Raw genomic sequence first — 42,261 nt, forward strand, 5'->3', positions numbered from 1 at the left:
GGGGGGGGGGGGGGCCCCCCCGGCGCGGGGGGGCCCCCCCCGGCCGCCGCCGCCGCCCCCCCCCCCCCCCCCCCCCCCCCCCCCCCCCCCCCCCCCCCCGGCCCCGACCCACAACCCACCGCACGCGCTACACAAGCCCCCACCGAAGCCGAGCCAGGCCGCCGCAGGCATCCAGGGGCGCGGGGAACTGCGCAAAAACGCCCGCCCCCACCAACCCGCACCCAACCAACCACCCACCCACCCACCCACCCCGAACACGGTGGCCAGCCCCCCCACCCCCCTGGCAGGATCACCGCATGCCCAAGCCGCCACTACCCCACCTCACCCGCCGCCAGGCGCAGGCGCTCCAGACCGCGGCCGCCGCCCTCGTGGCCCTCGGCCTGATCCTGTGGTGGCTGCTCCCCTTGGGCGAGACCCCCCCGACCGGCACGATCACCTTCAGCACGGGCACAAAGGCAGGCGTCTACCAGAAGTACGGCGCTCTCCTCCGCATGGAGATCCACAAGGACATGCCGGACCTGAAGGTGAAGCTGGAGACCAGCGCAGGCTCCCAGGAGAACGTCAGACTCGTCGCGACCGGAAAGTCCGACTTCGCCATCGCCGCGGCAGACGCCGTGGAGACCTACCAGCAGAACGGCGACCCCGGCGCCGACCAGCTCCGCGGCCTGGCCCGCCTCTACGACGACTACGTACAGCTCGTCGTCCCCACCGACTCGGACATCCACACCGTGGCCGACCTGAAGGGCAAGCGCGTCTCCATCGGCGTAGCCAACTCCGGCGTACGACTGATAGCGGACCGCGTGCTCAAGGCGGCCGGCATCGACCCGGACAAGGACATCCGGCCGAGGGCGGAAGGCATCGACACCGGCCCCAAGCTCCTCGGCCACGGCCTGGACGCGTTCTTCTGGTCCGGCGGCCTGCCCACCGACGGCCTGAAGCAACTGGCCGAACGCTCGGCGTTCCGCTTCGTCCCGATCGAACCGTCCCTCGTGGCGGCGCTGCACGCGGAGGGCGAGCCCACCCGCTACTACCGCGCCACCAACATGCCGGCGTCGGCGTACCCGTCCGTCCAGAACGGCAGGACCGTCCCGACGATGGCCGTCTCCAACCTGCTGATCACCCGAGAGGACATGAACCCCGAGCTCACCGAGTGGCTCACCCGGACCGTGATCAAGAGCAGGGACGGCATCGGCCGGGACGTCCACTCCGCCCAGCTGGTGGACGTCCGTACGGCGATCTACACCGACCCGGTCCCCCTCCACGAGGGCGCCCGCCGCTACTACCGCTCGGTCAAGCCGTAGGGCGAGTGCGGGGCACCGACACGGTCACCACCAGCCCGTGCGGCTCGTGGTGACCGTACGCGATGGCCCCGCCCCCCGCCGCCAGCAGCGCCCGCGAGATGGACAGGCCCAGCCCGGACCCCTTGACGTTCTGATGCCGCCCGCTGCGCCAGAACCGGTCGCCGACCCGCGCGAGTTCCTCGTCGGTGAGCCCGGGCCCGCGGTCGGCGACGACGACGGTCGAGGTGTCCCCGTCCGCGGCGACCGTCACCTGGACGGTCTCGTCCTTCGGCGTGAACTTGAGCGCGTTGTCGATGACGGCGTCGAGGGCGCTCGACAGGGTCACGGGGTCGGCCCAGGCGGTGGTGGGCGGACAACTCCCCACCAGCCGCACCCCCTTGGCCTCGGCGGTCGGCGTCCACGCGGCCACGCGCTCGGCCGTCAGCTCCCCGATGTCGGTGATCCTCAGGTCCGCCTCGGTGTGCTCGGCGAGGGCGAGGTCGAGGAGATCGTCGAGGACCTGGGCCAGCCGCTTCCCCTCCGCCTGCACGGAGGCGATCTCGGTGTTCCCCTCGGGGAGTTCGAAGGCGAGCAGCTCGATCCGGAGCAGCAGTGCGGCGAGCGGGTTCCGCAACTGGTGCGAGGCGTCGGCGACGAAGGCCCGCTGCTGTTCCAGCACGTCCTCGACGTTGTCCGCCATCTCGTTGAACGACTTTGCCAGGCGCCGGAGTTCGGGCGGGCCGCCGGCGACCGCGACCCGGGACTTCAGGGCGCCGCTCGCGATGGAGTGCGTGGTGGCGTCGAGGACCCGCACGGGTCTCAGCACCCACCCGGTCAGCCGCAGCGCGGCGCCGACGGCCAGCAGCATGGCGGCGAGTTCGCCCGCGAAGATGACCAGCCAGTCCTGCAGGATCCGTGAACGCATCGGCCCGGTGGGCGAGTCGGTGACGACGACCGCGACGACGTCCCCGTCCCGGATCACCGGCGAGGCGACGACCAGCCGGCCCCGCTGCCAGGGCCACACCTGCTTGGGGTCCTGACTGCGGCGACTGAGCAGGGCCTCGCCGAACGCGTCGCGCACCTCGCCCTCCCGGGGGAGGAACCACCCGCGGGGCGCCGTGGCCATGGGTACGTCGCCGTCGTAGAAGACACCGACACGGATGCCGTAGACCTTGTAGTAGCTGGTGAGTTCACTCTCCAGGGTCTCCAGGCGCTCGTCGGAGGCGTCGGTGACGAACTGGGCGAGCGCCGCGAAGTGCGCGGTGTCGTCGATGCGGTCGACGACGACCTTCTGCTGCTGCGCGGAGGCCACACCGATGGCGAGCGGCACGCCCAGGGCCAGCAGCACGGCGGCCATGAGGACGATGAGCAGCGGAAGCAGACGTGTACGCACGACGCCTACGCCCCGGACCGAGGCAGCGGGCCCGGACACCCGCGGGTGGAACCGCACGGCACCCCGGCCACCCGGTGCACGTACCTCGGCCTCGAGCTCCCGCCCGGCCGCAGCAGCCGTACGGCTCCCCGTCGATCACCGCACCCGCGGGCACCCACACCGCCCCGCTCACCCGCGCCCACAGCCACCGTCCCTCACCCGACCCGTTTCCCTCCCCAGAGCCTCGCACAGCTCTCGCCGCACACCGTCACCCCCAGCTTCACCGCACCCGCTGAACACCCCGCCCGCTGCCCCCCTGGTCCGCACGTAGCCCCCACCCCGGACCGGCCCCTCACACCCCCGGCGCCACCAACCGGTACCCGACCCCCCGCACCGTCTCGATCAGCGCCGGCATCCGCAACTTCGCGCGCAGGGACGCCACATGGACCTCCAGCGTGCGGCCGGTCCCCTCCCAGCTGGTGCGCCAGACCTCGCTGATGATCTGCTCGCGGCGGAAGACGACACCGGGCCGCTGGGCGAGCAGCGCGAGGAGGTCGAACTCCTTGCGGGTGAGCTGGACGACGGTGCCGTCCACGGTGACCTGACGGGTCGGCAGTTCGATGCGTACGGCGCCGAGGACCAGCGCGGTGTCCCCGCCGGGCGCGTCCTCGTGGACGGTGCGCCGGCTGACGGCGTGGATCCGGGCGAGCAGTTCACCGGTGTCGTACGGCTTGACCACGTAGTCGTCGGCGCCGAGGTTGAGCCCGTGGATGCGGGAGCGTACGTCGGAGCGCGCGGTGACCATGATCACCGGCGTGCTGGTGCGCTTGCGGATCTTGCCGCACACCTCGTAGCCGTCCTGGTCCGGGAGGCCGAGGTCGAGCAGCACGACCCCGAAGCCGTTGCCCTCGGGAACGAGCGCCTGGAGCGCCTCCTCGCCGCTGCGCGCGTGCGTGACGTCGAAACCGTGCCGGGCGAGCACCGCGGACAGCGCGGCGGCCACGTGGTTGTCGTCCTCGACGAGGAGAAGTCTCACCCCGGCCCCCTTTGGTTCATCGGACGTACTATCTGAATATGCGCTGAACAGGTACAAATGTGCGGGCACACGCGCGCGTGCGCACCGTGCAGTCATGCTGATGGAAGAGGACGGCGTCAAGTGGGTTCCGGTTGCGCCGCGGTTCCGTTACCCGGCCGATACGCACACCGGATGCGCACTGGTGGCAAGTGCTACGACACGTGTCCGATTGCTATCGGATCGTGATGCTCAGATTCCCCTCAAGACTGATGACGCTGGTCGCATGGGGTCACTACTGTCCTCCGAAACCGAGGAGGACGGAGCCAGAGAGCGATGACCGATGTATCGGCGGCCAAGGAAGATGCGGTCGCGACCGGCGAGCTGGTCGTCCTGAAGAGCGTCAACAAGCACTTCGGCGCGTTGCACGTACTCCAGGACATCGACCTGACGATCGCCCGCGGCGAGGTCGTCGTGGTCATCGGACCCTCCGGGTCCGGGAAGTCCACCCTGTGCCGCACCATCAACCGCCTGGAGACGATCGACACGGGTTCGATCGCCATCGACGGCAAGCCGCTGCCCCAGGAGGGCAAGGAGCTGGCCCGGCTGCGCGCCGACGTCGGCATGGTCTTCCAGTCCTTCAACCTCTTCGCGCACAAGACCGTGCTCGAGAACGTGATGCTGGGTCAGATCAAGGTCCGCAAGGCCGACAAGAAGCAGGCCGAGGAGAAGGCGCGCGCCCTGCTCGACCGGGTCGGCGTCGCCACCCAGGCGGACAAGTACCCCGCTCAGCTGTCCGGCGGCCAGCAGCAGCGGGTCGCGATCGCCCGGGCCCTGGCGATGGACCCCAAGGTCATGCTCTTCGACGAGCCCACATCGGCGCTCGACCCCGAGATGATCAACGAGGTGCTGGAGGTCATGCAGCAGCTCGCCCGCGACGGCATGACAATGATCGTCGTCACGCACGAAATGGGTTTCGCACGATCGGCCGCAAACCGCGTGGTGTTCATGGCGGACGGACGGATCGTCGAGGAGGCTGCGCCCGACCAGTTCTTCAGCAACCCCCGCAGCGACCGCGCCAAGGACTTCCTGTCGAAGATCCTGCACCACTGACGTGCCACCCGGATCGACCACCGACGGCTCTCATCTCTTCACCACCCAAAGGATGTTCACCATGAAGCTCCGCAAGGTCACCGCCGCCTCGGCCGCCGTTCTCGCCCTCGCCCTGTCCGCGACAGCCTGCGGCGGCGACAGCAAGGACGAGGGCTCCGGCTCGGGTTCCGGCGGCGGCACGATCAAGATCGGCATCAAGTACGACCAGCCCGGCCTCGGTCTGAAGAAGCCCGACGGGTCCTTCTCCGGCTTCGACGTGGACGTGGCGACGTACGTGGCCAAGGAGCTCGGCTACAAGCCCGATCAGATCGAGTTCGTCGAGACCAAGAGCGCCGACCGTGAGAACGCGCTGGCCCGCAACGACGTGAAGTTCATCGCGGCCACCTACTCGATCAACGACGAGCGCAAGAAGAAGGTCGACTTCGCCGGCCCGTACCTGCTGGCCCACCAGGACCTGCTGGTCAAGAAGGACTCCAAGATCAGCGAGGCCACGGACCTCAACGGCGAGAAGCTGTGCTCCGTGACCGGCTCCACCTCGGCGCAGAACGTCAAGGACGACTTCGCCCCGAAGGCCCAGCTGCGTGAGTACTCCGGCTACTCGGAGTGCATCGCCGGCCTCCAGAGCGGTGCCGTCGACGCGCTGACCACGGACGACTCGATCCTCGCGGGCTTCGCCTCGCAGGACAAGTACAAGGGCCAGTTCAAGCTCGCCGGCCTCAAGCTGAGCAACGAGAACTACGGCATCGGTGTGAAGAAGGGCGACACCGCCACCGTCAACAAGATCAACAAGGCCCTCGAGAAGATGGTCAGCGACGGCTCCTGGCAGAAGGCGGTCGACAAGAACTTCGGCCCGGCCGGCTACAAGAACGAGCCCGCCCCGAAGATCGGCGTCATCGTCAAGTAACGCAGGGATCGACCCGCGCAGCGTTGTGACCGCGGTTCGGCCGCGCCCCGGAAGGGGCGCGGGAACCGCCCGACGAGCCACAGCGAGTCCGCGGCCGACCATCGGCAGGCGCCGACCGTCCAGCGGAGCGTCTGCGCAGGGATCGACCGGCGCGCCGCCGCCCGCCGCGATCAGGGCGGCGGCGCGTCGCGCCCCTCCACACCTCCGCCACACACCCGGAAGCGCGGGAGATCGTGTTCGACTTTATTTCAGACTATGACGACCCGAGCCTGTGGGGCGCCTTCTGGATGACGGTGAAGCTGACCTTCTTCTCCGGCATCGGCTCCCTCATCTGGGGCACCCTGCTGGCCGCGATGCGGGTCAGCCCCGTCCCGCTGATGCGTGGGTTCGGCACCACCTACGTCAACATCGTCCGGAACATTCCCCTGACGGTCATCATCGTCTTCACCTCCCTCGGCCTCGCCGACATCTTCCGCATCACGCTGGGCGCGGGCGACGACGTGAAGGTCATGAGCTTCCGGCTGGCCATCCTCGGTTTCATCATCTACACGGCCGCGTTCGTCTGCGAGGCGATCCGCTCCGGCATCAACACGGTGCCGCTCGGGCAGGCGGAGGCAGCCCGTGCGATCGGGCTCAACTTCAGCCAGACCCTGCGCCTCATCGTGCTGCCGCAGGCCTTCCGCTCGGTCATCGGCCCGCTGGCCAACGTCCTGATCGCGCTGACGAAGAACACCACGGTGGCGGCCGCGATCGGCGTGGCCGAGGCCGCGTACCTGATGAAGGGAATGATCGAGAACGAGGCTCAGACGCTGCTCATCGGCGCGATCTTCGCCTTCGGTTTCGTGGTACTGACCCTGCCCACCGGCCTCTTCCTCGGCTGGCTGAGCAAGCGACTGGCGGTGAAGCGATGAGCTCGGTCCTCTACGACACCCCGGGCCCCCGCGCCAAACGGCGCAATGTCCTGCTGTCGATCGTCTTCACCCTCGTGCTCGCCCTCGTGCTGTGGTGGGTGTGGCGGACGATGGACGACAACAACCAGCTGGAGTGGGACCTCTGGGAGCCCTTCACCACGGGTGAGGCCTGGACGACCTACCTCCTGCCCGGCCTCGCCGACACCCTCAAGGCCGCGGCGATCTCCATGGTGATCGCCCTGCCCCTGGGCGCGGTCTTCGGTATCGCCCGGATGTCCGACCACGCCTGGGTGCGGGGCGTGGCCGGCACGGTGGTCGAGTTCTTCCGGGCCATCCCGGTCCTGCTGCTGATGCTGTTCGCCAACGAGCTCTACGTCCGCTCGTCCCTGAACATCAGCAGTGAGGAACGGCCCCTGTACGCCGTCGTCACCGGTCTGGTGCTCTACAACGCCTCGGTGCTCGCCGAGATCGTCCGGGCCGGCATTCTCTCGCTGCCCCGGGGGCAGACGGAGGCGGCCTACGCGGTCGGTCTGCGCAAGGGCCAGACGATGACCAGCATCCTGCTCCCGCAGGCGGTCACCGCGATGCTGCCGGCGATCGTCAGCCAGCTGGTGGTCATCGTGAAGGACACCGCGCTGGGCGGCGTGATGCTCGGCTTCACCGAGCTGCTCAACGCGCGCCAGACGCTGGCGGCCAACTACGCCAACGTCATCCCCAGCTTCATCGTCGTGGCGATCATCTACATCATCGTCAACTTCATCCTCACCAGCTTCGCGAGCTGGCTGGAGCAGAGGCTGCGGCGGAGCAAGAAGAGCACGGGTGCGGTGCTGGGCGAGGACACGGTGGAGGTCAACCCCGCCGCCGTGCGCGGCGCCTACGGAACCGGCGAGAACACCGGCGGCGGATTCTGACGCCCAATCAAGTGGGTTGAACGGTCCACCCGGACGACACGGAGGCAGTGGCATGATCGCCACTGCCTCCGTCACTTGACGCAAGCACCGGCAATGGGTTGCATACGTTCTGTGATCGTGCACCCTGCCCCAACCTCCTGTTCAGATACGTCTCCCGGCATTCCGCTGCGGGCAGGGGGCGCCGCGCCGTGGACCCGGTGATCATCGTCGGAGCGGGGCCCGTCGGGCTCACGCTCGCCCTGGCGCTGGCGCGTCAGGAGGTCCCCTCCGTGGTCCTCGACGAGGGCCCGGGCAAGGACGAACCCCGCCTGGCCCGCACCGCCGTACTGCACGAGGACACCGCCGCCCTCATGTCCCGGCTGACCGGAGTGCCGGTCACCGAACTGGGTGTGCACTGGGCCGGATGGCGGTCGATGCGCCGCAAGCAGGTGATGCGCGAGGTCGACTTCGAGGAGGCCGGGGACGCCCCCCTGCACCTCGCCCAGCATGTGCTGACCGGCGCCCTGCGCGCCGCCCTCGCCGAGGAGCGCCTGGTCAGGCTCGCCCCGGACAGCCGTCTCGACACCGTCGAGCAGGAGCCCTCGGGCGTCACCGCCCACACCCGTGGCCCCAAGGGCACCTGGTGGCGCGGCAGTTACCTGGTCGGCTGCGACGGCCCGCGCTCCACCGTCCGCAAGCTCGAAGACATCCGCTTCCCGGGCCGTACGGCCGTGGAGCGTCACGCCGTCGCCGCCCTGCGCACCGAACTCCCCTTCGAGGAGCGGGCGTTGCTGCACCGGATGCCGCCGTGGCGGACGACCGGACCGACGGCCGGGGAGATCACCGCCCGCCCGCTCCCCGAGGGCGTGTGGCGCCTGGACTGGCTGCTGCCGCCGGGCAAGGACCTGGTCACCCCCGAACTCCTGGTGGCCCGCGTCCGCGAGACCCTGGCGGGCTGGACGGACGGCTCGACACCGCCGTACGAACTCCTCGACACCGGAGTCCACACCGTGCACCACCGGCTGGCCCGCCGCTGGCGCGCCGGCCGGGTCTTCCTCGCCGGGGACGCGGCGCACTGCCTCGGGGCGCTCGGCACGCAGGGGCTCGACGAGAGCCTCCGGGACGCCGACAACCTCGCCTGGAAACTGGCCCTGGCCTGGCATCACGGCCCGCACGAGGCGCTGCTCGACAGCTACCAGACCGAGCGGCGCGCCGCGATCGCCGGGCGGCTGCGCGCCGCCGACCAGGCGCTGCCCCTGCTGCGCGGCGGCGGGGGTCTGCGCTCGGTGGTCCCCGGCTCGGCCCGGAGCCACGACGCGTTGCTCACGGACGGTCACCTGGGGCGCGGCCCGCTCGGCACGCCGGGGGCGTACGCCGACTCACCGCTCGCCCCCCGGCACCTCGAAGGAGAGGTGCCCGTCGACACCCTGCCCGGGGAGCCGGTCACGGATGTGCGGGTCACCGCCGAGGACGGCTCGTTCGTACGGCTGCGCGAGCGCCTCGGCCGGGGCGCGCTGCTCGTCGTCCTGGTCGCACCGGGCACCGGCGTGTGGGAGCGCAAACACTGGGTGACCGCCGGGATCATGCCCCGCCTGGCCGCGGCGGTGACCGCGCTGCCGCACTCCGCCGAACTCCTGGTCGCCGAGGAGTACCCGGGCGCGGCCCCGCACACGGTCCTTCTCGTACGGCCCGACGGTCACCTCGTCACCGCGCTGAGCGGGGTCCGCCCGGCCGACCTGTACGCGGCGGCCGAGACGGCACTCGGCGGCCCTCCCACGAAGGCCGAGGCGAACGCGGGGGCCGGCCCGCGTTGACGTGCTCACTGTCACTGTGCGTCCACATAGTGACAGTGAGTTGAAACAGCCATCGCGGTCATGGTGTACTCCGGATCGTGACCGACACCTGTGTGCGCCTGTGGCGGAGGGTCCATATGGACCTCGTCCGCTATGCGGGCTGCGTGTGTCGCCCGTCCTGCTGAATTCGCCTCTTCTTTCCTCCGCGTGCCGCGCCTGTGCGACGGCACGCTGTCGCGAACTCTTCTCAGGACGGTACCCGTGTCTGTCTCCCCCGCCTTCCCCTCGGTCTCCTCCGCCGTCGCACCGCCCACCCAGGCCGAACTCCTCGACTTCGTACGGCGCACCGCCGCCGACACCGAGCTGATCGACTCGCTCCCGCTCGACCCCGAGGGCCGCACCTGGGTGCGCCTTGAGGGGCCCGGCGGCAGTGAGGCCTGGCTGATCGGCTGGCCGCCCGGCACCGGCACCGGGTGGCACGACCACGCCGAGTCGGTCGGCGCCTTCATCACCGCCGCGGGCGAGCTCAAGGAGAACTCCCTCGCCGCGCGGCTGCCCGCCGACGGCTGGAAGACCCTCGAACTCTCCGACGACGTGGACCGCGAACGACGGCTGCCGGCCGGCAAGGGCCGCTCCTTCGGCCGGCACCACGTCCACGAGGTCCTCAACGAGTCCACCGAGGTCCACGCGATCTCCGTGCACGCCTACTACCCGCCGCTCCCTCAGATCCGCCGCTACAGCCGCACCGGCCAGACCCTGCGCCTGGAGCATGTGGAGCGGCCGGAGGACTGGCAGTGAGGACCAGCACCGGGCCCGGCGGGCGCACGGCGCCGTAGGGGCCGGGGAGGTCCTGCATGGGCGAGGCGTCGTACCCGGTGGTGCTTCCGCCTTCACCGGACATCGCCCCGGCTCAGAACCCGTCGTCCCCGAGGAACCCCGTCTCCTCCCCCTCCTCCTCCAGCGCCTGCCGGACCACCCGCAGGGCCATGCCCTCGGAGTAGCCCTTGCGGGCGAGCATTCCGGCGAGGCGGCGCAGTCGTTTGTCGCGGTCGAGGCCGCGAGTGGCCCGCAGCTTGCGGTCGACCAGCTCGCGGGCCGTCGCCTCCTCCTGCTCGGAGTCGAGCTGCGAGACGGCTTCGTCGATCAGCGTGGAGTCGACGCCCTTGGTGCGCAGTTCCTGGGCGAGCGCCCGCCGGGCGAGCCCCCGGCCGTGGTGCCGGGACTCCACCCAGGCCTCCGCGAACGCGCTGTCGTTGATCAGCCCGACCTCCTCGAACCGCGACAGCACCTCCTCGGCGGCGTCGTCCGGGATCTCCCGCTTGCGCAGGGCGTCGGCGAGTTGCTTCCGCGTGCGCGGGGTCCCGGTGAGCAGGCGCAGACAGATCGCCCGCGCCCGCTCCACCGGGTCCGCCGGAGACTCCCCCTTCTCGGCCCTCGACGAGGAGAGACCGTCTCCGTCCTCACCGGGCGATTCCCCGAAGCCGCGTCGGCGCTGCCGACGCCCACGGGAACCGCCCGCGCCACGGATCCCCCTCTCACCGGCACGCGAACCCCCGCCTACCGTCCCGGAGCCACGCACCGCCCCTTCGCCGCCGTACGACTCACTGTCTCCGTACGACTCGCTGTCTCCGTACGACGGACGGTCGCCGTAGGGCGAACCGTCGCCGCCGGAGCGAGCGACCCGAAAGGGCCGGCCGTCGCCGTACATCAGCGCACGGCCGTACTCCCCGTCCGCACCGCCCGCGGGCTCGTCACCGTGGGCCCGGCCCACTCCCCGCGACGCCGAACGGCCGCGTCCCCCGTCCGCCCCCTGCCCCGCACCGCCCCCGTGTCCGTCGCCGCCCCGCCCGGCAGAACCCCCGTCGCCCTTTCCGCCCCGTCCTCGCGGAGCGTCCTCGTGCTCGGTCCAGTCGGTTCGCCGTGTCACAGGATCAGCTCTTGGCGGCCGGGGCCTTGGCCTTCGTCGCCTTCGCGGCCGCCGGAGCAGGCACCTTCGCGGTGTCGTCCGCGGGGGCGGTCACCGCGGCGTCCGCACCCGGCTCGGCGGCAGGCTCCACGGGACGCACGCCGACGCCCAGCTTCTCCTTGATCTTCTTCTCGATCTCGTTGGCCAGGTCGGGGTTGTCCTTCAGGAAGTTGCGCGCGTTCTCCTTGCCCTGGCCGAGCTGGTCGCCCTCGTACGTGTACCAGGCGCCGGCCTTGCGGACGAAGCCGTGCTCCACGCCCATGTCGATCAGACCGCCCTCGCGGCTGATGCCCTGGCCGTAGAGGATGTCGAACTCGGCCTGCTTGAAGGGCGGCGCGACCTTGTTCTTGACGACCTTGACGCGGGTGCGGTTGCCGACCGCGTCCGTGCCGTCCTTCAGGGTCTCGATACGGCGGATGTCCATGCGCACCGAGGCGTAGAACTTCAGCGCCCGGCCACCGGTCGTGGTCTCCGGGGAGCCGAACATCACGCCGATCTTCTCGCGCAGCTGGTTGATGAAGATCGCCGTGGTCTTGGACTGGTTGAGCGCGCTGGTGATCTTCCGCAGGGCCTGGCTCATCAGACGGGCCTGCAGACCCACGTGGGAGTCGCCCATCTCGCCCTCGATCTCCGCGCGCGGGACGAGCGCGGCGACGGAGTCGATGACGATGAGGTCGAGGGCGCCGGAGCGGACCAGCATGTCCACGATCTCCAGGGCCTGCTCGCCGTTGTCCGGCTGGGACAGGATCAGGTTGTCGACGTCGACGCCGAGCTTGCGCGCGTACTCGGGGTCGAGGGCGTGCTCCGCGTCCACGAAGGCCACCTGGCCGCCGGCCCGCTGTGCGTTGGCCACCGCGTGCAGGGTCAGGGTCGTCTTGCCGGAGGACTCCGGCCCGTACACCTCCACCACACGGCCGCGCGGGATACCGCCCACGCCGAGCGCGACGTCGAGTGCGGTCGACCCGGTGGGGATGACCTCGATGGGCTCGTTCGGCCGCTCGCCCATGCGCATGACCGCGCCCTTGCCGAACTGCCGTTCAATCTGTGCGAGCGCGGCGTCCAACGCCTTCTCGCGGTCGGTTCCTGCCATGGGTTCCACCCGATTTGCTTGAGTCGATCGCTTCACGTCAAAGACGCTAACGCCTGCCACTGACAATGGGCCCCGACGCCCGCCCAGCCTGTGGATAACTCGGACACTTCTCCATGCAAACCATGTCGAAACGCCCGCCGTCGGCTTCGCCGGAACTTCCATAAGAATGGATGTTCGATTTTCGTGTCAAGCGCACCACGCGGCACCCGGGACACTTCCCGCGGCGCGCTCCGGAGGTTCCCCCGGACCCCCACCGGCTACTTCCCGCGGCGTACTTCGGACGCCTTCGACGGTACGACGACCGGACGGGCCGTTCTCGCGAGTCTTGTGCCATGGACACTCCGACGAGCACCCGAGAAACGACCCGGACCACCCCTCGGCGCGACCGTGGAACGGCACATCACCCCACCGTGATCGCGACCCTGTCCGCACTGCTCCTGCTCGCCGCGTCCATCGCCGGCCAGATCGCCGCCGGCGCGGACTGTCCCACCGTGCCGCCCGGCCTCGTCATCCCACTCGTGGCGGCGGCCCTCCTGGCCTGGCGGACGAACGGCTGGACGACCGGACTCGCCCTCGGGGTCGGCCTGTTCATCGGGGTGGGCGCGATCCTGACCCCGGACACCGGTGACCAACTCTCCTCGGGGGAGACCGCGCTCATCGCCTCGACGGTCGCCGAACTCCTCGCCCTCGCCGCCCTGGTGATCGCCGGAGCCGCGGCCTGCCTGGCCCGGAAGGGAGCGCGGCCCCGATGGACCCGGTCCTGACGAATGCGCCGACGGCGCCGACCCGGACGTCGGCACGACGGACCATCGGCGCACGCCGCGTGGAGCGTTTCTGCCACGCCACCGGGCTCCTCCTGGTCCTCTCCGGGCTCGCGCACCTGGTGGTGTTCGCCGTGGACGGCGGCCCCTGGGACGGGCCGGTCTCCTGGCGCAAGCCGGTGACGTTCGGGGTGTCCTTCGGGGTGACCCTGATCGCGGTCACCTGGGTCACGTCGTATCTGCGCGTCGCCCCGCGCCCCCGCGCCCTGCTGCTCGCGGTGTTCGCGGCGGACTGTGGGGTGGAGGTCGGCGGCATCACCCTCCAGGCGTGGCGCGGGGTGCCCTCGCACCTCGACATGGAGACACCCTTCGACACGGCGGTCTCCATGACCCTCGCGGTGGGCGGCGGCGTCCTGGTGGTGCTCCTGACGGTGTTCGCGGTCGCCTCCTTCCGTCACCGGCCCTCGGGTCCGGCGGGGATGGACCTCGCGGTGCGGTCGGGGTTCGCGATCCTGCTCGTCGCGCTCGCCTCCGGCGCCGCGATGATCGCGCGCGGTGTCGTCCTCACCCGCACCGGTCACCAGGAGGCGGCCTACCACTCGACCGCCCCGCTCAAGCCGCTGCACGGCGTGAGCCTGCACGCGGTCCTGGTCCTGCCCGCACTGGCCTGGCTGCTGTCCCGCACGTCCTGGAGCGAGCGACTGCGGCGACGGATCCTGTACGCGGCGATCGGCTCCTACGTCACGGCCGTCATCGGCGCCGCGGTGTGGGCCGCCCTCTCCTACTGAACCCGCTCCCTCAGGACGAGCCGTCACCGTCGGTGGTGTGGTCCCGCGTCTCCGGCCGCCGCCGCTCCCACAGCGCACGCACACGCGTGACCGGCGAGGGCCCCTCGCCCCGCTTCCGGTGCCCGTGGACACGAGGGTCGTCGGTGACGTCGTACCGCTTCACATACGCCCCCAGGAACGCCTGGAGCGTGGCGACCGCCGGGATGGCGACCAGGGCACCGACCGCGCCGAGGAGGGCGGTGCCCGCGATGACCGACCCGAAGGCGACCGCGGGGTGGATGTCGACGGTCTTCGAGGTCAGTTTGGGCTGGAGCACGTAGTTCTCGAACTGCTGGTAGATCACCACGAAGACCAGCACCCACAGCGCGTACCAGGGGTCGACCGTGAAGGCGATCAGCATGGGCAGGGCGCCCGCGAGATAGGTGCCGATGGTGGGGATGAACTGCGAGACCAGGCCGACCCACACGGCGAGCACGGGCGCGTACGGCACGTCCAGGACCTGGAGCAGGACGAAGTGCGCGACCCCGGAGACGAGGGCCATCAGACCGCGCGAGTAGATGTAGCCGCCGGTCTTGTCCACGGCGATCTCCCACGCGCGCAGCACCTCGGCCTGGCGGGCGGGCGGCAGCACGGAGCAGATCGCGCGGCGCAGCCGCGGGCCGTCAGCGGCGAAGTAGAACGAGAACAGACCGATCGTCAGCAGCTGGAAGAGCCCGCCGAGGACCTGTGCCGAGACGTCCAGGACGCCGGTGGCGCTGTTCTGCACGTAGTTGCGCAGCCAGTCGGAGCGCAGCAGCCCCTCCTGGACGTCCACCCGCTTCAGCTCGGTGTGGAAGTGCCCGTTGATCCAGGCGATGACGGAGTCGAGATAGTCGGGGAAGTCCTCGACGATCTTGATGATCTGGCCCGCGAGCATCGAACCGAGCAGCGTGACGAAGCCGGCGGTCACGATCAGGATCCCGAAGAAGACGAGGAAGGTGGCGAGCCCCCTGCGCATGCCCCGCGCGGCCATCTTGCTCACCGCGGGCTCGATGGCCAGGGCCAGGAAGAACGCGATGAGGATGTTGGTCAGCAGGCCGATCAGCTGGTGGAAGGCCCAGCTGCCGAGCTGGAACACGGCGATGAGGGCGAGCGCGAGCACCATGGCGCGCGGCAGCCAGCGCGGCATGCGGACGTTGGGCCCGGCGCCGTCGGCCGGGGGCCGGGTGGGCGGCGTCGTGCCGAACGGAGATGCCTGCTGGGCTGCCTGCCCGGACTCGTCAGTGGGTGCCACGGTGCAAGTCTCGCCCACGTGACTGACAATCGGCTCCCGTCCTGCGATCTTCGTGACCGGTCAGTGCCTCTTTCGTGAGATGTTCACGCCCGCTCGGCACTTCTCCCCGGAACGTCCACGCCGTCTCAGTGCCGCTCGCCCGGAACGTTCATCACGGTGCAGACCACGCGCCACACGTCCTTGGCGTCCCAGCCGGCGTCCAGCGCCTCGTGCACCGTGCGTCCACCGAGCTCCGTCATCACATGATCGCGCGCGAAGGTGTCGGCGTACCCCGGACCGAAGTGTTCCGCCATCCGCTGCCAGAAGACCGTCAACCGCATGCCTCCAGTATCCCGCCCCTGGGGGTGGGCCTCGGCCGGGACCGCTCGCCGAGACCGCTTTCCGCCCTACGGTCTGACGCATGCCCGAAACAGGAGCTTCCCCACTCCCCCAGACACCACCGGCGCACTCCCCGCTCTTCCGCGCCGAGCACTTCGTCTGGCTCACCGCGCGTGTGCTGGAACAGCGTCTGTTCGCGTACCACTTCCTGAACGGCGGCCCCGACCCGGTGGAAACGGCCCTGGACGCCTACCGCAACGCGGACGGCGGCTACGGCCACGCCCTGGAACCCGATCTGCGCGGCCCGGTCAGCCAGCCCCTGCACATCGCTCACGCCCTGCGAGTCCTGGACGCGGTGGGCCGCTGCGGCGGACAGCGCGTGGAACACGTGTGCCGCTACCTCACCTCCGTGTCCACCCCGGACGGCGCCCTCCCCGCGGTCACCCCCGCCCAGCGCGGCTATCCGACCGCCCCCTGCCTCCCGGTCGTGGACGCCCCACCGAGCGAACTGCTCAGCACCGGTCCCGTGGTCGGTCTCCTGCACCGCAACGAGGTGTGGCACGCCTGGCTGTTCCGCGCCACGGACTTCTGCTGGCAGGCGGTGGAGTCCCTCCAGGTGTCCCACCCGCACGAGATCCAGGCCGCTCTGACCTTCCTGGACTCCGCCCCCGACCACTCACGCGCGGAGGCGTCCGCCGACCGCCTCGGCCGCCTGGTGCGCGAACAACGCCTGGCCGCCCTGGACCCCTCGCACCTGGGCGCCTCCCCCGACCGCGCCCCGGGCCTGCACCACTTCCCGCACGACTACGCCAAGACGCCGAACTCCCTCGCCCGCGCCTGGTTCACGGACGCCGAGATGTCCCGTTCCCTGGACTTCCTCGCGGCGGAACAACAGGAGGACGGCGGCTGGCCGTCCCACCGCCGCCAGTGGTCCCCCACCACCGCCCTGGAGACCCGCCCCATGGCGACCATCGAGGCCCTGCAGACCCTGCGCGCATACGGCCGCGAGGTGGGCTGAGCCACCAGACAGGTGCAGCCGCGTACGGCGGGAAGGGGACGGGGTGGGGGGTGTCCGCCCGCAGCGGCCGGCGTCCGTTACCGAGCCCTTTTGGAGTGACCGAGCCGCCGGACCGAGGACGGACACCCCCCCCCCCCCCCCCCCCCCCCCCCCCCCCCCCCCCCCCCCCCGGCCCCGACCCACCCACCGAACAGAACGCGCTACACACGCCCCCACCGGGGCGGAACGGGCCGCCGCAGGCATCAGGGGCGCGGGGAACTGCGCACAACGCCGCCCCCACCAAGCCGCACCCGAACTGCGCACAACGCCCGCCCCCACCAACCCGCACCCAACCACACAACCCCACCCGCCCAACCACCGGAGGCAAGGGCATTGTCAGTGCGGGGGTGCACGATGGACACATGGTCAGCCCAGCACACCGAGCCCTGAACGGCTTCTCCCCCGCCACCCGCGGCTGGTTCACGGGTGCGTTCGACGCGCCCACCACCGCCCAGGCCGGAGCATGGCAGGCCATCGCGGAGGGCTCCGACGTACTCGTCGTCGCCCCCACCGGTTCCGGAAAGACCCTGGCCGCCTTCCTAGCCGCCCTGGACCAGCTGGCCTCCACACCCCCGCCCGCGGACCCCAGGAAGCGCTGCCGGGTGCTGTACGTCTCCCCCCTCAAGGCCCTCGCCGTCGACGTGGAGCGCAACCTCCGCAGCCCCCTCACCGGCATCCGCCAGGAATCCGTCCGCCTCGGCCTCCCCGAGCCCGAGGTCAAGGTGGGCATCCGCTCCGGCGACACCCCCGCGGCCGAGCGCCGAGCCCTGTCCACCCGCCCCCCGGACATCCTGATCACCACCCCGGAATCCCTGTTCCTGATGCTGACGTCGGCGACCCGGGACGCGCTCACCGGCATCGAGACCGTGATCCTCGACGAGGTCCACGCCGTGGCCGGCACCAAGCGCGGCGCCCACCTGGCGCTGTCCCTGGAGCGCCTGGACGAGCTCCTGCCGAAGCCGGCCCGCCGCATCGGCCTCTCCGCCACGGTCCGCCCCGTGGACGAGATCGCCCGCTACCTCTCCCCCCAGCGCAAGGTGGAGATCGTCCAGCCGAAGTCCGGCAAGGAGTTCGACCTCTCGGTCGTGGTCCCGGTGGAGGACCTCGGTGAGCTCGGCGGCTCCCCGGTCGCCGAGGGCAACGAAGGCGCGGAACGCCCCTCCATCTGGCCCCATGTGGAGGAGCGGATCGCCGACCTCGTCCAGTCCCACCGCTCCACGATCGTCTTCGCGAACTCCCGCCGCCTCGCGGAACGCCTCTGCAACCGCCTCAACGAGATCGCGTACGAACGGGCCACCGGCGAGCCCCTGGACGAACACCACGCCCCGGCCGAACTCATGGGCGGCTCCGGGGCCGCCCAGGGCGCACCCCAGGTCATCGCCCGGGCCCACCACGGCTCGGTCTCCAAGGAACAGCGCGCCCTGGTCGAGGAGGACCTCAAGGCGGGCCGCCTCCCCGCCGTCGTGGCCACCTCCAGCCTCGAACTCGGCATCGACATGGGCGCGGTGGACCTCGTCATCCAGGTCGAGTCGCCCCCCTCCGTGGCCTCCGGCCTGCAACGCGTCGGCCGCGCGGGCCACCAGGTCGGCGCGGTCTCCACCGGTGTGGTCTTCCCGAAGTACCGCGGCGACCTGGTCCAGGCGGCGGTCGTCACGGAACGCATGCGGACGGGTTCCATCGAGTCCCTCAAGGTCCCCGCGAACCCCCTGGACGTCCTCGCCCAGCAGCTCGTCGCGATGACCGCGATGGACACCTGGCAGCTCGACGACCTCCTCGCCCTGGTGCGGAGGGCGGCCCCCTTCGCCTCCCTCCCGGAGTCCGCCTTCACCGCGGTCCTCGACATGCTCGCCGGGCGCTACCCCTCCGACGCCTTCGCCGAGCTGCGCCCGCGCGTGGTCTGGGACCGCATCGCCGGCACGATCACCGGCCGCCCCGGCGCCCAGCGCCTTGCCGTCACCTCCGGCGGCACCATTCCCGACCGCGGCCTCTTCGGCGTCTTCCTCGCCGGCTCCGACCCCAAGAAGGGCGGCGGAAGGGTCGGCGAGCTCGACGAGGAGATGGTCTACGAGTCGCGTGTCGGGGACGTCTTCACGCTCGGCACCAGCTCCTGGCGCATCGAGGACATCACCCGCGACCGCGTCCTGGTCTCCCCCGCGCCCGGCGTCCCCGGCAGGCTCCCCTTCTGGAAGGGCGACCAGCTGGGCCGCCCCCTCGAACTGGGCCGCGCGGTGGGCGCGTTCCTCCGCGAGGTCGGCTCCCTGTCCAAGGAGGACGCCCGTCTGCGCCTGCTCGCCGCGGGCCTGGACGCGTGGGCGGCGGACAACGTCCTGTCCTACCTGGACGAACAGCGCGAGGCCTGCGGCCATGTCCCGGACGACCGCACGATCGTCGTGGAGCGCTTCCGGGACGAACTGGGCGACTGGCGGGTCGTCGTCCACTCCCCCTTCGGCGCCCAGGTCCACGCCCCCTGGGCCCTCGCCCTCGGCGCCAAGCTCTCCGAGCGCTACGGCATGGACGCCCAGGTCATGCACGCCGACGACGGCATCGTCCTGCGGCTGCCCGACGCCGACCTGATGAGCCTGGACCTCCTCGACCGGGACCCAGCCGGTACCGGCACGGAGTACGACGCCGAACAGGCCCCCGTGGGCGCCGCGGACGTCGTCTTCGACAAGGGCGAGGTCGACCAGATCGTCACCGACCAGGTCGGCGGCTCGGCCCTGTTCGCCTCCCGCTTCCGCGAATGCGCCGCCCGCGCGCTCCTGCTGCCGCGTCGCAACCCCGGCAAGCGCACCCCCTTGTGGCAGCAGCGCCAGCGTGCCTCCCAACTGCTCCAGGTGGCGAGCGAGTTCGGTTCGTTCCCGATCGTCCTGGAGGCGGTCCGCGAGTGCCTCCAGGACGTCTTCGACGTCCCCGGTCTCGTCGAGCTGATGGGCGACCTGGAGTCCCGCAGGGTCCGCCTGGTCGAGGTCACCACCCCCGAGCCCTCCCCGTTCGCCCGTTCCCTCCTCTTCGGCTACGTCGCCCAGTTCCTGTACGAGGGCGACTCGCCCCTCGCCGAGCGCCGGGCGGCGGCCCTCTCGCTGGACTCGCGCCTGCTGGCCGAGCTGCTGGGCCAGGCGGAGCTGCGCGAGCTGCTCGACGCCGAGGTCCTGACCGAGCTGGAGCGCGAGCTCCAGTGGCTCACCGAGGACCGCCGGGTCAAGGACGCCGAGGGCGTCGCGGACCTCCTCCGCGTCCTCGGCCCGCTCACGGACGCCGAGCTGGCCGAGCGGGGCGCCGAGCCGCAGTGGGCGCGAGACCTCGCCGGAGCCCGCCGCGCGATCAAGGTCCGGGTCGGCGGCGCCGACCACTGGGCGGCGATCGAGGACGCGGGCCGTCTGCGTGACGCCCTCGGCACCGCGCTGCCGGTCGGCGTCCCGGAGGCCTTCACCGAACCGGTCAAGGACCCTCTCGGTGACCTCCTCGCGCGCTACGCCCGCACCCACGGACCCTTCACCTCGGCGACGGTCGCCGCCCGCTTCGGGCTGGGCACGGCGGTCACCGAGGGTGCGTTGCAGCGCCTGGCCGCGAGCGGGCGGGTCGTACAGGGCGAGTTCCACCCGGCGGGCATCGGCCAGGAGTGGTGCGACGCGACCGTGCTCCGCCGTCTTCGCCGCCGCTCCCTGGCGGCCCTGCGCCACGAGCTCGAGCCGGTGCCGCCCCCGGCCCTCGCCCAGTTCCTGCCGCAGTGGCAGCACATCGGCAAGGGCCACTCCCTGCGCGGCATCGACGGACTGGTGCGTGCCGTGGAGCAGTTGCAGGGCGCCTCGGTGCCCGCCTCCGCCCTGGAGAAGCTCGTCCTGCCGTCCCGCGTCACGCACTACACCCCGGCCATGCTCGACGAACTCACCGCCGCCGGAGAGATCGTGTGGGCCGGAGCGGGCGCGCTCCCCGGCAAGGACGGCTGGATCTCCCTGTACCTGGCGGACGCGGCCCCACTGCTCCTGCCACCGCCCCACCCCCTGGAGCTGACGGCCCTTCACCAGTCCGTCCTGGACGCCCTGACCGGCGGCTACGGCCTGTTCTTCCGGCAGATCGCGGACCAGGTCCGCGCCACCACCCACCCCGACGCCACCGACCCCCAACTCGCCGACGCCGTATGGGACCTCGCCTGGTCCGGGCGGCTCACCAACGACACCCTCACCCCCCTGCGCTCCCTGCTGGGCTCCGGCCGCACCGCGGGGTCCACCGCCCACCGCGCCAAGCGCACGATCCCCCGCGGCCGCTACGGCTCCCTCACCGCGGCCGCCCGCCCCGCCTCCCGCACCGGCCCGCCCACGGTCGCCGGCCGGTGGTCCCTGCTCCCCCAGCGCGAAGCCGACCCGACCGTGCGCGCCCACGCCCTGGCCCGGACCCTCCTCGACCGCCACGGAGTGGTCACCCGGGGGGCCGTCTCGGCGGAGGGCGTGGAGGGCGGCTTCTCGGCGACGTACCGCATCCTCTCCGCCTTCGAGGACAGCGGCCAGGCCCGCCGCGGCTACGTCGTGGAGGGCCTCGGCGCCGCCCAGTTCGCCATGGACGGCGCGGTGGACCGCCTCCGTGCGGTGTCCAACGCCCGCGACCGCGGCGAGCCGGTCCCGGAGAGCGCCGCTCCCGACCCCTGGGATCCGGCCTGGCCACCGGACGCCCCCCACAGCCCCGCGCAGGCGGCCGGCTCCGCGACCGAGGACTGGGACTGGACCCGCGCCTTCGACACCGCCGACGGCCGCCCCGAATCCGGCCCGGTGTCCCCCGCTTCCCGGGACGAGTACGTCTCACCGCGCGACTACCCGCCCCAGCCCGCCCCCCAGCACTGGCAAGGCACCCCCGCCTACGGTTCCGGCTTCGGCAGCCGCAGGCCCAACGCCTCCGAACCCTCCCGAGCCGTGGTCCTCGCCGCGGCCGACCCCGCCAACGCCTACGGCGCCGCCCTGCCCTGGCCGGACCCCCCGACCGAGGCAGGCCACAAGCCGGGCCGCAAGGCGGGTTCCCTCGTCGTCCTCGTGGACGGCGAGCTCACGCTCTACATGGAGCGGGGCGGCAAGACCCTCCTGGCCTGGCCCTCCGCCCCCGACACCACCCCCACCGACGACCCCCGCCTGCGCACGGCGTCCGAGGCCCTCGCCGCAGCCGCGAAGGCCGGTTCGCTGGGCACGGTCACGGTGGAACGCGTCAACGGCACCTCAGCCCTGACCTCCCCCTTGGGCACCCTCCTGGAATCAGCGGGCTTCATCGCCACCCCCCGGGGCCTGCGCCTGCGCGCATGAGCCCCCACCCGTCACCTCCAGCCCCGCAGCCCACCCGAAGCCTTGCAGCCGCCCCACCCATACCCCCGCAGCCGCCGACGGCGAGCCCGCCCCACTGGGGCCACCCGCACCCGACAACGAAAGCTGCACGGGTGGTGCGGGTGGGAACACAAAGGCCGAAGGCGAAGCCGAGGCCGAGAACGCCCCACACGCACCCCGCCCCACACCCTCCCCCATGCCACCCTTGACCCATGCCCGAAGGAGACACCGTCTGGCAAGCCGCGAAACGCCTGCACAGCGCCCTCGCGGACAAGGTGCTGACCCGCAGCGACCTAAGGGTCCCGAAATACGCCACAGCCGACCTCACGGGCCGCAGGGTCCTGGACGTCACCCCTCGCGGCAAACACCTCCTCACCCGCATCGAAGGCGGCCTGACCCTCCACTCCCACCTCCGCATGGACGGCTCCTGGAAGGTGTACGAGCAGAACCAGCGCTGGACAGGCGGCCCCACCCACCAGATCCGCGCGATCCTGGCCACCACCGACCGCACAGCCGTCGGCTACCGCCTCCCCGTCCTCGAACTGCTCCGCACCGCGGACGAGCACCAGGCCGTCGGCCACCTGGGCCCGGACCTCCTCGGCCCGGACTGGAACCCCGACCGCGCCCTCGCCAACCTCCTCCGGGACCCCGCCCGCCCCCTCGGCGAGGCCCTCCTCGACCAGCGCAATCTCGCCGGCATCGGCAACGTCTACAAGAGCGAACTCTGCTTCCTGCTCGGCGTCACCCCCTGGCTACCCGTAGGCGCCCTCCCCGCGGACCGCGCCGCTCAGCTCCCCGCGCTCGCCAAGAAGCTCCTGGAGGCCAACCGCGACCGCCCGGTCCGCGCCACGACCGGCACCGGCCGCCGCGGCCAGGACCTGTTCGTCTACGGCCGCGCCCCCCGCCCCTGCCTCCGCTGCCACACCTCCGTCCGCGTCGCCGACCAGGGCGACGGCTCCCGGGAACGCCCCACCTACTGGTGCCCCCACTGCCAGACCGGCCCCACCCCGAGCCCGTCCCGCAGGGCACCGGGCAGGGCACACCCCGGAACCTCACGCCGTACGACCAATTGACGACCCGTCAGAAACGCTCGTACCGTCGCTCCATGGCCGTCAGCGCGTACGACCTCACCGGACGCACCGCGTTCGTCACCGGCGCCGCCGGCGGCATCGGCCGCGCGACCGCCGTCCTGCTCGCCGAAGCCGGCGCCACCGTGCACTGCGCGGACCGCGACGAGAAGGGCCTGCACGAGACGGCCACCCGCATCCGGGACGCCGGCGGCACCGCGCACACCCACCCCCTCGACGTCACCGACCGCGAGCGGCTCCGCCGGGCCATCACCTCCTGCGAGCGCCTGGACGTGCTGGCCGCGATCGCCGGGATCATGCACAGCAGCCCGGTCCTGGAGACACGGGACGAGGACCTCGACCGCGTCCTGGACGTCAACTTCAAAGGTGTGCTCCACGCCTGCCAGGAGGCGGTCCGCCTGATGCTCGACCGAGGGACCCGGGGCAGCATCGTCACGATGGCCTCCGGCGCCGTGGACACGGGCGGCCCCGGCCTGCTCTGCTACGGCGCGGCCAAGGCAGCCGTGGTCCAGCTCACGAAGACCCTCGCCACCGAGGTCGGCGGATACGGCATCCGGGTCAACGCCGTCGCACCCGGCTGGATCCGCACCCCCATGACCGACCGTCACGACGAGGACGCCCAGGCCCACACCGAGGCCCTCATGTCCCGCATGTCACCGCTCAGGCGCGTCGGCGAAGCGGAGGAGGTCGCACACGCCGTCCTCTACCTGGCCTCCGACGCCTCGTCCTTCACGACGGGCCAGATCCTCCGCCCGAACGGCGGGGTCGCGATGCCGTGGTAGCAGCCCCCGCCTCACCGGCGGACGCCACCGCCCTCGCCTCACCGGCAGACGCCGCCGCACCCGCGTCAGCGGCCCGCCCGGCCGCCGTGGGACTCCCCGCCCGCCACGCCTGACGCCACCGCCCAGTGGCTACGGCACCCGCGGCCCGCGCCTTGGGCACACAGTGCACCGGCAGCAGGCTCAGCCCCCACCCGCCCGCCGCGACCGCTCCTTCGAGCACCCCGGCGTCCGGCGCCAGCACCAGCCGCGCCACGGCCCACCACCACAGCGCCCCGAGCCCGAGGGCCATCCCCCGGCGTACTGTCGGCCCCGCCATGCAGCCACCTCCAGCCCGGACGCTAGACGGCCGCCCCATTCGCGGGGAGGGCGCACCAAGGGCACACGGACGCACCGACGCGGCCGTCGCTCCAACATGCACGAAAACCCCGACCGGCGCCTCTCCAGATCAGCTGGAGAAGCCCGTCCGGGGCCTCGCAGACTTCCTTGCGGTGTGCCATCAGCTCATGGCACACCGAGGGCGGTCGTCACGCCGCTACGACATCCACCGCTTCGCTGGGCGCCTTGATGGTCACCCGTTCCGGTGGCACACCCTTGACCGAGACGGAGCCCAGCATCGGGCGCACGGGCGCCGGCACGGGTTCGCGGGGGGTGGCCGCAGCAGACTGGGCCAGCTCGGCGAGGGCGAGCTCGTCGCTCACTTCCCGCATGAGTTCGGACATCCGTACGTCCAGCGCGTCGCAGATCGCGGAGAGCAGCTCGGAGGAAGCCTCCTTCTGCCCCCGCTCAACCTCGGAGAGATAGCCGAGTGAGACTCGGGCGGACGAGGAGACTTCGCGCAGAGTACGGCCCTGGCGTTGGCGCTGCCGACGCAGCACGTCACCCAGTAGGCGACGGAGCAGAATCATCGGTGGCTCCCTCCTCGGACCGCGTAGCCGCATCCTTCACGCCCCACCGTACCGCCTTGCGCCGCGGCCGTGCGGGGAGCGATGTCGTGTTCACTCAGGGCTGCAAACATCAAAACCCCCCGTTCCGTTCCGTATCCTGTGCCCGCTCATTCCCGGTCTGTTCGCTCGCAAGCTCTTCCAGGAGGAGTGCGAGTACGCTCCGTACACTCTCCATACGAATTTCCGCGCGGTCGCCGTTCAACCGCAGCGCGGCCACTTTCCCGCCACCCGCTGCTTCGGAAGCGCCCGCGGAGGGCCCGTCTACCGCCACGAAAACCGTCCCGACGGGCTTGCCGTCCTGGGGTTCCGGGCCGGCGACTCCGGTGGTCGCGATGCCCCAGTCGGCGCCGAGTGCCTTGCGCACGCCGGCCGCCATCTGGGCCGCGACCTGCGGATCCACCGCACCTCGCTGGTCCAGCAGGGTGGCGTCGACACCCAGCAGCTCATGCTTCAGTTCGGTGGCGTAGGCGGTCACCGAGCCCCGGAACGCCTGGGAGGCGCCGGGAGCCGCTGTGATTTCCGCCGCAACCAATCCGCCCGTGAGCGACTCGGCGACCGCGAGCGTCTGACCCTTCACCGTGAGTAGTCGCACCACTTGGGCGGCCGGGGAATTCACGCTTCCGTCTCCTCCAACGCCGCCTTGCGCTCGGCGATTCCCTGCCTGCGCAGCACAATGGCCTGTCTCACATAGTCCAGCCCGGTGGCGACGGTCAGCACGACCGCCACAGCCATCACCCAGAACCGCGCGGTGGCCAGCCACCCCGTCAGCGCCAGGATGTACATCCCTACGGCGATGCCCTGACTGAGGGTCTTGAGCTTGCCACCCCGGCTCGCCGGGATCACGCCGTAACGGATGACGAGGAAACGCAGCAGGGTGATCCCGAGTTCCCTGCCGAGGATGACGATCGTCACCCACCAGGGCAGGTCGCCGAGCGCCGAGAGACAGACCAGCGCCGCCCCCATGATCGCCTTGTCGGCGATGGGGTCGGCGATCTTCCCGAAGTCGGTGACGAGGTTGTAGGTGCGCGCCAGGTGCCCGTCGAACAGGTCGGTGATCATGGCGATCGCGAAGGCCGCCCAGGCGAACGACCGCCACGCGGGGTCGTACCCGCCGTCGGCCAGCATCAGGGCGACGAAGCCGGGCACCAGGACCAGCCGGAGCATGGTCAGCAGATTGGCGATGTTCCAGACGCTGGCCTGGTCGACCGCCGCGGCGGCGATCTTCTTTCCGCGCGGGGGCCGCGCGCCCGAGTCGGCGCCGTCGTCCGCAGCCGCCCCGGAGACGACACCCACACCGGGGACGACGCCCGCCCGCGCCTCGGCGGCCGTAGCCGAAGCGGCACTGACCTGGGCTTCGGCAGCCGTACCGGAGACCGTGTCCGAAGGAGCGCTCGGTGCCGCGCCGGACGCGGCGCCCGAGACCCCGCCCGCCGGTCCGCCCTTCGCGGCGGAGGGGCCACCTGCGGCGGACGCCGGAACTCCGGTCATCTGCCCGCCTCCTCACTACACGCGAGCGAGCCGTCGAGCGGCTCGGCCACCAGGTCGACACCTTCCGTACCGACCACCTTCGCCTCGACCATACGACCGACACTCAGACCTTCGCCGCTCGTGAGCAGCACCTGGCCGTCGGTCTCCGGCGCCTGGTGCGCGCCGCGGCCGTACACGCCCTCCTCGTCCACGGACTCGACCAGCACCTGCACGGTCTCGCCGACGCGCTCCTCGGCGCGCTGCGAGACGAGCTCCTCGGCGAGCCGGGAGACACGCGCCAGCCGCTCGGCGACGACGTCCTCGTCCAGCTTGTTGTCGTACGTCGCCGCTTCAGTGCCCTCCTCGTCGGAGTACCCGAAGACGCCGATGGCGTCCAGCCGGGCGCCGTTCAGGAACCGCTCCAGCTCCGCGAGGTCGGCCTCGGTCTCGCCGGGGAAGCCCACGATGAAGTTGGAGCGCACGCCGGCCTCGGGGGCCTTGCCGCGGATGGTGTCGAGGAGCTCCAGGAAGCGGTCGGTGTCGCCGAAGCGGCGCATCGCGCGCAGCACGCCGGGGGCGGAGTGCTGGAAGGACAGGTCGAAGTAGGGCACGACCTTGGGCGTGGAGGTGAGCACGTCGATCAGGCCGGGCCGCATCTCGGCGGGCTGGAGGTAGCTGACGCGCACACGCTCGAGGCCGTCCACCTCGGCGAGCTCGGGCAGGAGGGACTCCAGCAGCCGGATGTCGCCGAGGTCCTTGCCGTAGGACGTGTTGTTCTCGGAGACCAGCATGATCTCCTTGACGCCCTGCTCGGCCAGCCAGCGCGTCTCGTTGAGGACGTCCGAGGGGCGGCGGGAGATGAACGAGCCGCGGAAGGACGGGATGGCGCAGAAGGAGCAGCGCCGGTCGCAGCCGGAGGCGAGCTTCACCGAGGCGACCGGGGAGCCGTCCAGACGGCGGCGCAGGGGCGCACGGGGGCCCGAGGCCGGGGCGAGCCCGTCCGGAAGGTCGGCGGGGGCGGGAACGGCTTCCTCGGCCGGACCGTGGCCCGGCAGCGCGACGCCCGCCGCCGACCCCTGGCGCTCGGCGGGGCTGATCGGCAGCAGCTTGCGCCGGTCGCGCGGGGTGTGGGCGGCGTGGATGCCGCCGCTGAGGATGGTCTGCAGCCGGTCGGAGATGTCGGCGTAGTCGTCGAAGCCGAGCACGCCGTCCGCCTCCGGCAGGGCCTCGGCGAGGTCCTTGCCGTACCGCTCGGCCATGCAGCCGACCGCCACGACGGCCTGGGTTCTGCCGTGCCCCTTGAGGTCGTTGGCCTCCAGGAGGGCATCGACGGAGTCCTTCTTGGCGGCCTCGACGAAGCCACAGGTGTTGACGACGGCGACGTCCGCTTCGGCGGCGTCCTCCACGAGATCCCAGCCGTCCGCCTCCAAACGGCCTGCGAGCTCCTCCGAGTCCACCTCGTTGCGGGCGCAGCCAAGAGTGACAAGTGCGACGGTACGGCGTTCAGGCATGGGCTCAAGACTACTTCGTCCCGCTGACACCCCACGTCGAAGGGGTTGGCCCGGTCCTGGCCAACCCCTTCACCGCGCGAAACCGAACAGAGGGCTATCCGACCTGAGGGTCGCCCTTGGTGTACGTCAGGCGCTCCACGGCTCCGGGCTGCCAGTCGTCGTCGATCTTCTTGCCGTTCACGTACAGCTGGATCGCCCCGGCGTCACCGAGGACGAGGTTGATCTTGTCGCTGTCCTGGAAGGTCTTGGAGTCGCCCTGCTGTAGCAGTCCGTCGAAGAGCTTGCGGCCGTTGTGGTCCTTGGCGAGGATCCAGCTCTTCCCGTCGGCCGCGCTGACCTGCACGGTCACCTTGTCCTGGGGGGCTGCCGCGATGGCGCTGTCGGACGGGGTGGGCTTCGGGTCCTTGGTGGTCTTCTCGGACTTGGGCGTCGGGGACTTGCTGGTGGCGGGCGTGGTGCCGTCGGCGACCTGTGCCGCCCCGCCGTCGTCGCCCCTGAAGGCGGTGAACCCGACGAAGCCGACCACCGCGACGATCGCGGCGACCATGGCCGCGGTCCAATTGGGCCCGCGCCGCTCGGGACGGATGCGCTCCGCCTCGAACAGCGGGGCGGCCGGGGTCGGGGCCGGACGCCCGCCGCCGTGATCGGCGGCGTACTGGTCCAGGAGGGGGGCCGGATCCAGATGGACGGCCTTGGCCAGGGTCCGGATGTGGCCCCGGGCATAGACATCGCCACCGCAGGGGGCGAAGTCGTCCGCCTCGATGGCATGCACGATGGCGATGCGGACCCTGGTGGCGTTGCTGACGTCGTCGACGGTCAGCCCGGCCGCGATCCGCGCCTGTTTCAGGGCGTGGCCGACGGAGAGGTGGGCTTCCTGCCGGTCGTCTTCGAACGGACGCTCGTCTTCAGGGGAGTTGCCGATGGACACGGGGGCGCCTTTCGAGCGTTTAGCCACCTGTGCTGGAGGTTCAGTCTAGGGGGGGTGCGAAAGGGTGGGGCAACCGGGCGGTGGGACTTTGTACGCCATCGGAATGGCCGAACACGCCGATGGTGGGGCAGCTGCTTTTCGCTTCCCTCAACTTGACGTACGCCGAAGGGAAACGGTTGCTCGATGATCCCTTACGGGTGAGTCACGATCGAACATCGGTGGCCGTGACCCACTCCGGGCTTCCCTCAAGCCTCCCCGCGGATCACCGCGAGCACTCCGTCCAGCTCGTCAGCCTTCACAAGAACGTCACGAGCCTTGGAGCCTTCACTGGGTCCGACGATGCCCCGGGACTCCATCAGGTCCATCAGCCGGCCCGCCTTCGCGAACCCGACCCGCAGCTTGCGCTGGAGCATGGAGGTCGACCCGAACTGCGTGGAGACGACCAGCTCGGCCGCCTGGCACAGCAGGTCGAGGTCGTCGCCGATCTCCTCGTCGATCTCCTTCTTCTGCTTGGTGCCCACGACGACGTCGTCCCGGAAGACCGGCGCCATCTGGTCCTTGCAGTGCTGGACGATCGCGGCGATCTCGTCCTCGGTGACAAAGGCGCCCTGCATACGGGTGGGTTTGTTCTGACCCATCGGCAGGTACAGCCCGTCGCCCTTGCCGATCAGCTTCTCAGCGCCCGGCTGGTCCAGGATGACGCGGCTGTCGGCGAGCGAGGAGGTGGCGAACGCGAGCCTCGAGGGCACGTTCGCCTTGATCAGACCGGTGACGACGTCGACGGACGGCCGCTGTGTGGCGAGCACCAGGTGGATGCCGGCCGCGCGGGCGAGCTGCGTGATGCGCACGATCGAGTCCTCGACGTCCCGCGGCGCGACCATCATCAGGTCGGCCAGCTCGTCGACGATCACCAGCAGATAGGGGTAGGTCTTCAGCTCCCGCTCGCTGCCCTCCGGCGTCTTCAGCTTGCCGTCCCGGACGGCCTGGTTGAAGTCGTCGATGTGCCGGTATCCGAACGCCGCGAGGTCGTCGTAGCGCAGATCCATCTCCCGTACGACCCACTGCAGCGCCTCGGCCGCCCGCTTCGGGTTGGTGATGATCGGCGTGATCAGGTGCGGAATGCCTTCGTACGCGGTCAGCTCGACGCGCTTGGGGTCGACGAGGACCATACGGACGTCCTCGGGGGTCGCCCGGCACATGATCGACGTGATCAGGCAGTTGATGCACGACGACTTGCCCGAGCCGGTGGCGCCGGCCACGAGGATGTGGGGCATCTTCGCCATGTTCGCCATGACGTACCCGCCCTCGACGTCCTTGCCGAGCGCGACGAGCATCGGGTGGTCGTCCTCGGCGGCGTCGGCCAGACGCAGTACGTCGCCGACGTTGACCATCTCGCGGTCGGTGTTGGGGATCTCGATGCCGACCGCGGACTTGCCGGGGATCGGGCTGATGATCCGCACATCGGGGCTGGCGACGGCGTAGGCGATGTTCTTGGTGAGCGCCGTGATCCGCTCGACCTTCACGGCGGGACCGAGCTCGACCTCGTAGCGCGTGACCGTCGGCCCGCGCGTGAAGCCGGTGACGGCGGCGTCGACCTTGAACTCGGTGAAGACGTTGGTGAGCGAGGCGACGACGGCGTCGTTGGCCGCGCTGCGCGCCTTGCCGGGACCGCCGCGCTCCAGGAGGTCGAGCGAGGGCAGCGAGTAGGTGATGTCGCCGGACAGCTGGAGCTGCTCCGCACGCGGAGGCAGCTCGCTGGGAGCCTCCGGAACCGGCTTGGTGAGGTCGGCGACCTCGACCTTGAGCTTCTCCTGCTTCGGCCGGGCCTCCTGCTTGGGCCGCGCGGCCGGGACCGGGGTGGGCACGGGTGTCGTCTCCACCCGGTCGCCCACGCTGACGCCCTGCGTGAGGTCGGCGACCACCGGGGAGGGCGGCAGGCCGTGCATGACGACGCCGTCCAGGTCGGCGGCGGCGGCCGCGGCGATGTCCACCGCGTCCATCTGCCGGTCCATCGCGGGCTGCGGGACGGCGGATCTCCGGGGGCGCCCACGACGCCGCGAGAGAGCCTCCTGCTCCGCTCCCTCGGGGTCGTACGACTCGGGCGCGGGACCTCGTCTGCGGCCCCGCGCGGGCAGCGCCTCGCGCCACTGCTCGTCGTAGCGCTCGTCGTCCTCGCCGAACTCGTCGGCCGCCGGGTCGTGGACGATCCCGAGCCGCACACCGAGCTCCCGCAGCCGCCGCGGAATGGCGTTGACCGGGGTGGCCGTGACGACGAGCAGCCCGAAGACCGTCAGCAGCACGAGCAGCGGTACGGCGAGGACCTCTCCCATGGTGTACGTCAGCGGGGTCGCCGCTCCCCAGCCGATGAGGCCGCCGGCGTCCCTTATCGCCTGCATGCCGTCGCTGCGGGCGGGCGAGCCGCAGGCGATGTGGACCTGGCCGAGCACGCCGATGACGAGCGCCGACAGGCCGATCACGATCCGGCCGTTGGCCTCGGGCTTCTCGGGGTGCCGGATGAACCGTACGGCGATGACCGCGAGCAGTATCGGCACGAGCAGGTCGAGCCGGCCGAAGGCGCCGGTCACGATGATCTCGACGAGGTCCCCGACAGGGCCGCGCAGGTTCGACCAGGTGCCGGCGGCGACGATCAGGCCGAGGCCGAGCAGCAGAAGTGCCACGCCGTCCTTCCGGTGCGCGGGGTCGAGGTTCTTCGCGCCCTGCCCTATCCCGCGGAACACCGCGCCCACGGCATGGGCGACGCCGAGCCATACGGCGCGGACGAGGCGGTAGACACCTCCGGTCGGGCTGGGCGCCGGCCTCGGCGGGGCCGCCTTCTTCGCGGGCGCCCTTTTCGCCGGGGCCTTCTTCGCAGCGGCCTTCCTCGCCGGCCCCTTCGCGGGAGCGGCAGCCTTCTTGGCGGGCTGCTTCTTGGCTGCGGAGGGACGTGAGGCCATAGGTGTGAGGTTACCGGTGGAGACGACCGTGGACACGCGTGGCCACTGCTTCACCCGTTCGTGTCGCTTCCGGAGAGGTGCCGAGCTGACGGCGGCTCACCCGCGGGAGACTCACGAACACTTGCCCATAGGTCAGTCCGCTCAGTTCGGCGAGGACACCGACGGGGAACTTCCCGTCCCCGGCTCCAGCGCGTCCAGCGCCCGCCGCAACCCCGTGAGTTTGCGTTCGAGATGGGCCGCGGTGGCCACCGCGGCAGCGTCCGCGGACTCGTCGTCCAGCTGCTTGGAGAGGGCCTCGGCCTGTTCCTCGACCGCGGCCAGTCGCGCGGACAGCTCGGCGAGCAGACCCGCCGGCTCCTTCGTGTCCCCGACGGCCGCCTTGCCTCCGCCACCCTCCAACTGGAGCCGCAGCAGCGCCGCCTGCTCCCGCAGCTGGCAGTTCTTCATGTAGAGCTCGACGAACACCGAGACCTTGGCGCGCAGCACCCACGGGTCGAACGGCTTGGAGATGTAGTCCACCGCGCCTGCCGCGTACCCCCGGAAGGTGTGGTGCGGACCGTGGTTGATGGCGGTGAGGAAGATGATCGGGATGTCCCGGGTCCGCTCCCGCCGTTTGATGTGCGCCGCGGTCTCGAAACCGTCCATGCCCGGCATCTGGACATCCAGCAGAATCACCGCGAAGTCGTCCGTGAGCAGTGCCTTGAGCGCTTCCTCCCCGGACGATGCCCGCACCAGTGTCTGATCGAGCGCGGAGAGGATGGCCTCCAGCGCCAGCAGATTCTCCGGCCGGTCATCGACCAGGAGGATCTTGGCCTTCTGCACCATGGCCCGCCCTCCTCGCCCCGGATGTGCACCGGGTGCCGCCCCTGGGGACGACTCCCTTTCGCCGCCCGTCCTTGTGCCGGTCATCGTAGCCGCACCCTGTCTGTCGCCACACCCTGTCACCGCGATGTCACTGTGCACGTAGCAGAAACGTAGTGGGAGACCAGAAGGTTCCCCGAATCCCGTACTTCTACACGGCGTCGGGCACACTGAGTCAGCAACTCCGCGTGAACTCCACCGATTCCCATCACTCCCCTCGCATCCACTGGTCCATCACCGACAGCAGATGATCGGGATCGACCGGCTTGGTCACGTAGTCGGAGGCCCCCGACTCGATCGCCTTCTCCCGGTCGCCCTTCATCGCCTTGGCGGTCAGCGCGATGATCGGCAGCCCTGCGAACTGCGGCATCCTGCGGATCGCGTTGGTCGTCGCGTAACCGTCCATCTCGGGCATCATGATGTCCATCAGGACGACCGCCACGTCCTCGTGCTGTTCCAGTACCTCGATGCCCTCACGGCCGTTCTCCGCGTAGAGCACGGACAGCCCGTGCTGCTCGAGGACGCTGGTGAGCGCGAAGACGTTGCGGATGTCGTCGTCGACGATCAGCACCTTCTCCCCGCCGAACCTGATGCCCCGGCGCGGCTGCGGCGCGGACTGGTGCTCCACCGCCGACCACTGGTCCGGCTGTCCGATCCGCTGTTCGAGGGCCGGTGCGGTCCTGCGACGGCGCCGGAACAGCGCCGCGGCACCGTTCTGCGTCTCCTGGTACGACTTCACCTCGGCCGGGGTCTCGACCTCGGCCTCGAAACGCCCGTTCTCCGACGTGGACGCCACCAGGTCGCCGGCCTCCAGGGCGGGCATGGCCTGCTGGTAGCCCTGCGGCGGCAGTTCGCTGGGGTGCAGGGGCAAATACAGCGTGAACGTCGATCCGCGTCCCGGCTCGCTCTGCGCGTGGATCTCGCCGCCGAGCAGTTGCGCGATCTCCCGCGAGATCGACAGCCCGAGGCCCGTGCCGCCGTACTTGCGGCTCGTCGTGCCGTCGGCCTGCTTGAACGCCTCGAAGATCACCCGCATCTTGCTGGCGGCGATACCGATGCCGGTGTCGGTCACCGAGAACGCGATCAGGTCGGCGTCCGGGTCGCGCAGCGAACCGGCCTCCAGCAGCTGCTCCCGGATCGCCACCGGGACCTCCCGCCCGGCGGGCCGGATGACCAGCTCGACGGCTCCGGAGTCGGTGAACTTCACCGCGTTGGACAGCAGGTTGCGCAGCACCTGGAGCAGCCGCTGTTCGTCGGTGTGCAGCGTGGCGGGCAGCTCGGGCGAGACCCGCACGGACAGATCCAGGCCCTTCTCCGCGGTCAGCGGCCGGAACGTGGCCTCCACGTAGTCCACGAGCTGCACGAGGGCGATACGCGTCGGCGAGACGTCCATCTTGCCCGCCTCGACCTTCGACAGGTCGAGGATGTCGTTGATGAGCTGGAGCAGGTCGGAGCCCGCGCCATGGATGGTCTCGGCGAACTCGACCTGCTTCGGGGTGAGGTTGGAGTCCGCGTTGTCGGCGAGCAGCTTGGCGAGGATCAGCAGCGAGTTGAGCGGCGTGCGCAGCTCGTGCGACATGTTGGCCAGGAACTCGCTCTTGTACCGCATGGACACGGCGAGCTGCTCGGCGCGCTCCTCCAGGACCTGGCGCGCCTCCTCGATCTCGGTGTTCTTGACCTCGATGTCGCGGTTCTGCTGGGCCAGCAGCTCGGCCTTCTCCTCCAGCTCGGCGTTGGACGCCTGAAGCGCCTTCTGCCGGTTCTCCAACTCGGCCGACCGCTCCCGCAGCTGCTCGGTCAGCTCCTGCGACTGCTTCAGCAGTACCTCCGTCTTGGTGTTGACGGAGATCGTGTTGACGCTGGTCGCGATCATCTCGGCGATCTGGTTGAGGAAGTCCTTCTGGATCTGCGTGAAGGGTGTGAAGGACGCGAGCTCGATGACACCGAGCACCTTGCCCTCGAACAGCACCGGGAGGACGATCACTTGCGCGGGCGGCGCCTCGCCGAGACCGGAGGAGATCTTCAGATAGCCGCTGGGCGCGTTCTCCACCAGGATCGTGCGCTTCTCCTCGGCGGCCGTCCCGATGAGCGCCTCCCCCGGCCGGAACGACGTCGGCATGGAGCCCATCGAGTAGCCGTACGACCCGAGCATCCGCAGCTCGTACTTGTCCTCGGCCTCCGCGCTCAGGTCCTTGCCGTCGAGCAGCGGCATCGCGACGAAGAACGCACCGTGCTGCGCGCTCACCACCGGCGTCAGCTCGCTCATGATCAGCGAGGCCACGTCCTCCAGGTCCCGGCGCCCCTGCATCAGCGCCGAGATACGGGCCAGGTTGCCCTTGAGCCAGTCCTGCTCCTTGTTGGCGATCGTGGTGTCGCGCAGGTTGGCGATCATCTTGTTGATGTAGTCCTGGAGCTCCTGGATCTCTCCGGAGGCGTCCACGTCGATCTTCAGGTTCAGGTCACCCCGGGTCACCGCGGTCGCCACGCGCGCGATGGCTCGCACCTGCCGGGTGAGGTTTCCTGCCATTTCGTTCACGGACTCGGTGAGGTCCCGCCAGGTGCCGTCCACGTCACGCACGCGTGCCTGACCGCCGAGCTGTCCTTCGGTACCCACCTCGCGGGCGACCCGGGTGACCTCCTCGGCGAAGGAGGACAGCTGGTCGACCATCGTGTTGATGGTCGTCTTCAGCTCCAGGATCTCGCCGCGGGCGTCGATGTCGATCTTCTTCGTCAGGTCGCCCTTGGCGATGGCCGTCGTCACCATGGCGATGTTCCGCACCTGACCGGTGAGGTTGGACGCCATCTGGTTCACCGACTCGGTGAGGTCCTTCCAGGTGCCCGCCACACCGGGCACCCGCGCCTGGCCGCCCAGGATGCCGTCCGTGCCCACCTCGCGGGCCACCTTGGTGACCTGGTCGGCGAACGAACTCAGCGTCTTCACCATGGTGTTGAAGGTGTCCGCGAGCTGCGCGACCTCACCGCGCGCCTCGATCGTCACCGTCCGCGTCAGGTCACCGTTGGCGACCGCGTTGGCGACCTGGGAGATGTTGCGCACCTGCATGGTCAGGTTGTTGGCCATCAGGTTCACGTTGTCGCTGAGGTCCTTCCAGATGCCCGTGACACCCGGGACCCGCGCCTGACCGCCCAGCTGGCCCTCGGTGCCCACCTCACGGGCCACCCGGGTCACCTGCTCGGCGAAGGACGACAGCTGGTCGACCATCGTGTTGACGGTCGTGACGAGTTCGAGGATCTCGCCCTTCGCGTCGACGGTGATCTTCTTGGAGAGGTCGCCCTTGGCGACGGCGGTGGTGACCTCGGCGATGTTGCGCACCTGAATGGTCAGGTTGTTCGCCATGAAGTTCACGGACTGCGTGAGGTCCTTCCAGGTGCCGGAGACCCCCTGCACCTCGGCCTGACCGCCCAGGATGCCCTCGGTACCCACCTCACGGGCCACCCGCGTCACCTGGTCGGCGAAGCTGGAGAGCTGGTCCACCATGGTGTTGAGGGTGTTCTTCAGCTCCAGGATCTCCCCGCGCGCATCGACGTCGATCTTCTGGGAGAGGTCACCCCGGGCCACCGCGGTGGCCACCTGGGCGATGTTGCGCACCTGGGCAGTAAGGTTTCCTGCCATTCCGTTCACGGAGTCGGTGAGGTCCCGCCACACGCCGGCGACACCGGGCACCTGCGCCTGTCCGCCGAGGCGTCCTTCGGTGCCCACCTCGCGGGCCACGCGGGTCACCTGGTCGGCGAAGGCGGACAGCTGGTCGACCATCGTGTTGATGGTGTTCTTCAGCTCCAGGATCTCCCCGCGCGCGTCCACGTCGATCTTCTGGGAGAGGTCACCCCGGGCCACCGCGGTCGTCACCTGGGCGATCTGGCGCACCTGGGAGGTGAGGTTGCCACCCATGAAGTTGACGGAGTCGGTGAGCTCCTTCCAGGTCCCGGAGACCCCCGGTACGACGGCCTGACCGCCCAGGCGGCCCTCGGTGCCCACGTCCCGGGCCATCCGCGTCACCTGGTCGGCGAAGGCGGACAGCTGGTCCACCATCGTGTTCACGGTGTTCTTCAGCTGGAGCATCTCGCCGGAGACGTCCACGGTGACCTTCTGCGACAGGTCGCCGTTGGCCACCGCCGTCGTCACCTGGGCGATGTTCCTCACCTGTCCGGTGAGATTCCGGAACGCCGTGTTGACGGAGTCGGTCAGGTCCTTCCAGGTACCGGCCGCCCCCGGCACCTGCGCCTGTCCGCCCAGCTCACCCTCGACACCGATCTCGCGCGCCACGCGCGTGACCTCGGCACCGAACGCGGAGAGCTGGTCCACCATCCCGTTGACGGTGTTCTTCAGCTCCAGCATCTCGCCGGACACGTCGACGGTGACCTTCTGCGACAGATCACCGTTGGCCACGGCCGTGGTCACGGCCGCGATGTCCCGCACCTGGATGGTGATGTTCCGGAAGACCGTGTTCACCGAGTCGGTGAGGTCCTTCCACGTCCCCGCCGCACCCGGCACGTTCGCCTGCCCGCCGAGCTGCCCCTCACCGCCGACCTCGTTGGCCACACGCGTGACCTCGTCCGCGAAGATCCGCAGCGTCTCGGTCATCTGGTTGATCGTGTCGGCGAGCTGCGCGACCTCACCACGTGCGGAGACCGTCACCTTCTGCGACAGGTCACCGCTGGCGACCGCCGTGGTCACCTGGGCGATCCCGCGCACCTGGGCCGTCAGGTTGCCGGCCATGAGGTTCACCGAATCGGTGAGGTCCTTCCACACCCCGGCCACACCCGGCACCTGCGCCTGGCCGCCGAGCTCGCCCTCGACGCCCACCTCGCGCGCGACGCGGGTCACCTCGGAGGAGAAGGACGAGAGCTGGTCCACCATCGTGTTGACGGTGTTCTTCAGCTCCAGCATCTCGCCGGCCACGTGGACCGTGACCTTGCGGGACAGGTCGCCCTTGGCGACCGCCGTGGTCACCAGCGCGATGTCGCGCACCTGGGCCGTCAGCCGGTACGCCATCGTGTTGACGGACTCGGTCAGGTCCTTCCAGGAACCCGACATGCCCCGCACGCGTGCCTGTCCGCCGAGCTTGCCCTCGGTGCCGACCTCACTGGCCACGCGTGTGACCTCGTCGGTGAAGGTCGACAACTGATCGACAAGGTTGTTCACAGTCCGCCCGACCTTCAGGAACTCCCCGCGCAGCGGATGCCCCGTCCCGTCCGGCGCCTGCGTCCTGAGCTCCATCCGGGGCGACAGATCGCCCTCCGCGACCGCGGACAGCACCCGGCCGACCTCGGAGACGGGCCGTACGAGATCGTCCACGAGCGCGTTGGAGGCGTCGATGGCGGATGCCCAGGAGCCCTCACAGGCGCCTGTTTCCAGCCGTTCCGTGAGCTTGCCCTCGCGGCCCACCATGCGCCGCACCCGCGACAGCTCACCCGTGAGATGCAGATTGCGGTCGGCCACCTCGTTGAAGACCGCCGCGATCTCCGACATCACGCCGTCGCCGGACACCGTGAGCCGCCTGCGGAAGTTCCCGTCACGCATCGAGACCAGCGCGGCCAGCAGCCGGTCCAGGGCAGCCGTGTCCACCGCGGTGGTCCCGCCCCGCGGCTTGCGCTGGCCGCTCGGGGACTGTCCGCCCTTCGCGCGCGTCCTAGTGCCCCGCGTCGCTGCGCCAGACTCCACTGTGTCCCTCCCGCAGGGGTCGACCGTTACTGTTGTGCTCGGGTGGTACGGCGCGGCATGCCGGTTGCTGCCGCGTACTCCTGCTTACTACAGCGATATTTCAACCAGGCGTGCAAAGCCGCACCACGGGCTGCTGCCCGCCCTGCGCTCAAGCCACTCGGCCTGCCCGAACCTTCTTCAGGAGCTTGCCCAGTGTTTCACCCTGGTTGAACCCGGCCATAACAGTTCGGCAGCTTCGCACATCGTCCGCACACCCTCCGGACGGAAACACTGCAGACCGGCATCCGCATGGCCGTCGAAGGTAAGTAACCTTGCATGCGGCTGTCCAGCCGAGCCGGTCCGTCCGGCCTGGGCGGTGGCACGAGCACGAGCGGGCATCGGAGGGCGGCCGCACACATGACCACCGGACTGATCCCCGGGGGACAGAACCCGGATCCCCGGCCGACGGGCGGTCTGCCGCAGCAGCGGCACGAGCCGGTCGGCCAGGCAGCCCTGCACGTCGACAACGGCTCGAGGAGTTCTGTGATCACCGCGCGCGCGGCCGCCAGCTTCGAGCCCGTCGGACGATCGGTGGCGACGGCCCGCTCCTTCGTCCGCGACACCCTCCAGGGCTGGGGCTTCGCCGACATCGTCGACGACGCGGTGGTGCTCACCAGCGAGCTCGTCACCAACGCCGTCGTGCACGCGGGCACCTCCGCGGACGTCCTGTGCCTGCGCAGCGACGACGGCGTACGGATCGAGGTGGCCGACCGCTACCCCGAGCGGGAGATCCCCCTCCAGGGCCAGGCCGTCAACATGGGCAACCTCGACCGCGAGGGCGGCCGGGGCCTCCAGCTGTGCGCCGCGCTCGCCGGCCGCTGGGGCGTCGAGTACACCCCCACCCAGAAGCAGGTCTGGTTCCAGCTCGACCTCCCCGAACGCCGGGTGGGCACCCGCACCGCAGGACCGTCCCTGCCCGCGGACCTCCTCCCGCTGGCCGACGGCCGCGTCCGCGTCGCCGTCGTACAGATCGACCGCACCTGCGCCATCACCTCGTGGAACGAGGACGCCGAGGAACTCTTCGGCTACGCCGCCGAGCAGGTCATCGGCAAGCCCCTCACCGACCTCGCGGCCTGGCCGCACACCCCGGGCACCAGCACCGGAATCGCCGAGGCGCTCCAGCTCTCGCGCTGGGAGGGCAGTTACGGCATCAGGGCCGCCAACGGCCGGGTCACCTCGGTCTACGCCTCCCACCTGCGCGTCCGCGACACCGGCGGCGAGCCCTCCACGGTCTGCCTCCTGGTCCGCGACCACGAACGGGCCGTACTCCAGACGCCGTTGCGCATGTCAGCCGCCGACGCCGGCACCTCCTCCGACGGCCAGAGCAGCGACCCCTTCGAGGTCTTCATCGGCTCGCCGCCCCCGGACGACCTCGACGGCCTCCTCCAACGCACGGTCGAACGCGCGCGCGACATGCTCGACGGCGACTCCGCCTTCCTGCTCCTCGCGACCGACGACGAGACGGAACTGGAGGTCCGCGCCTCCACCGGCCTGCCCTCCGCCCGCCAGCGGTTCGCGCGCGTGCCCGTCGAAGCGGGCCCCGGCCGCTACAGCTCCGCCCGTATGCCCGCCGTCCACGACGACCTCTCGGCCGTACCGGGCGCCGTACCGCTCCTGAACGGCACCGGCATGCGCTCGGTCGTCACGGTCCCGCTGAAGGTGGAGGGCCGCCTCACCGGCTCCCTGGGCGTGGCCGCGGAAGGACCCGGCAGATACTCGAACGAAGAGGCCCTGCGCCTCCAGTTCGCCGCCGACCGCATCGCGTTGGCGGTCGAGTCGGCTCGTCTGGGTGAACTGGAGAAGCTGCGCCGAGGCTCACTGAGCTTCCTCGTCGAGGCCTCCGACCTCCTCGCCGGCACCCTGGACCGCGACCAGACGCTGGCCCTGATGGCCCAGATGACCGTCCCCACCCTGGCCACCTGGTGTGCCGTCTACACGATCGCCGACCAGGCCTCGGATCCCTATCTGTCGTACGTCCTGCACGAGGACGAGGAACTCATCGACGGCATCAAGTCGTTGCTGTCGAAGGTCCAGCCCCCGGACCCGGTCCCCACTCCCGGCGCCCGCGTCTGGTCGGCCCCCGGCGAGGCGGCCCACCAGGCGGCCCTGCGCAGTTCCATGCGCAGCCTCGGCCTGAGCGGCGGCCCCACCCACCAGCTGGCCTCCGGAATCGGCCCCACGCTCGCCACGGCCTCCGCGGTGGGCGGCGAGACCGTCGTCCTCCCGCTGGTCGCGCGCAACCGCGTCATCGGCATGCTGACCCTTGGCAAGCCCGCCGACGAACACTTCCGCCAGGAAATCCTGGAACTGGCCGAGGACTTGTCCCGCCGGGCGGCCCTCGCCCTGGACAACGCCCGCCTCTACTCCGAGCGCACCGCCATCAGCCAGTCCCTCCAGCGCAGCCTCCTGCCGCCCGAGCTGCCCGAGATCGACGGTGTCGAGGTCGAGGTCATCTACCGCGCGGCCGGCGAGGGCAACGAGGTCGGCGGCGACTTCTACGACGTCTTCCCCATCAGCGACGGCGCGTACGGCTTCGCCATCGGCGACGTCTGCGGTACGGGCCCGAACGCGGCGGCGGTGACAGGCCTCGCCCGGCACGCCCTGCGCCTGCTGGCCAGGGAGGGCCTCAGCGGCCCGGCGGTCCTGGAGCGCCTGAACTCCGCGATCCTCGACGAGGGCGCCCGCAGCCGCTTCCTGACCCTCCTCTACGGCGAGTTGTGGCCGCAGGAGGACGGCAGCGCCCGCCTGAAGGTCGTCTGCGCCGGCCACCCGCTCCCGCTCCGCCTGCGCCAGGACGGCACCGTCGAACCGGCCGCCGAACCCCAGCCGCTCCTGGGCGTCATGGACGATCTGGAGCTCTACGAGCAGACGGTCACCCTCGACCCGGGTGACGTCCTCCTCTGTGTCACGGACGGCGTCACCGAGCGCCGGGAAGGCACCCGCATGCTGGGCGACGACGGCCTCGCCGACGTGCTGACCACCTGCACGGGCCTGACGGCCGGCGCGGTGGCCGCCCGCATCATGCGCGCGGTCGAGCGCTTCGCCTCCGACGCCCCGTCCGACGACATGGCGATCCTGGCGATGCGCGTCCCGGGCCTGCACAACGACTGAGAGAGCGCACGAAAAAGGCCCCGCCCGAATGGGCGGGGCCTTTTGGCTGGAGCCCCCTAACGGAATCGAACCGTTGACCTTCTCCTTACCATGGAGACGCTCTGCCGACTGAGCTAAGGGGGCCTGTCACTTTTCGAGGTTTCCCTCGCGGCAACGGAATAGATCATACCCCGAACAGACCCGTGCTCCCAACTCGCTCAGAAAGCAGGCTGAAGCAGCCCCCCGAGCGCATTGCACGCGGCCACGACCCGCTGCATGTCCCGCTTGGTCAGCGAGGCGTCCACCGGCAGGGCAAGCGTCTCGTCGGCGGCCCGTTCGGTCTCCGGAAGCGACACACAACGCCGGAATTCAGGCAACCGGTGCACGGGCGTCTTCACCGGCACCCGGCACTCGACTCCCTTGCTCCGCAAGGCCCGCGCAAAGGCGTCCCGATCCGGCCGCCCATTACCCGGGACGCGCACGACGTACTGCTGATAGGTGTGCCCGTCCCCACCGTCGGGCGTACGCACCCCGCGCAGCTTCCCGTCGAGATAGCAGGCCCGCTCCCGGCGCTGAGCGACCTCGTCGTACGGCGCCTCCGACTCGCCCTCCTGGAGCACCAACAGCCCGTGCCGCTGCCCGACCGCGAGCAGCCGCGCCATGTCGGCGGGACGCCCGAATCGGTGGACGACAACTACGGCCGCCGTCCGCGGAGTTATGGCGGCTTCGACAGCGGACGCGTCAAGGCAGTAGCTGACCGGATGTATGTCCGCGAACACCGGGAGCGCACCTGCGAGTGTCACCGCCTCGGCGACCTCGACGTTCCCGAAGGCCGGTACGACGACCTCGTCACCGACTCCGACGCCGGCGGCCCTGAGCATTGCAGCAGTACCCATGCTGCGGATGGTGGTTGTGCAACGTGAACTTCAAGTGACGCACAACAAAAAAGGGTTGGACCCCGAACCGAAGTTCAGGATCCAACCCTTTGAATGATTGTTCGGCGGTGTCCTACTCTCCCACAGGGTCCCCCCTGCAGTACCATCGGCGCTGTAAGGCTTAGCTTCCGGGTTCGGAATGTAACCGGGC

General features: G+C 70.7%; 30 protein-coding genes, 1 tRNA gene and 1 rRNA gene. 15 read left to right on the forward strand and 17 right to left on the reverse strand.

Annotated elements, in window-relative coordinates:
- The first annotated feature begins 296 nt into the window (after window positions 1–296).
- Entirely contained in the window at window positions 297–1,301 is a 1,005-nt protein-coding gene (locus tag ACFYZ8_RS44075; RefSeq protein WP_359040474.1) for a TAXI family TRAP transporter solute-binding subunit, read from the forward strand.
- On the opposite strand, the gene ACFYZ8_RS44080 is transcribed toward ACFYZ8_RS44075, so the two are convergent.
- Together ACFYZ8_RS44080 and ACFYZ8_RS44085 are read right to left on the reverse strand one after the other, a co-directional pair.
- Window positions 1,291–2,673, reverse strand: a complete 1,383-nt coding sequence (locus ACFYZ8_RS44080) for a HAMP domain-containing sensor histidine kinase (RefSeq protein WP_359040472.1) — start codon at window positions 2,671–2,673, stop codon at window positions 1,291–1,293. The genes ACFYZ8_RS44075 and ACFYZ8_RS44080 overlap by 11 nt on opposite strands.
- Window positions 2,674–3,004: 331 nt before the next feature.
- The gene (locus tag ACFYZ8_RS44085) at window positions 3,005–3,688 is read right to left on the reverse strand and encodes a response regulator transcription factor (protein WP_359040470.1); all 684 of its coding nucleotides are present in this window, start codon (window positions 3,686–3,688) and stop codon (window positions 3,005–3,007) included.
- A 312-nt stretch (window positions 3,689–4,000) separates the two neighbouring features.
- Here ACFYZ8_RS44085 and ACFYZ8_RS44090 point away from each other — a divergent pair, with 312 nt between their 5' ends.
- The 7 genes from ACFYZ8_RS44090 (at window position 4,001) to ACFYZ8_RS44120 (ending at window position 10,073) form a co-directional block, all read left to right on the forward strand.
- Window positions 4,001–4,777, forward strand: coding sequence for an amino acid ABC transporter ATP-binding protein (locus ACFYZ8_RS44090; RefSeq protein ID WP_359040468.1), 777 nt, complete (start codon window positions 4,001–4,003; stop codon window positions 4,775–4,777).
- Between the two features lie 61 nt (window positions 4,778–4,838).
- A complete protein-coding gene (locus tag ACFYZ8_RS44095; RefSeq protein WP_388542450.1) occupies window positions 4,839–5,681 on the forward strand; it encodes a glutamate ABC transporter substrate-binding protein in 843 nt (280 codons plus the stop codon).
- Between the two features lie 233 nt (window positions 5,682–5,914).
- Complete coding sequence (locus ACFYZ8_RS44100; RefSeq protein ID WP_359040464.1) at window positions 5,915–6,592, forward strand: amino acid ABC transporter permease; 678 nt, start codon at window positions 5,915–5,917, stop codon at window positions 6,590–6,592.
- On the forward strand, window positions 6,589–7,503 hold the full coding sequence (locus ACFYZ8_RS44105) for an amino acid ABC transporter permease (protein ID WP_359040462.1): 915 nt from the start codon (window positions 6,589–6,591) through the stop codon (window positions 7,501–7,503). Before ACFYZ8_RS44100 ends, ACFYZ8_RS44105 begins: the two co-directional genes overlap by 4 nt.
- 188 nt (window positions 7,504–7,691) lie before the next feature.
- Window positions 7,692–9,296: an FAD-dependent monooxygenase gene (locus tag ACFYZ8_RS44110; protein WP_388542453.1), complete on the forward strand. Its 1,605-nt coding sequence runs from the start codon at window positions 7,692–7,694 to the stop codon at window positions 9,294–9,296.
- 116 nt (window positions 9,297–9,412) lie between these two features.
- A complete protein-coding gene (locus ACFYZ8_RS44115; protein ID WP_309506048.1) occupies window positions 9,413–9,460 on the forward strand; it encodes a hypothetical protein in 48 nt (15 codons plus the stop codon).
- Between the two features lie 76 nt (window positions 9,461–9,536).
- Entirely contained in the window at window positions 9,537–10,073 is a 537-nt protein-coding gene (locus tag ACFYZ8_RS44120) for a cysteine dioxygenase (RefSeq protein ID WP_388542454.1), read from the forward strand.
- A gap of 112 nt (window positions 10,074–10,185) precedes the next feature.
- Here the strand turns inward: ACFYZ8_RS44120 and recX are convergent, their stop codons facing one another.
- Both recX and recA read right to left on the reverse strand, forming a co-directional pair.
- Entirely contained in the window at window positions 10,186–11,202 is a 1,017-nt protein-coding gene (recX, locus tag ACFYZ8_RS44125; protein ID WP_388542456.1) for a recombination regulator RecX, read from the reverse strand.
- Window positions 11,203–11,206: 4 nt separating this feature from the next.
- Entirely contained in the window at window positions 11,207–12,331 is a 1,125-nt protein-coding gene (gene recA, locus ACFYZ8_RS44130) for a recombinase RecA (RefSeq protein ID WP_388542458.1), read from the reverse strand.
- 410 nt (window positions 12,332–12,741) lie between these two features.
- On the opposite strand from recA, the gene ACFYZ8_RS44135 reads away from it, so the two are divergent.
- Both ACFYZ8_RS44135 and ACFYZ8_RS44140 read left to right on the forward strand, forming a co-directional pair.
- Window positions 12,742–13,095: a hypothetical protein gene (locus tag ACFYZ8_RS44135; RefSeq protein ID WP_388542460.1), complete on the forward strand. Its 354-nt coding sequence runs from the start codon at window positions 12,742–12,744 to the stop codon at window positions 13,093–13,095.
- Entirely contained in the window at window positions 13,080–13,880 is an 801-nt protein-coding gene (locus tag ACFYZ8_RS44140; RefSeq protein WP_388542462.1) for a hypothetical protein, read from the forward strand. Before ACFYZ8_RS44135 ends, ACFYZ8_RS44140 begins: the two co-directional genes overlap by 16 nt.
- 10 nt (window positions 13,881–13,890) lie before the next feature.
- On the opposite strand, the gene ACFYZ8_RS44145 is transcribed toward ACFYZ8_RS44140, so the two are convergent.
- Window positions 13,891–15,153, reverse strand: a complete 1,263-nt coding sequence (locus tag ACFYZ8_RS44145; RefSeq protein ID WP_359040447.1) for an AI-2E family transporter — start codon at window positions 15,151–15,153, stop codon at window positions 13,891–13,893.
- Between the two features lie 125 nt (window positions 15,154–15,278).
- Complete coding sequence (locus tag ACFYZ8_RS44150) at window positions 15,279–15,473, reverse strand: DUF3046 domain-containing protein (RefSeq protein ID WP_355734159.1); 195 nt, start codon at window positions 15,471–15,473, stop codon at window positions 15,279–15,281.
- 80 nt (window positions 15,474–15,553) lie between these two features.
- Here ACFYZ8_RS44150 and ACFYZ8_RS44155 point away from each other — a divergent pair, with 80 nt between their 5' ends.
- The 4 genes from ACFYZ8_RS44155 to ACFYZ8_RS44170 all read left to right on the forward strand — a co-directional run bounded on the left by ACFYZ8_RS44155 (window position 15,554) and on the right by ACFYZ8_RS44170 (window position 23,701).
- The gene (locus tag ACFYZ8_RS44155; protein ID WP_388542464.1) at window positions 15,554–16,489 is read left to right on the forward strand and encodes a hypothetical protein; all 936 of its coding nucleotides are present in this window, start codon (window positions 15,554–15,556) and stop codon (window positions 16,487–16,489) included.
- Window positions 16,490–16,890: 401 nt separating this feature from the next.
- Window positions 16,891–21,813 (forward strand): ATP-dependent helicase, encoded by a 4,923-nt coding sequence (locus tag ACFYZ8_RS44160; RefSeq protein ID WP_388542466.1) that lies wholly within the window; start codon window positions 16,891–16,893, stop codon window positions 21,811–21,813.
- Window positions 21,814–22,043: 230 nt separating this feature from the next.
- On the forward strand, window positions 22,044–22,904 hold the full coding sequence (locus ACFYZ8_RS44165; protein WP_388542467.1) for an Fpg/Nei family DNA glycosylase: 861 nt from the start codon (window positions 22,044–22,046) through the stop codon (window positions 22,902–22,904).
- 32 nt (window positions 22,905–22,936) lie between these two features.
- On the forward strand, window positions 22,937–23,701 hold the full coding sequence (locus ACFYZ8_RS44170) for an SDR family NAD(P)-dependent oxidoreductase (protein WP_388542469.1): 765 nt from the start codon (window positions 22,937–22,939) through the stop codon (window positions 23,699–23,701).
- Between the two features lie 524 nt (window positions 23,702–24,225).
- On the opposite strand, the gene ACFYZ8_RS44175 is transcribed toward ACFYZ8_RS44170, so the two are convergent.
- The 8 genes from ACFYZ8_RS44175 to ACFYZ8_RS44210 all read right to left on the reverse strand — a co-directional run bounded on the left by ACFYZ8_RS44175 (window position 24,226) and on the right by ACFYZ8_RS44210 (window position 38,046).
- The gene (locus tag ACFYZ8_RS44175; RefSeq protein WP_352382446.1) at window positions 24,226–24,606 is read right to left on the reverse strand and encodes a helix-turn-helix transcriptional regulator; all 381 of its coding nucleotides are present in this window, start codon (window positions 24,604–24,606) and stop codon (window positions 24,226–24,228) included.
- Between the two features lie 109 nt (window positions 24,607–24,715).
- Window positions 24,716–25,261, reverse strand: coding sequence for a CinA family protein (locus tag ACFYZ8_RS44180; RefSeq protein WP_359040191.1), 546 nt, complete (start codon window positions 25,259–25,261; stop codon window positions 24,716–24,718).
- Window positions 25,258–26,133, reverse strand: coding sequence for a CDP-diacylglycerol--glycerol-3-phosphate 3-phosphatidyltransferase (gene pgsA / locus ACFYZ8_RS44185; RefSeq protein WP_388542471.1), 876 nt, complete (start codon window positions 26,131–26,133; stop codon window positions 25,258–25,260). The genes ACFYZ8_RS44180 and pgsA overlap by 4 nt, the downstream gene beginning before the upstream one ends.
- Complete coding sequence (rimO, locus tag ACFYZ8_RS44190; RefSeq protein WP_359040195.1) at window positions 26,130–27,623, reverse strand: 30S ribosomal protein S12 methylthiotransferase RimO; 1,494 nt, start codon at window positions 27,621–27,623, stop codon at window positions 26,130–26,132. The genes pgsA and rimO overlap by 4 nt, the downstream gene beginning before the upstream one ends.
- A gap of 94 nt (window positions 27,624–27,717) precedes the next feature.
- Entirely contained in the window at window positions 27,718–28,551 is an 834-nt protein-coding gene (locus ACFYZ8_RS44195) for a RodZ domain-containing protein (protein ID WP_359040197.1), read from the reverse strand.
- 245 nt (window positions 28,552–28,796) lie between these two features.
- Window positions 28,797–31,505 (reverse strand): DNA translocase FtsK, encoded by a 2,709-nt coding sequence (locus ACFYZ8_RS44200; protein WP_388542474.1) that lies wholly within the window; start codon window positions 31,503–31,505, stop codon window positions 28,797–28,799.
- A 141-nt stretch (window positions 31,506–31,646) separates the two neighbouring features.
- Complete coding sequence (locus ACFYZ8_RS44205; RefSeq protein ID WP_359040201.1) at window positions 31,647–32,330, reverse strand: response regulator; 684 nt, start codon at window positions 32,328–32,330, stop codon at window positions 31,647–31,649.
- A 244-nt stretch (window positions 32,331–32,574) separates the two neighbouring features.
- Complete coding sequence (locus ACFYZ8_RS44210; protein WP_359040203.1) at window positions 32,575–38,046, reverse strand: HAMP domain-containing protein; 5,472 nt, start codon at window positions 38,044–38,046, stop codon at window positions 32,575–32,577.
- A 396-nt stretch (window positions 38,047–38,442) separates the two neighbouring features.
- Here ACFYZ8_RS44210 and ACFYZ8_RS44215 point away from each other — a divergent pair, with 396 nt between their 5' ends.
- Entirely contained in the window at window positions 38,443–41,196 is a 2,754-nt protein-coding gene (locus ACFYZ8_RS44215) for a SpoIIE family protein phosphatase (protein WP_359040205.1), read from the forward strand.
- Between the two features lie 47 nt (window positions 41,197–41,243).
- Here the strand turns inward: ACFYZ8_RS44215 and ACFYZ8_RS44220 are convergent.
- From ACFYZ8_RS44220 to rrf, 3 genes are all read right to left on the reverse strand, one after another.
- Window positions 41,244–41,319, reverse strand: a tRNA-Thr gene (locus tag ACFYZ8_RS44220).
- Between the two features lie 74 nt (window positions 41,320–41,393).
- Window positions 41,394–42,056, reverse strand: coding sequence for a DegT/DnrJ/EryC1/StrS family aminotransferase (locus ACFYZ8_RS44225; protein ID WP_388542477.1), 663 nt, complete (start codon window positions 42,054–42,056; stop codon window positions 41,394–41,396).
- Between the two features lie 114 nt (window positions 42,057–42,170).
- Window positions 42,171–42,261: ribosomal RNA gene (gene rrf, locus ACFYZ8_RS44230) — 5S ribosomal RNA — on the reverse strand; the annotation flags it as partial.

Source organism: Streptomyces sp. NPDC001668, from assembly GCF_042893155.1.
In the GTDB taxonomy this organism is placed as follows: domain Bacteria; phylum Actinomycetota; class Actinomycetes; order Streptomycetales; family Streptomycetaceae; genus Streptomyces.

Coding starts and splice junctions, on each gene's coding strand:
- ACFYZ8_RS44155 (WP_388542464.1), top strand. CDS start 15,554: ATGCCCGAAACAGGAGCTTCCCCACTCCCCCAGACACCACCGGCGCAC.
- ACFYZ8_RS44150 (WP_355734159.1), bottom strand. CDS start 15,473: ATGCGGTTGACGGTCTTCTGGCAGCGGATGGCGGAACACTTCGGTCCG.
- recA (WP_388542458.1), bottom strand. CDS start 12,331: ATGGCAGGAACCGACCGCGAGAAGGCGTTGGACGCCGCGCTCGCACAG.
- ACFYZ8_RS44205 (WP_359040201.1), bottom strand. CDS start 32,330: ATGGTGCAGAAGGCCAAGATCCTCCTGGTCGATGACCGGCCGGAGAAT.
- ACFYZ8_RS44175 (WP_352382446.1), bottom strand. CDS start 24,606: ATGATTCTGCTCCGTCGCCTACTGGGTGACGTGCTGCGTCGGCAGCGC.
- ACFYZ8_RS44140 (WP_388542462.1), top strand. CDS start 13,080: ATGGACCCGGTCCTGACGAATGCGCCGACGGCGCCGACCCGGACGTCG.
- ACFYZ8_RS44200 (WP_388542474.1), bottom strand. CDS start 31,505: ATGGCCTCACGTCCCTCCGCAGCCAAGAAGCAGCCCGCCAAGAAGGCT.
- ACFYZ8_RS44225 (WP_388542477.1), bottom strand. CDS start 42,056: ATGCTCAGGGCCGCCGGCGTCGGAGTCGGTGACGAGGTCGTCGTACCG.
- ACFYZ8_RS44170 (WP_388542469.1), top strand. CDS start 22,937: ATGGCCGTCAGCGCGTACGACCTCACCGGACGCACCGCGTTCGTCACC.
- ACFYZ8_RS44215 (WP_359040205.1), top strand. CDS start 38,443: ATGACCACCGGACTGATCCCCGGGGGACAGAACCCGGATCCCCGGCCG.
- rimO (WP_359040195.1), bottom strand. CDS start 27,623: ATGCCTGAACGCCGTACCGTCGCACTTGTCACTCTTGGCTGCGCCCGC.
- ACFYZ8_RS44075 (WP_359040474.1), top strand. CDS start 297: ATGCCCAAGCCGCCACTACCCCACCTCACCCGCCGCCAGGCGCAGGCG.
- ACFYZ8_RS44165 (WP_388542467.1), top strand. CDS start 22,044: ATGCCCGAAGGAGACACCGTCTGGCAAGCCGCGAAACGCCTGCACAGC.
- ACFYZ8_RS44105 (WP_359040462.1), top strand. CDS start 6,589: ATGAGCTCGGTCCTCTACGACACCCCGGGCCCCCGCGCCAAACGGCGC.
- ACFYZ8_RS44090 (WP_359040468.1), top strand. CDS start 4,001: ATGACCGATGTATCGGCGGCCAAGGAAGATGCGGTCGCGACCGGCGAG.
- ACFYZ8_RS44160 (WP_388542466.1), top strand. CDS start 16,891: ATGGTCAGCCCAGCACACCGAGCCCTGAACGGCTTCTCCCCCGCCACC.
- pgsA (WP_388542471.1), bottom strand. CDS start 26,133: ATGACCGGAGTTCCGGCGTCCGCCGCAGGTGGCCCCTCCGCCGCGAAG.
- ACFYZ8_RS44095 (WP_388542450.1), top strand. CDS start 4,839: ATGAAGCTCCGCAAGGTCACCGCCGCCTCGGCCGCCGTTCTCGCCCTC.